The following is a 51589-nucleotide window of genomic DNA, read 5'->3' as shown; positions in this document are numbered from 1 at the left end:
TTCCTCAATATGGGCTGCAACTATTTTTTCTCGGAGATCCACTGAATATGCTTTCATGACAGTATTATCTTTATTATTACTAACTGTACCTCATAACTTCGGAAACTGCTGTATATAGAAACATTATCAGAGTTTGAGAAACAAGCACTTCAGCAAAAAGAAATATTAACTATGATTTCATGATGATTTCATGTTGATAATCCAAAGATATTAGGTTCTACTAGGTTTGTTATTTCATGGAGAAACAGCTTGAACTATGGTAACAATAAAATCTCAACGGAAAGTGCTGTTATCTCATGGTGAAGATGGGTATTTTGTTGTCGAAGTACCAAGTTTACCTGGTTGTATCAGTCAGGGTAAAACCCGTGAGGAAGCTTTAGCTAATATAGAAGAGGCAATATCTCTCTACATTGAAGTTTTGCAAGATAGGGGTGAACCTATTCCAGACGATACGGTTGAGGTAGTGCTGGTGTGAGTAAATTACCTATTATCTCAGGTTTAGAGTGTGTGAAAGCGCTAGAAAAAATCGGCTTTGTTGTGGATAGACAAAGAGGAAGTCACATTATACTGGTTCGTGAAGAACCAAGAACCACTATATCCGTACCAGATCACAAAGAACTAGATAGAGGTACTTTACGTGGAATTATTCGACAAGCGGGTTTAAGTGTAGATGAATTTATTGAATTATTGTGATGTACTAACAAAGATATTCTGGTGCAACTCCGTGTAAAATACAGATTCCAGTCTGTATTTCCTCAACATCATGGGTAACACTTTTGGTCATCTTTTCCGAATTACGACTTTTGGCGAATCTCACGGCGGCGGTGTGGGCGTTATAATTGATGGTTGTCCCCCACAACTGGAAATTTCCCCAGAGGAAATTCAATTTGAACTCGATAGAAGACGGCCAGGACAAAGTAAAATCACCACCCCCCGCAAAGAAGCAGACACCTGTGAGATATTATCTGGGGTGTTTGAGGGGAAAACGCTGGGAACACCCATAGCTATCTTAGTCAGAAATAAAGATACCCGTTCCCAAGACTACGATGAAATGGCGCAAAAATACCGCCCTTCTCATGCAGATGCTACCTATGATGCTAAATATGGCTTGAGAAATTGGCAAGGTGGCGGAAGGTCGTCAGCCCGTGAGACAATAGGTAGAGTGGCTGCTGGTGCGATCGCTAAAAAGATTTTACATCAAGTTGCAAATGTAGAAGTTATCGCCTATGTCAAGCGCATTAAAGATTTACAAGGCGTAGTAGATACGAATACGGTCACTTTAGCGGATGTAGAAAGCAATATTGTCCGTTGTCCAGATAGAGAAATTGCTAATACCATGATTTCATTAATAGAACAAACCGGTCGAGATGGTAATTCTATTGGTGGTGTGGTTGAATGTGTAGTGCGAAATGTTCCCAAAGGTTTAGGAGAACCAGTTTTTGATAAATTAGAAGCAGATTTAGCAAAAGCAGTCATGTCACTTCCTGCTAGTAAAGGTTTTGAAATCGGTTCAGGTTTTGACGGAACTTTGTTAACAGGTTTTGAACATAACGACGAATTTTATATTGATGAAAATGGGGAAATTAGAACAGTAACTAATCGTTCTGGAGGGATTCAAGGGGGAATTTCTAACGGCGAAAATATCATTATCAGAGTGGCTTTTAAACCAACAGCCACTATTAGAAAAGAACAAAAAACCGTCACAAAAGAAGGTGAAGAAACAGTTTTAGCAGGAAAAGGTAGACATGATCCTTGTGTTTTACCTCGCGCTGTACCTATGGTTGATGCTATGGTGGCCTTAGTTTTATGTGATCATCTCTTACGTCATTATGGACAATGTAAAGTATTGTAATAGATCATAAGAATTTCTTTTGAAAAAGATTCATACCGTTATGCTTGGACTAAAAATTATCTGAAAAAACAGAACAATAAAAAATAACATTCTTGTGGGGTGGGCATCCCTGCCCGCCCCAATATGTAAATTAGGTGGATTTTAGTTTATGATAATATCACAGTGTGGCTTTATCTATATTCTGTGGCTTTATCTATATTCCTATATTGTATCTATGAGATCGAGAATTGAAAATAACATTTTATTTATTCACAAGGAAGATGTACCAGAATTTAAAAAAGGCGGTTCGGTAGTTAGAAATTCCTACTTTTGGGCGTTACGTTCCATTGCTGGTCGTGCTAAACGTTATCATGATTGGGAATACGAATCAGAAGTTTGGCTGGCACTAGAAAGAATGCTTTTATCTTTTACTGAATCAGGATATTTGGGTTATCGAGAAACAATTTTAGAGTTTCCTTTATCACAGGGTGAAATTCCTAATTTGCTGCGAAATGTAGCTACCTGGGAATAATCCATTTTCATCCTTTCAAGGATGTTTTAAAAGGGAGAAACTTTAAATCATATTTTGATTGGATTTTATTCTCACAGGAAAATTCAGATAATACACGGAAATCCAGTAAGTTAAGCTCAAACATGACAATGTTTAAGCTAAAACCCCCTACAATTCAACCAATTTAAAACCCCAAATTTTCAAAACAGTAGTTGCTAATTCTGGATCTATACCATCATAAGCCTCCCATTCCGAATGCGGGTCTTTAGGATGTCCCTCACCCACATGACCTGCAATTTTTATGACCGGGATATTCACTACGTAATCACGTTCCATTCCCTTGGGAATAGCTAATTGGATTCTCCGGCCTACAAATTTCGCCCCGCTGGATTTAGCTACGGTTTCACGAACTAAACAAATATCACCAGCAGTTCCCCAAGTAGTTTGGTAGGTGTACAGAAATGATATATAGCTTTCTGGCTTGATTGATCTTTTGAGAACTTGCATTATTTAATCCTTACTGATTTCGGTTCAAGAATTTCATCTAAATACTACCTGCTATATTATAATTTCCTGCTTTTGATAGAATCACACAAGGGGTTTTATCTATGGAATTACCCCTTGCGAAAATTCCTAACCTACGCAGGTGTAAACTGTAATGATACACCATTCATACAGTAGCGCAAGCCGGTTGGTTTAGGACCATCATTGAATACATGGCCTAAATGTCCACCACAATTACTGCAATGCACCTCAGTTCTGGTCATAAAAAATGACCTGTCTGTAGTCGTAGCAATTGCTCCCTCAATTGGCTTAAAAAAGCTCGGCCAACCAGTACCACTATTAAATTTAGTCTCTGAAGTAAACAAAGCTTGTCCACAACCAGCACAGACATAAGTACCAGGTTCATATTGCTTATCCAAGGGACTGGTATGGGGAGGTTCTGTACCATGTTTCCGCAACACCCGAAACTGTTCTGGTGTCAGGATACTCTTCCACTCTTCCTCAGTCTTAGTAACTGCAAACTCTGTATTAGAAAGTGCCATTGTTTCTGAACTCCAATTGATATAACGGGAAAAAAAGGCTGTACCGACTAATACGGCACCCATTTGCAAAAAATAACGTTTGTCCATAAACCTATTATTTGCTATTATTTGCTATTTTTCTTTTCCTACCCTAACCAACTCTAGCAAGTTTCTTAATTCTCCCCGATAAATTGCCAAATATTCCCTAAAAATGTCTTGCCTAATTCAGAAAAATATGTAATGCTCGTAAAATAAATTTTCAAACTACTCTATCTCTATCGGATTATCGGGCTTTACAACCCAAAGTCCGTAAAATGTCAAGTTTGTATCTCTACCTAATCACGACTACTGATAATCGAATATTGATTACAAATCAAGAAATTACCATGAGACAAGAATCTGATTTACTATCTGAGATATGTGATTTTCTTTACCCTCGCAGTTCCTATTACGGTCAGTTTAAACCGGAATATTTAGTTTTTAATGCTAATCTCCAAGAATTTGCTCAACGGGTAAATTATATTTGTAATTTACAAACAGGTGGTAAAATATCTCCACAGGAGGCTTACAAACAAATTCATAGTTTGTGGAAACAATTAAAACAGGCTAAAAAACAGTTAGAAATTGAATAAAGATTTTTCATAAGTAGGTTTTGAGATTAATGGGAAATGATTTTGAATTAGAAGTCAAAGATTACATTGTTTTAGCTCAGTCTTTAGCAGCGGAATTTGCCCAAACTGCCATAGAAAGAGATGCTCAAGGAGGTACACCAAAACAAGAACGGGATAGTTTGCGACAAAGTAACCTACTCAAGCTGATTATCCCTAAAGAATATGGAGGAATTGGCGCAAACTGGATAACTACATTCAAAATAATTCGGGAATTTGCTAAAGTTGATAGCTCCTTAGCTCATGTTTTCTCATATCACCAAATTGGGGTAGTTATTCCCCATATCTTTGGTACAATTGAGCAGAAACAATATTACTATAGCGAAACCGTTAATCATAATTGGTTTTGGTGTAATGCTCTTAACCCTAGAGACAAAAGAGCAGTTATTACAGCACAGGAAAATCATTTTTTACTTAATGGTAGTAAAAGCTTTTGTTCCGGTTCCGTAGATTCTGATATTTTACCACTTTCAGCTATTGATCAAACAACGGGAGAATTAATTATTTTAGTCATTCCCAGTCGGAGACAAGGAGTAAAAATTCATACTGATTGGGATAGCATGGGACAACGCCAAACTGATAGCGGTAATATCAACTTTGACAATGTGATTGTTTATCCCCAGGAAATAATTGGTGCTAGATACAACCAAAATTCTATTTTTACTACTATTCGTTCTTGTATAACTCAACTCAACCTGGCTAATATTTACTTAGGTATTGCTGAGGGTGCTTTTGCATCAGCTAAAAATTATACTCAAAATCGTAAAAAACCTTGGTTGACATCAGAGGTGGAATGTGTTACTAAAGATCCTTTTATTCTTCACCACTATGGTACTATGTGGGTAGACTTACAAGGAGTAAAGGCCTTAGTTAACCAAGCCATAGAATTACTACAAGCAGCTTGGGAAAAAGAACACAACCTCACCCCAACACAAAGGGGAGAATGTATGATAGCTGTGAATACTGCTAAAGTTGCAGCAACCAAAGTAGGTTTAGACATTACCAACCGCATTTTTGAAGTTATGGGCGCATCCTCTACGGGTCAAAAATATGGCTTTGATCGTTATTGGCGAAATATGCGTACTTTTACACTTCATGATCCGGTTGATTATAGACTGCGGGAAATTGGTAAATGGGCTTTGAATGATGAATTTCCCCAAACTGGTGCTTATTAATTTTAATTTTTTTTAATGTTATTCTTGAGTTTACAATCAGAAGTACAACGCTAATGTGCCAACTTCTAGGAATGAACTGCAACGTACCCACAGACATTTGCTTTTCCTTTGAAGGATTCTCCGCACGGGGGGGAAAAACAGATGAACATAGCGACGGTTGGGGAATTGCTTTTTTTGAAGGGAAAGGATGTCGGATTTTTCTAGATGCTGAAGCTTCTATAGCCTCACCAATTGCTGAGTTTATCCGTCAGTATCCCATTCATTCTACTCATGTTATCGCCCATATTCGTAAAGCTACTCAAGGGGAAATAGCCCTAGAAAACTGTCACCCTTTCCGTCGAGAACTTTGGGGAAGATATTGGGTATTTGCTCATAATGGTAATTTACCAGATTTTTACCCAGAAAACAACGGTATTTTTCAACCTGTGGGTACTACTGACAGTGAAAGAGCGTTTTGCTTAATCCTTAATACTTTGCGATCGCATTACCCCCAAGGAAAACCACCCTTAGGAGAACTTTACCACACATTACAGACAATTACCAAGGAAATAGCAGCTTGTGGATCTTTTAACTATATACTCTCAGATGGGGATCACTTTTTTACCCATTGTTCAACTAAACTTTGTTACATTATTAGACAAGCACCCTTTGCGGCCGCTCACTTAATTGACGAAGAAATGACTGTAGATTTTAGTGAATTGACTACACCAAGCGATCGCGTTGCTGTGATTGTAACTACACCACTTACGGATAATGAAGTTTGGACACCCATTCAACCGGGAGAATTACTAGTATTTGAGGATGGTTTACCACTACGAAATATCTAGATTTAACTCGATATTTCTCAATAATGCTGATTTATCCCCTATATATGTGATTTTCATTTTGAGAACATGGACAAGAAGAGGGATAAACGAAAACAGCAACCCCTCTTTTTGATTCCGGCATTAAATTACAATCTGGTATATTTAGCGTCGTCCACTTTGAATTTTGTCAAAGATAGCACTATCTGCAAAGAACTTCTTCTGGACACCATTCCAACCCCCTAGACTATCTATAGTATATAGTTTGACAATCTTAGGGAATTTATTCTGTACTTCTTTGGAAACAGTTGGGTCAACTGGACGAAAACCAACCTTAGTAAATTCCCTCTGTGCTTGAGGAGTAAATAAGAACTTAACAAAAGCTTCAGCAACTTCACGATTTCCATGTTTATCCACATTTTTGTCCACAACTGCCACAGGTGCATCTATAGAAATATTTACTGGAGGAATTGTGTAAGTTGTATCTGTTTTTCCCTGTTGTGCGGCTAAAATGACTTCGTTTTCATAGTTTAATAATACATCACCCTGCCCTTTTTTGTAAAAAGCATCACTAGATTCTCGTGCGTCTTTGGGTAATACAATCACATTCTTAAACACATTTGTCACGAATTTTAAAGCCTGGCTTTCATTTCCGCCATTTTTCACCACAGCACCCCATAAAGCTAGAAAGTTCCATTTAGCACCACCAGATGTTTTTGGATTTGCAGTGACAATTTTAACATCAGGTTTGATTAAATCAGCCCAAGTCTTGATATTTTTCGGATTACCGTTACGAGTTTCCAAAGCTACCACCGAACGAGTAACAATGGCATTATTTGGAGCTTCCTTCTCCCAACCTGGTTGAATTAAACCGGCTTGTTCAATTTTTTTAATGTCCCCAGCCAATGCTAATGCTACCACATCTGCACCTAAACCATCAATGACAGCGCGGGTTTGAGAACCCGAACCACCGTAACTTTCACGAATGATCACATCTTGGCCTTTTTCTCTTTTCCATTTTGCTACAAAGTCGGGAATAATTTTCGAGTAAGCAGCCTTGGTAACAGCGTAGGTGACTAAGGTAATTTCTACTTTTTTACCACTTTGACTGATTATTTGCGTTTTCTGGGTTGTATTTGCGAATATAGGTAAAATTGTACTGATACTTAAACCAGTTGCTAAGAATAAAGCAGGAAATAATGGCTTTGTTGTTACAGAATTATTTGTCATGGTGTCCTTAACTAAGTGTTAACTGGGTATTAATATAATCTGCGATATCCCTCTCGGAATATCGTATTTGTTTCTCAGAAAAGAGCATATCAGATACAATAAATAAAATCAATAGTTTTTACACTTAAAAATAATCATTTTCCTATCGGGTATTGTATGTATTATATATTGCAAATAATTTTAATAAGTTATAATAATAATTAAATTGCTTAAATATTTCTAAGCAATTTAAACTCTAAATATATTTTCGAGTATTTATTAGTCATAAGTGTTTAAAATAAAAACTTATTAAGCAATTCTGATTGATAAATCAGAATCAAGATGATCAGAAATTGATACCTGACAATTAAAGATGTTGTCATTTGTCCCACATACTGCTAAAATCTCCCTATTCCCTATCGTCAATATGCAGTTTTACCTGGTATTGATTACTAAATACCTGCAAAGGGCTTGTAATTAAAATCTTGCGCTTTAGCAAAATTCAAAGAGATTAATTAAAGGAGAAAAGATGAATTTGTGGTATAAATTACTAAAAATACAGCAACAGACCTGGAGAGCAAATTCCCTCAAAAGCTTTGTATCACTTTTTTTAGTAGGAACTCTATTGAGTATATCTCTCGCTGCTTGCTCTGGGACAAAAAGCAGTAATTCACCAGATAAAAAAGGCAATGTAGAACTAACTATTGTATCATTTGCAGTCACAAAAACTGCTCACGCAGCGATTATTCCCAAATTTGTGAAAAAATGGCAACAGGAACATAACCAAACTGTGGTTTTTAAGCAAAGCTACGGTGGTTCAGGTTCGCAAACTAGGGCTGTAGTTGATGGGTTAGAAGCCGATATTGTTCATCTAGCACTAGCTTTAGATACGCAAAAAATTGAAAAAGCGGGATTAATTCAGCCTGGGTGGGAAAAAGAATTTCCTAATGACAGTATTGTGACTAAATCTGTTGCAGCTTTAGTAACTCGTGAAGGTAATCCCAAAGCTATCAATAACTGGGCTGATTTAGCGAGAAATGATGTTAAATTAATTACCGCCGATCCGAAAACTTCTGGAGTAGCGCGGTGGAATTTTTTAGCACTTTGGAATTCAGTAATTAAAACAGGTGGAGACGAAGCAAAAGCAACGGAGTTTGTGACTAAAGTTTATAAAAATGTCCCTGTCTTAACTAAAGATGCTCGTGAAGCTACAGACGCATTTTTTAAACAAGGCCAAGGTGATGCTTTAATCAATTATGAGAATGAAATTGTTTTAGCCCAAGACAAGGGTGAAAAAACTAATTATATTCTTCCTGATGTGAATATTTCCATTGATAATCCCGTTGCTATTGTTGATAAAAATGTTGATAAACACGATAATCGTGAAGTAGCGGAAGCTTTTGTTAAATACTTGTTTACTCCCGAAGCACAAGAGGAATTTGCAAAAGTGGGATTTCGTCCTGTAAATGAAACAGTGGCTAAAAATAAGGCGTTTGCGGACAAATATCCGCCCATAAAAACTTTGAGTACAGTTCAAGAATTAGGTGGTTGGGAAGCCATTCAGAAAAAATTCTTTGCTGAAGGAGCTATTTTTGATAAAATTCAAGCTAAGAATAAACGGTAATTTTTGAGTTATGAACCTATCTTCTGGTGTAACAACTAATATTCAACCTGGGAAGGTGTTTTTAAATAATTTAATTCATCTTCCCTGGACTTGGCGAATTACTTTGGGATATTTAACTATCATGTTATTTATTCCCATTGTCGCCATGTTTCTCAAAGCCAGTACAGAGTCACCAGCAAAGTTTTGGGAAATTGCCACTAGTGACTTAGCATTGGCTACCTATAATGTAACTTTTGTTACGTCTTTATTAGCTGCTTTACTTAATGGCGTGTTTGGAACTTTGATTGCTTGGGTATTAGTGCGGTACGATTTTCCTTTTAAACGGATTATTGATGCTACAGTAGATTTACCTTTTGCATTACCAACATCCGTAGCAGGTTTAACACTGGCAACAGTTTATAGTGATAATGGCTGGTTGGGTTCACTGTTAGCACCAATGGGCATTAAAGTATCCTTTACCCGTTTGGGTGTAGCAGTGGCCATGGTATTTATATCCTTACCCTTTGTGGTGCGGACTGTACAACCTGTACTTCAGGAAATGGAGGCAGAAATTGAAGAAGCGGCTTGGAGCTTAGGTGCTTCTCAATGGCAAACTTTCTGGAAAGTGATTTTACCTCCTTTATTACCGACAATTTTAACTGGTGTCGCTTTGGGTTTTTCCCGTGCAGTTGGGGAATACGGTTCAACAGTAATTATTTCTTCTAATACACCCTATAAAGATTTGATTGCACCTGTGTTAATTTTTCAACGTTTGGAACAGTATGACTATGCTGGTGCAACTGTAATTGGTGTGGTTTTATTAGGAATTTCTTTGGTTTTGTTATTAGCAATTAATTTCTTACAAGCTTGGGCAAGAAGATATGACAATAGATAAAGTTAAAAGGGGAAAAAAACAAAGTTGGGTACCAACAATTTTAATTGGTGTAGCGATTTCCTACTTATTTCTGGTTCAATATATTCCCGCTATTAATGTTTTTTTTGAAGCCTTAAAAAAGGGATCTGCACCATTTTTATCTAACCTGGCAAAACCGGAATTTCTCCACGCAGCTTGGTTAACTTTATTATTAGCTGTAATTGCTATTCCTCTAAATGCAGTTTTCGGTTTATGTGCGGCTTGGGCGATCGCTCGGCACAAATTCCCAGGACGTGCTATAGTTCTCAGTATCATTGACTTACCTTTTTCTATCTCCCCAGTTGTCGCCGGTTTAATGATAGTTTTATTGTACGGGAAACAGGGTTGGTTTGGACCTTGGTTAGAAGCATTAGATATTAAAATCATCTTTGCTTTTCCGGGAATGGCAATGGCTACGGCTTTTGTGAGTATGCCTTTTGTGGCCAGAGAAGTAATTCCTATTTTAGAGGAATTTGGTAAAGACCAAGAAGAAGCCGCCAGAACATTAGGTGCAAATGATTGGCAAATTTTTTGGCGAGTCACTTTACCCAGTATTCGTTGGGGTTTACTCTACGGTTTAATCTTAACAAATGCTAGAGCAATGGGCGAATTTGGTGCAGTTTCTGTAGTCTCTGGTAACATTGCTAATACAACCCAGAGTTTACCATTATTTGTGGAAGACGCTTACAAACAATATGAAACCGAAGCGGCTTTTTCTGCTGCTGTAATTTTGGCACTTTTGGCGGTTGTTACTTTGATACTCAAGGAAATTATAGAACGAAAAACCCGTATTAAAGAAGTTGAATAACCGGTAATGAGTAATGGGTAATGGGTAATGGGTAATAACTCAACTATTAAATTACATCTTAGGAGTTGTTATGAGTAGTGAAAATCCCTTGATAAATAAGAGAATTAGAGTCAGAATTTCTCAAGATCATCATCAAGAACCCGTAATTTCTCGCCTAGTTTCCGAATATAAATTAACTGTCAATATCAAAGCCGCAATTCTTGGACAAAATGCTGTAGGTGACGGTTGGTTTGATTTAGACCTACAAGGAACAGAAGCACAAATTGAAAACGGGTTAAATTATTTGCAAGAATTGAAATTACAAGTTTGGGATGAAAATAGTATTAGTGATTGGTGAAAAAATTGTAGGCTGGTAATAGTAATGAGAATTAATAGTAATGGCTCAACTTTGATATACTGTAGTTAATTTGCACAAACATTTCTCATTTCGGGTTGAAGGTTAATACAATGGTACTCGAAGCCCCGTCTATCAAAGCTAAAACAACCATCACCTGGGAACCTCTACCAGCTAATTTTATATTACCTGACGATCCTGTGGAAAATATTCAACAACCCGCCCTCGCAGCGGCTTTAACCGATGCTTTGGGAGCTTCAGGATATATCCAGCCAGAAATGCTCATTGGCTCGAATTTGGGGCTGGTAGCAACAGTTAATAAAAAAATTGTCGTCAAAGCTCCAGACTGGTTTTATGTTCCTCAAGTACATTCCGTACCAGAGGGGGTAATTCGTCGTAGTTATACCCCTAATACAGATGGTGCAGCAGTCACAATTGTGATGGAATTTCTCTCAGAAGCAGAGGGAGGAGAACTATCCATTAGATCAACACCTCCCTATGGTAAACTGCATTTTTACGAGCAGATTCTCCAAATACCCACTTATGTGACTTATGATCCCTATGATAGTAGTCTAGAAGTCCGTTATTTGCAAGATGGCAGATATATTTTACACCCAGTAGATAATCAAGGGCGGCTATGGATTCCACAATTGGAATTATACCTGGGAATCTGGTCTGGGGAAAGGTTGGGACAAACCATGAACTGGCTACGTTGGTGGGATAAATCAGGTAATTTACTACTGTGGAGTTCAGAACAAGCAGAACAAGAACGCCAAAGAGCAGAACAGGAAAGACAAAGAGCGGAGGAGGAAAGACAAAGAGCAGATAGAGAACATCAAAGAGCAGAAAGACTAGCTGCTAAATTGCGGGAATTGGGAATTGAGCCAGAACCGTAGAACCCTGTAAAATCGTAGGTTGGGTTAAGCAACAGCGCAACCCAACAAAATCAACAAAATCTTATAAATTGGAACTTAAACCCACACGGAAAGTAAAACCAGGACTATAAATTCGATTAACTCGTTCGTACTGTTCACCTAATATATTTTCTAGGTAAAAAGTTAGTCCCAAATTTTTATTTACAGGAATGCGGCCACTAAAATCTAAATTAAAGAAAGATGGCGCAAAATCTGTATTTTTTTGTCCTGCATCATTGTTATTAAAAATAGAACGACGAGAACCACTATTATAAGTAGCATATAAATTACCCTCCCATCCATCTTTTTGATAACCAATGCCAGTTTGTAGCCAAGAATAGGGAATTAACCCTAATTGTAATCCTGTTTCTGTACCAGTTTTGATTTGAGCATCTGTATAAGTGTAGTTGAGAAAAGTTGACCAATTACGACTAACTTTTAATTGCAATGCTGTTTCTAAACCATTGGTATCAACTAAACCAATATTTTGCCATGTTCTTGTTTGAGTATTTACTCCCAAACGATTATCTAAACTACTACCAAAATAAGTAAATTGTCCTAACAGTTTTTCCGAGAATTTGACATCTACTCCCGCAGTCCAAGTAGAACCAGTTTCTGGTTTTAAATCCGGGTTAGGATTCCAATTATGAACCGTATCAAAAACATATAATTGATCTAACCCAGGATTGCGCTGCGCCCCAGACCAACTACCACGAAATGCTACCGTTGGATTAACAGTATAACGTAAACCTCCACTGGGATTAAAATAACTACCAAATTGACTATCAAAGCTTTGTCTTACACCTAAATCTATTTGGAAAGTATCACTAATTTTCCAGGTATTAACAGCGAATAAAGCTGTATTTAAAACGCTTCTATCTTCTCTTTCATTGTTAGCAATTCTCGCAGGATCTGTACTCAAAACATTGCCAATTAAATCGGTATTTTTTAGGTCTAAACCCCAGCGCAATTGATTATTTTGAGTGAGTTTCCATTCATGATCTATCCTGGTTTTGAATTGTTGTGTATCTAAAACTCCAGTTCTGTAAAATGTCGCTCCCGTTGGTCCATAAGTGCTAAAATAATCTCGATTGTAACCCAATGTAGTTGTTAAATTGGAATCTTCCCCTTTACCCAATTTAGTTTTCCAAGATAAACCAACATTTAAACCATCATGATCTAATCTATCTTTTTGTAAGGGGAAACCGAAATAAATTAAACCCCGACGGCTACTGAGGGTAGTCACATCTAAATTTAAAGAATTTTTAGGATCTAAATCTATACCCACACTACCAAAATAAGTGCTGGTAGCTGTATCTGCATTAAATAACTTTCCTTCACTATCTCTATTTGCAGCCCCGACAGGAACAGGATAACGGTTATCTATAAAGAACCTTTCAAAACTAAAATTGTATTTTACCTTATTAGTTGAACCACCATAAGTTAACTGTTGATTATTTAGATTCAATGAGCCAAATTCTAAACTTCCAGTTAATTTAGGTTTACCATAACCTGCTTTTGTGATAATATTCACAACTCCACCAAAAGCTGAAGAACCATATAAAGAAGATGCTGTACCACTATATAATTCGACCCTTTCAATAGCCTCCACAGGAATGCTATTTAAATCTGTTGCACCATGATAGGTACTAATATTTGTATTAATGGGTCTACCATTAATTAGAAATACAGATTGTTCAATGGAAGCTCCTCGATAATATGTTCCTGTGTGAATATCTGCACCATGTCCCACATTATTAATTGCAAAACCGGGCATTTTTTTCAAAACATCAGCAACACTAGTTGCACCCTGTTTTTTAATTTCTTCTTTCTCAATTACATAAGTAGGAGTAGATTCAGGAAGAATGTCTTTTTCTCCAATCGTTTCTAGAGATATATCTGGATCATTTGTAGGTGTTAAATCTCTTGGTGAATTGGGTTCTGTCTTAACTTCATTCTCTCCTGGTTGTTGAGTTAATAATTCAGCATTTGTGCTGGGTAATTCAATTTCATTTAAATTAGGAATATCTGACTTGACTGCATTTTTATTATGCTCATGATCAGCAGCTATAGAAGGAAATGCTACTAATAATTTCAACAAAGATACTGGTAAAACAAAGAATTTTCTATTCATATTTCTCAACTCACACCCGGTAATAACAATCACTAATTGAAATTTTCCCTATTAATAGCAACAGTGTCAAAAGACAAGCTGTCATAGTTGAATTAACCTTAGAAAATAAGAGGGTGACTAGAAGTCACTGCTACACAAACCAAGTCCGCCTACGCGGACTAATAGAAAATTACAGCACACATTTGGTCACTGAAATTATTGAAGTGTCGGCTTGCTTTTGTAACCGCGACTTCTAGTTACCCACACTAGGTTTTTCTCTTTGACGTTCTTGACGTTTACGGTAAAGTTGCGATCCTTTCATGATAAAATTAACTTCGGTTGTGACTGCTTCTCTTCCTCCCTCTTTAGGCGTTAACTTCCAGTCTTGTGCATATTTTTCGGCTGCTTCGTCTAGTTCGCTATCACCACTGGAACGAATTAACCGCACCTGCGTAATAACACCATTATTATCTGTATCAATAGCGATCAATGCAGTACCTTCTGCACCACGCCTCCTGGCTCTATCTGGGTACTTAATTTGACACGAAATACATTCTGCTGCAGGATTTAACTTAGAACTATTTTCTGTTTCGGGTTTGGGTGCGGTAGCTATTGGTTTATTTTCTGCTTCAGCACCATTACCATTACCAGTACCATTACCAGTACCATTACCGTTACCATTACCATTACCATTACCATTACCATTACCAGTACCGTTACCGTTACCATTACCATTACCATTCCTGTTCTGCGGTAACTGTGTGAAAACGGTAGGGTTTGCTGAGGGGATATTGTAGGGACTAATATTGGTTGGAGTTTCTGAATTTAATGGTGGGATATCTATTGGTTTTGTATCTGCTTGGGGTTGAGTAGACGGGAAGTTATTTGAGTTTTCATCTAATTTCTGTATTGGGTTGATTTTTGGTAATTTCAATATGGTCTCAGGTTGAAAATTCGTGTTTTCAATTGGGTCTATTTTTACAGGGTTTTCTATAGTCTCAGGTTGAAAATTCGTGTTTTTAATTGGGTCTATTTTTACAGGGTTTTCTATAGTCTCAGGTTGAAAATTCCTGTTTTTAATTGGGTTACTTTTTGGTAGTTTTGCTATTATTCTGGGTTCAAAATTGGTAACTGTTTGGGATGGTTTAGTGATAAAGTGATTGGTGATTTTTGGTTGGTACTGTTTAGCTATAGGTGGTACAAATGAATTGATTAGACTACTACCTTTTTCTATTGGTATGGAAATTTCTTCGCTGTTATTTCCACCACCGCTACTACCAGAATTGATCTTGACTGGAGATTTTATTTCTGTTGCTGGTTGAACAACTTTTTGGGGTATGGTTTCCAAAATTGTCAGTTCAATTGGTTCTTCTCTAATTTCCCTGACTCTGTGAAAAAACTTATTAATACTTAAAGCTAGTACCCCAATATGCAATGCTACTGAAACAATGAGACTATAGAAAAGAAAAGTTTTCAATGCTTCAGCTTCTTTTTCGCGCTGTTCTATGATAAAACCTGATAACCCCATATTTTATTACTAATTTTGATAATTAATTATTTATTTGATTGAGATTGAGAATACAGTAAAAAATGAAATGAATATGATTAATAGTCCACGCAGGTAGACTTTGTTTGTGTAGTAGCGATTGATTGATAATTGCTATCTACTTTGAAAACAAAGAATATACTAAATTAAGTTCAGTTCACTGCAAATATTTAGCGGGACAAAAAGCCCCGCATATTGTTAAGCCATCAAATCCGATGTAAACTTACTCCTTCCAGTCTTGATCAGCTTGTTCTATTACATAAGCAGCTACATCTTCTATTTGATCTGCTTTTAACTTCTTACCAAAAGCTGGCATAGCTCCTTTGCCCTTAGTAACCTGGGAAATAATTGCTTCAGCAGAGTACATATCGTACTTCTCCAAATCAGCCTTTTTCAAGGTTTTAGCACGATTAACTATATTTCCGCCACCAAGGTGACAAGAAGCGCAATTAGCCTTAAATAATTCTGCTCCATTGGCTGCATCTGCCGCTAAAGCGGGACTACTAAAAGCAACGGTGAAGATAGTTACGCTTAATAGTAATACGGAGATAATCTTTTTCATCAGGTGTTCTCTCTACAACAATGTCTGAGTCAGTGCTAATATCCTCTATAATTCTCATTTGATTTGATTGCATTAGTCAAACGACAGACTGTCAAACTTGGCTCTAATAATTGAGAATTGGAGATTAATTGGTTGATATTTTCAGGGTTTTGGCAAAATGTAAAATTATGTGAATGGAAATTGAAGACTGGCTAAAAGAATCTGTTTATTTTTGATTTGCTAATTGGGTAAGACCTGTTTCTGTCACCCGACAAATCCGCCAATCTTCTAAAATATCTGCTCCCAGATTGCGGTAAAATTCTTGGGCTGATACATTCCAATCTAAAACACTCCATTCTAAACGCCCACAATCCCTTTCTACAGCTATTTGGGCTACTTTGGTTAAAAGTGCTTTACCAATGCCTTGGCGGCGATATTCTGGGGAAACAAAGATATCTTCTAAGTAAATGCCTGGCTTAGTCAGAAAGGTTGAATAATTATGAAAAAATATGGCAAAACCTACAGCCTGACCGTCAATTTCGGCTATAATCGCATCTACATATTTTGGTGAACCAAATAAGTGATCTTTAAGTGCTTCTGCATTACCAATTACAGCATGAGATAGTTTTTCATATTCTGCAAGTCCTTGAATTAATTTAAAAAGCGTTTTTACATCACTAACTTGAGCAAATCGAACAATTAAATTAGTATTAGCAGTCATTAGTCTGTAGTCTCTAGTCTCTAGTCCACAGTTCGTAGTTTATATCCAAATGGACAAATTTTTTTAACCACTGACCACTGACCACTGACCACTGACTAATGACTAATAACTTATACCAACCATCCTTTTAAACGCTTGGCTATGTGGGGACGGCGTAACTTTCGCATGGCCTTACTTTGGATTTGACGGACTCGTTCACGGGAAAGATTAAACATATTACCCACCTCTTCTAAGGTACAGGGTTCGCTGCTGGTGAGTCCATAGCGCAGGGAAATGACATCTTTTTCCCTGGGGGTGAGTACGTCCCCTAAAACTTCCCAAATCTCCTGACGCATCATGTTTTCGTTCATTTTTGCTTCGGGAGACTGGTTGTCTTCATCTTCCAGCAAATCCATTAACTCAGTGTCTTCTTCTTTACCAACACGGTGGTTAAGGGAAAGCGCCTGTCGTCGTAGTTGCTGAAGTTGACGCAGTTGGTGAACCGTAATTTCCAAAGCTTCGGCCATTTCCGACTCCGTTGGGTTACGAGAGAGCTTTTGTTTCAGTTCCCGTTGTGCTTTTTTAAGTTTGTTAAGTTTTTCAACAATATGGATTGGTAAGCGAATAGTTCTGGCATCATTTGCGATCGCTCTTGTAATCGCTTGTCTAATCCACCAATAAGCATACGTAGAAAACTTATATCCTTTATCCGGGTCAAATTTTTCCGCAGCGCGGTTTAAACCCATTGCTCCCTCCTGAATTAAATCTAGAAAAGGGACACCACGATTTAGATATCGTTTCGCAATAGATACTACTAACCTCAGATTAGAACGAATCATTTTCCGTTTAGCCACTCTCCCCTGATACAGGCGGCTTTCCAGTTGTTTTTCCGTCATTTCTAGCTGGGAAGCTAATTCACCTTTACTGGGCTGCGCTCCTGATTCTAATTCTAAAGCGGCTTGTAATTCTTTAACTTCTTCTAAAAATCTCACCCGTCGCGCCAATTCCACTTCCTCATCAGGTTTAAGTAGTGGATAACGCGCCATTTCCTTAAAAAATGCGCCTACAGCATCATCATTTTCGGTTTTATTATATCCCGAAGGACGGGCCGCGGCCATGTCATCACCATTGCGTTCTTCTAATTCCAAGTTTTCGACAATTGAGGTATCTTCATATACTACTTGCTCTAAACTCTCCAGTGATGGTTCTTCATGATCGGTAATATTCTCCAATATTTCCATTGTTCCCAATTCAGCAAGATTCATAGTTTCCTTTAGGGATTGTTGCTTAGTTTGGTACATAATTTTATGACAATGACCTCTTTCAGGCTTGATAGTTTTCCCCTTAGGACAAAATACACCTTATCACTAGCAAAATGATCTCTTTTTGATCATTCCAGATTAGGAATGCAAATCAGTATTTGTCCATGATTTTATCTGTGGCTCGATACAACGTATAATCATTAATGGCTTTAGCATTCATAAGAAATATCTATTTTGTGAATACCAATAGACATATACTCCTTTCTTGTCTCAATTATTAAATATGTTAGCCCCCCCTTGATTATAACTTTAACAAATATCGAGGATGTAAATTAATCAGATCCTATACCCATCCTAAATGATTTGTGAAAAATTTTGTTGGTTGTTGCCTGTAGATATCCTCTGCGTAAAGCTCATAAATCAAGAAGAAATCATATATATTAAATTTTCGTGGCTTTTTGGCAAAGTTTACATTTTTTTCCGGTTTCAGTGAAGAGGGTAATTGAATAAATCGCCATTTTGGTACTAGAGTTATTTCTCTCTACGAATATTTACTAAATGATCCAAAATACAAAAATGGCAACTTAAAATCCGGACAATATTTACTATCTAAAAGCATCTCATCTCGAAAAAAAATTTAATATCTATCAACAGATGGAAAAACCCTATACCTGATTTGGTAAATTCATCTCTGGTTAATTAATAAGAGAATTTATCAGTTACTAACTATTTTCTAGACTATCAAGAAATTAAACTGTTTAATTAGCTAATTACCTCTTATCTATTACCTATTTATTATCATCTAATCCTATATCTAGCGATAGGTTTTAAAAAGAATTATCAACTTACACTTAATTGTTACTAAGCTAATGTAGATAACTTTATTTGCATACTTGACATCAAATACCTGTTGCAGGTATGCTACCAAATAATTGGTCTAGTAAACTACATAAGTTAAAGATTATCAAGTATTATCAATAATTTAAGTATTGTAAAATACTATTTACTTGTAGTCAAACCAAGGGATATAATCAATCAAGCCCGAAAAGAGCCAAGTGCATGAACAAAATATTTGTTTATAAATTCAGAAATTATGTATACTATTAATGCAAAATCATTTGTTATCGCTGTAGCTGAACCTGGAGGATCATATCAGTCTCAAACAACATTATCTCAATGGGTTGAAGTCCTTGTAGACTGTCCAGGATGTTCAGATTTATTTACCTATAAAATACCAGAACATTTACAAATCAAACCAGGGGATATTTTAAGTGTTCCCTTCGGTGGGACACAGGTAGGTGGTGTCGCTATTCGCTTATTAACTCAAACACCCGCAGACTTACCACCAGAGAAAATTCGTGAAGTAGAAGATGTTGTTAGTGAAGGGTTTTTTCCTAGTGGTTATTGGACACTACTCAATCGTGTTGCATCTTATTACTACACACCCCTAATTCAAGTCATTCGCGTCGCTTTACCACCAGGCTTGTTAGGAAAATCACAACGTCGTCTGCGCTTAACTCCCTTGGGTAAAGAAAATATTCCTGTTTACATAAGCCCTACAGCCCAGCAAATAATCACCCTCTTAAACAAAACCCCGACAGCAGACTATAGCTATCACTACATTCAGCAAAAAATTAAAGCCGCGTATCGGGGAATTAGGGAATTAATTCGTTTAGGACTAGCAGAAAACTATTTAGAACCGCCACGACTCACCCAACCGAAATTACAAAAAGCTGTCATATTATTAGATAATAATGATCACGATTTAACACCCCGTCAAAAAGAAATTGTCGAAGTTTTAAGACGACAGGGGGGAGAAATGTGGCAAAATGAGCTATTACAACTTTGTAGTACCAGCACTTCCACACTCAAAGCCTTATTAGATAAAGGTTATATAATAATTGAAGAAAAAGAAATATTACGTAGAGAAACAGGACCCGCAATAGCCGGAGATTGGGCGAAATCCTTAACACCAGCGCAAAATCACGCCTTAGAAACTATTACTTCCTTAACTGGATTTAGTAAAGTATTGTTACACGGGATAACAGGTTCAGGCAAAACGGAAGTATACTTACAAGCCATATCACCCCTACTTGAACAAGGAAAATCCGCCCTCGTCTTAGTTCCCGAAATTGGACTCACACCCCAACTCACAGACAGATTCCGCGCTAGATTTGGGAACAAAGTCCACGTTTATCATAGCGCCCTTTCCGACGGTGAACGTTACGACACCTGGAGACAAATGCTCACAGGAGAACCACAAATCATCATTGGGACTCGCAGCGCCATTTTCGCACCTTTACCCAACTTAGGCTTAATTATCCTGGACGAAGAACACGACAGCAGCTTTAAACAAGATGCTCCCATTCCCACCTATCACGCTCGCACCGTCGCCCAATGGCGAGCCGAATTAGAACATTGTACACTGATTTTAGGTTCAGCAACTCCCTCTTTAGAAAGTTGGGTAAGCAGAAATCAACAATATCTATCATTACCAGAACGCATTCACTCCCGGCCATTACCCCCCGTGGAAATCGTAGATATGCGTCAGGAATTGAAAGAGGGAAACCGGTCTATTTTTAGTAGAAAGCTGCAAGATGCTTTACAACAATTAGAAGCAAAGCAACAACAGGGAATATTATTTATTCATCGGCGGGGACATAGTACATTTGTATCTTGTCGTAGTTGTGGATATGTGTTAGAGTGTCCCCACTGTGATGTATCCTTGGCTTATCATCATGTAGAAGAGGGAGCGCCAGAATTATTACGTTGTCATTATTGTAATTATGGGCGCTTACATCCTCCCCATTGTCCCGAATGCAGTTCCCCTTATTTAAAATTTTTCGGAAGTGGTACTCAAAGGGTAGCGCAGGAATTAACCAAACAATTTCCCCACCTGAAAATAATTCGTTTTGACAGTGATACTACTAGTACCAAAGGTTCACACCGTCAACTCCTCACGAAATTTGCTAATGGTGAAGCCCATTTATTAGTAGGAACACAAATGCTCACCAAAGGCTTAGACTTACCTCAAGTTACCTTAGTGGGTGTAGTTGCTGCGGACGGACTATTGCATTTATCAGATTATCGCGCCAATGAGCGCACATTTCAAACCCTCACCCAAGTTGCGGGAAGAGCAGGAAGAGGAGAAGATCCAGGTAGAGTAATTATCCAAGCCTACACCCCAGAACATCCTATCATTGCAGCAGTGCAAAAACATGATTATCAATCTTTTGCCGAAGAAGAATTAAAACAAAGACAAACCCTTAATTATCCTCCTTATGGGAGATTAATCTTATTGCGGTTAAGCAGTTTAGATCCCATTCAAGTGCAAAACACAGCGCAAATTATCGCCACATTTTTGCAAGACAAAGCAGAATTTGAGATATTAGGACCTGCACCAGCTAACATATTACGAGTAGCCAACCGTTATCGTTGGCAGATATTACTTAAATTTGCTGCTGACACATTACCAAACCTACCAGACTGGATAGAAGTGCGATCGCTTTGTCCAAATTCGGTTAGTCTAACAATTGATGTAGATCCGATTAATATAATGTAAACTTGAACCTCTTACCTCCGTGTCCTCAGTGCCTCTTTTGTAGGGTGTGTTAGCGACAGCGTATAGTTATATAAGATTTAATTTATTTTGTCTCAGGATGTGATTGGATGATTTTTGGTGGGAACTTGGGGATTTTTCAGGATGTTTTTGAATGATTGTTTTTGAATAATTTAAACCATCTATAAACTACCATCCTGTTAATCCTTTAATCCTGGATATTATCTCGACTTACTTCGACAAGCTCAGTACAAGTCGCTCGATAACCACCTGATTTGTGACAATTAACCCATTCCTAACAAATTCTACGCACTTAAACTTACAACATCTATAAAACGTGCAACTGCAAGATTTTTGCGATTGAGTTTAATTTTTTCAATTTTATGTAATGTTTCTGCTTTTATATAACTTTCACCGCAATGAGGACAACTAATAATAGGTAGATTTTTAATTATTAGTAATTCTTCTCCTTTCCCATAAGTTCTGGTAACGTTGCGGATATGTACACCTTCGCTATTACAAATGTCGCATTTCATATTTCTGTTACCTAATTTTAAACTTGATTATAGTTAATACCAGTCCACAATTGTCATTCCTGAAACTCTGGAAAATTCATTCACATTGTGAGTAACTAGAGTTGCTTGTAATGTGACAGCTATTCCAGCAATTAAAACATCCATTGGACCTATAGGAGTTCCTTTTTGTTCTAAGTCAGCGCGAATTTTAGCAGCAGCAAAAGCAGCATCTCTATCAAAATCAACTAAATTAATGCGGTTTAAAAGTTGTTGCAGTTGTTGGGTGCGTTTTGCGGGTGAATTTGATTTAGCAATTCCTACTTGTAATTCAAAGAGAACAATTGTAGGAATTAAAATTTCTTGGTTTGGTATTTTAGCGAAATTTGCAGCAACTTGTCCCTGACCTTTAAAATAGTAAATTAAAGTGTTGGTATCTAAAACATACATTTTAGAAACTCTCCCTTAAAACATCTTCTCCTGTACTGCTGCGAATTTCTTCTAAACTGGGAAAATCATCTTTCCAAGTTCCAGCTAGTGAATAAACTAATTCTTCCCAAGAGAGATTTTGAGAGTTATTGATATTTTGATTAGTGTTGAGGTGTTTATTACGGATAAATTCTGCAAAGTTGAGAATTTCTTCAGCTTGTGCTGGGGGTAGGGTTTTTACAATTGCGTAAATTTGGTCAGCTATTGTCATAATTTTTTGTCTGAGTTATTCGGGATATTGATTTTATCTGTGATGTACTAATATTTTAATTTGTCTGATAGCGAAGCGTGGCGTTAGCCATATCAGGATGTCCAGGATTTGAGGATTTACAGGATGTGATTGGATGATTTTTGGTGGGGAGTTGATGATTTTAATTTGTCTGATAGCGAAGCGTGGCGTTAGCCATATCAGGATGTCCAGGATTTGAGGATTTACAGGATGTTTTTGGATGATTGTTTTTTGGAACTTGGGGATTTTTCAGGATGTTTTTGAATGATTGTTTTTGAATAATTTAAACCATCTATAAATTACCATCCTGTTAATCCTTTGATCCTGGATATCCTGATTTGTGACAAATGCAAATTTCATCACCAAACAAACCATCTATAAATTACCATCCTGTTAATCTTTTAATCCTGGTTATCCTGATTTGTGACAAATACAACTTTCATCACCAAACAAACCATCTATAAATTACCATCCTGTTAATCCTTTAATCCTGGCTATCCTGATTCAGACTTAATAATTTTCTGTACCCCTTAAATGTTACAGTCTACAAGTCTCGACGCGAGAGAAGAACCACAAAACAAAACCCCACCATAACCCCAAATAACAATCCCAGCAAATCGGGGGAGGTGGCCTTCTGGTGCTTTCTTGTCAAAAGTAATATCTGTGTAGTACAACCAGTCCCCTCCTTTTCTCCATCCTACCTTGTCCCCGAACTTCTCCCATATTTCCCTATTATATTCTCTCGTTCCACCAAAACCTTGATAAATTCGTTTCTGCACAGAAAAACCAAATTTACCATCACTGTATTTTACCCACAACTGGTCAATGGTACGAAGGTCTGCACAGGGAAAATTATCAATACTTTTATCATCTAACCAACCTTCTTTTTCCCGCTTCGCAACCACTAACATTACCCGTGCTGTTTCCTCGTCTGCTTCTTTCCATTTCCCTTGTGCGAGGTAGTCACGCAGTTTGCTGTAGTCCATTCCACAGGATGATTTTAGTCCCCCCTCCTCGCTTGCGGGGAGGGGGTTAGGGGGTGGGGTTCTTACTTCCCTTGCGGGGAGGGGGTGAGGGGGTGGGGTTTTTACCAAACCCAAATTTTCCCGAAACTTCAACACAGTCTGAGTCCGGTTTTCCGGTTCTATTTCCATCCCGGCTAAAATAGCATCATTCACCCTTTGACTAATGCGAGAATTATAATGTCTTGGCGCTGGTAAAGGTTCATCATCATATTTCCGGTTTTGTGCGGGTACGGGACTAAATTCACCCTCTTGGTTGAGTCCGTCAGCCGTGAGCAGATAATATAAAGTAGCAGCTAAAGCATAAACATCGGTATGGGGTCCAAAACTCCCTTTGCGACGATATTGTTCAATAGGTGCATAACCTTCCGTTAAAGAAGCAGTCATACTTTTAGTAGCAATACTGCGAGTTAAACCAAAATCAATTAAAACCGCTTCTTGTTTATTTTGACGTAAAAGAATATTTGCAGGTTTAATGTCCCGGTGTAAACTTCCCTTAGCGTGAATATACTCTAAAGCCTGACCAATTTGATCTATATATAATAGTGCTTCGCTTTCGGCAAGTTGTCCCTTTTGTCGAAGATATTGAAATAAAGTTACTCCATCAATATATTCCATCACCACGCCAAAAAGCTCACCTGCTTGAATGACTTCATGGACTTTGAGAATATGCTGATGATCAAAACCTTTAATTGTCAAGGCTTCGTTAATAAACTTAACCTGTTGTTCTGCAAAGTCCTCTTGCAATTGCATTTGCTGGTTGAGGGTTTTAATGGCGTATAATTTACCCGTGCTAGGTTCTAAGGCTTTGTAGGTAGTTCCAAAACCACCACTACCCAAGGGTTTACCTTGAATGATAAATCTACCGTTATTAATTTGTTGCCCTGGTTGCCAAATAATCATACCCTTGTAGATATGGTAAAGATTAATTGAATTATATCATGGTAGTTATATCATGGCGTTGGTTAGATTCCCGACTTCTTGAGAAATAGAAATTAAGCTACCCCATAACCAGTATAAGGACGTTTGTATGGTGGTTGTAAACCAAAAACAATATCCTCTTTTGGTACTCCCATATTAACTAATTCTTGAGCTAAATCTGTTTCTGTGGTATTTTGTTGAATCCAGATTTTGTTATTCTTAATGTCAAAATGAATGATGCTGTAATAAATTCTTTGGAATCCATTCCATCCTACATACATTAATTGATAATGATCATTATTTGTATCAAAAATTAATTCATTATCTATTTCATCATATTTTGGTTTGTATTTGCCATGTTCTTTGAGAATGGTTTGAATACATTGACGATAATGTTCTAAATTTGCCATTTGACAATTACCTCCGCTATTGGATCATATACTATAATTTTAATGTTATATTTTTCTACTGCTATTTTAGCAAGTCGAGTTTGAAAGAAGGAGATATAAGTATCATTGGGAACTGCTAAATATAATTCTCGTTCTGATTGAGTTTCTTCTAAAATAATTTGATAATTGAGAAATTGTCCTAATGCTGTATGAAAATCACTTACGGGAGAATTGCTTGCAAAACTCTTGATTTCTATAGCAATTTTTTCCTCTCCTTTGTCTGCTGCTATTAGTCTTTCTGCACCTAAATCAATTTTAAGTTTTGTTTCCTCAAGCTGAATTTCTAAAGGATCATGAGTAATTAACCATTGTTCTTTTAATAATGCGTTGACAACTGCTTGATGAAATAAATCTCTTGCTGACATAGTTATTTAGGATTTAATTTATTTGTCTGATAGCGAAGTGTGGCGTTAGCCATATCAGGATGTCCAGGATTTGAGGATTTACAGGATGTTTTTGGATGATTTTTGGTGGGGAGTTGGTGATTTTTCAGGATGTTTTTGAATGATTGTTTTTGAATAATTTAAACCATCTATAAATTACCATCCTGTTAATCTTTTAATCCTGGTTATCCTGATTTGTGACAAATGCAATTTTCATCACCAAACAAACCATCTATAAATTACCATCCTGTCAATCCTTTAATCCTGGTTATCCTGATTTGTGACAAATACAACTTTCATCACCAAACAAACCATCTATAAATTACCATCCTGTTAATCTTTTAATCCTGGTTATCCTGATTCAGACTTAATAATTTTCTGTAACCCTTAAATGTTACAGTTTACAAGTCTCGACGCGAGAGAAGAACCCAATCCCACCACCATACAATCCCCACACCCACAAATACAAAATATTCATTTCCCACAATTCCCGCCTACATTTAAACAACATTGGGAGGTGGCCTTCTGGTGCTTTCTTGTCAAAAGTAATATCTTTGTAGTACAACCATCTCTCATTCTTATCTTTGTAGTACAACCAGTTCCCTCCTTTTCTCCATCCTACCTTATCCCCAAACTTTTCCCAGATGTCTGAGTTATATTCTCTCGTTCCACCAAAACCTTGATAAATTCGTTTCTGCACAGAAAAACCAAATTTACCATCACTGTATTTTACCCACAACTGGTCAATGGTACGAAGGTCTTCACAGGGAAAATTATCAATATTTCCTTCATTCAACCAACCTTCTTTTTCCCGTTTCGCAACTGCTAACATTACCCGCTTTGTTTCCTCGTTTGCTTCTTTCCATTTCCCTTGTGCGAGGTAGTCACGCAGTTTGCTGTAGTCCATTCCACAGGATGATTTTAGTCCCCCCTCCTCGCTTGCGGGGAGGGGGTTAGGGGGTGGGGTTCTTACTTCCCTTGCGGGGAGGGGGTTAGGGGGTGGGGTTCTTACCAAACCCAAATTTTCCCGAAACTTCAAAACCGTTGGAGTCCGGTTTTCCGGTTCTATTTCCATCCCTGCTAAAATAGCATCATTCACCCTCTGACTAATGCCAGAATTATAATGTCTTGGCGCTGGTAAAGGTTCATCATCATATTTCCGGTTTTGTGCGGGTACGGGACTAAATTCACCCTCTTGGTTGAGTCCGTCAGCCGTGAGCAGATAATATAAAGTAGCAGCTAAAGCATAAACATCGGTATGGGGTCCAAAACTCCCTTTGCGACGATATTGTTCAATAGGTGCATAACCTTCTGTTAAAGAAGCTGTCATACTTTTAGTAGCAATACTGCGAGTTAAACCAAAATCAATTAAAACCGCTTCTTGTTTATTTTGACGTAAGAGAATATTTGCAGGTTTAATGTCCCGGTGTAAACTACCTTTAGCGTGAACATATTCTAAAGCCTGACCAATTTGATCTATATATAATAGTGCTTCGCTTTCGGCAAGTTGTCCCTTTTGTCGAAGATATTGAAATAAAGTTACTCCATCAATATATTCCATCACCACGCCAAAAAGCTCACCTGCTTGAATGACTTCATGGACTTTGAGAATATGCTGATGATCAAAACCTTTAATTGTCAAGGCTTCGTTAATAAACTTAACCTGTTGTTCTGCAAAGTCCTCTTGCAATTGCATTTGCTGATTGAGGGTTTTAATGGCGTATAATTTACCCGTGCTGGGTTCTAAGGCTTTATAAGTAGTCCCAAAACCACCACTACCCAAGGGTTTACCTTGAATGATAAATCTACCGTTATTAATTTGTTGCCCTCGTTGCCAAATAATCATACCCTTGTAGATATGGTGAAGATTAATTCAATTATATCGTGGTAATAATATCATGGCGTTGGTTAGATCCCCGACATCTTCAAGAAGTTGGGGATATCGGATGTTATAATGTTAAAAAATTCAAATTATAAGGAGTGGCAATGATGTTGTTAGAATTAAAGCGCATTCATGTACCACCAGGACAAAGGGTTATATTAGAAAATGTGACTTGGAAAGAATTAGAAACAATTATTGAAGAATTGGGAGAACATCGGGCTGCGCGAATTGCTTATGATAGGGGAATATTAGAAATTATCAGTCCTTTACCAGAACATGAATTTGATAAAGAAATTATTAGTGATTTAGTTAAGGCTTTACTTGAAGAATTAAATATTGAGTTTAGATGTCTTGGTTCTACGACCTTTAAAAATCAATTTATGGCACAAGGTATAGAACCTGATCAATGTTTTTATATTCAAAATGAAGCTGTAATTCGGGGGAAAAAAAGATTGGATTTAACAATTGACCCTCCTCCAGATTTAGCTTTAGAAATTGATATTACTTCCCGTACCCATTTGAATATATATCAAGGTTTAAAAGTTCCTGAAGTATGGCGGTTTGAAAACGGAATTTTGCAAATTAATATTTTACAAGATGGTGTTTATGTGGAATCTAAATCTAGTTTAAATTTTCCTAATTTACCTTTAATTGCAGTTATTCCTCAATATTTAGAAAAAAGTCGAACTATAGGCAGAAATGCGACATTAAAGGCTTTTAGAAGTTGGGTAAATATTGGATAATGATTCTAACAATTGAGAGATTCAGATCTCCGACTTGTTTTATTAATCTTATCATTTACTAACATTAATTATCTGAGAAATCGGGTAACTTTAACCACAAAATAAAATCCTGTAAATCCTGAAATCCTGGGGTATCCTGATTTGTGACAATATTAATGGTGCGTTACGTCGCGTAGTTAATTTATTTGTATATTTTCTCATCTTTTCGCGCTCCTAATGCACCCCACAAACTGTACTACATCTTTTCTGATTTTTTGACTATTCTCAAGTACCAGGTATCGAAAACCCAGAACCGGCAAGACTTTGTGGAAAATTACCTGTTTATAATTCGTAATAGTAACCATCTCAACTTACAAGTCTCAACGCGAGAGAAGACAGCACCAGACCCGCAAAGAGAAGACAGCACGACCTCCCACCCCACCCCCCACAACCAACCCACGTTCCGCGCCTTACCAGGTCTCACCGGGAGGTGGCCTTCTGGTGCTTTCTTGTCATAAGTAATATCTTTGTAGTACAACCAGTAGCCTCCCTTTCTCCATCCTACCTTGTCCCCGAACTTCTCCCATATTTCCAAATTATATTTTCTCGTTCCACCGAAACTTTGATAAATTCGTTTCTGCACTGAAAACCCAAATTTACCACCACTGTATTTTACCCACAACTGGTCAATGGTACGGAGGTCTGCACAGGGAAAATTATCAATACTTTTATCATCTAACCAACCTTCCTTTTCCCGCTTCGCAACTGCTAACATTACCCGTGCTGTTTCCTTGTCTGCTTCTTTCCATTTTCCTTGTGCGAGGTAGTCACGCAGTTTCCTGTAGTCCATTCCACAGGATGATTTTAGTTCCCCCTCCTCGCTTGCGGGGTGGGGGTTAGGGGGTGGAGTTCTTACTTCCCTTGCGGGGTGGGGGTTAGGGGGTGGAGTTCTTACTTCCCTTGCGGGGAGGGGGTTTAGATCTTGTAAAACTTTTTCAGCAGACTGATAACGCTGTTGAGCTTCTTTTTGTAATAGCTGATCTAAAATTTGCCCTAATTCTGAACTCAGGGGTGATTGTAAATGATTACGCCATTCTTTTACCCATTTATAACCATCTTCCTGCCAAAGTTGCCAAGGGTGAACTCCTGTTAACAAATGAAAACAAGTTACACCAATACTATACAAATCACTAGCAGGATATACTTTACCACCCTGCATCTGCTCTAAAGGCGCGTATCCAAAAGTACCAATTGATGTGCCTGTTTTCACCGTTCCCTGTAATTGCTTGGATGCGCCAAAATCAATTAATATAAATTTGCCATCACTGCGACGACTCATGATATTTTCTGGTTTAATATCCCGGTGAATAATACCTTGGTTATGAAATACTGTGAGAACTGGCAATAAATCCTGTAATAAAGTGCGGATTTTTGACTCGTTGAATATTCCCTGATTTTCTAATTCTGTGAGTAAATTCTCACCATCAATAAATTGTTGTACCAAATACAGGCGACTATTTTCTGTAAAATAGGCTAGTAAGGCGGGAATTTGGGGATGTTCACCGAGTTGTTGTAATTGCTGTGCTTCTTGTAAAAATAATTCTGTAGCTTTTTTTAGTCCCGCTGTTCCCTGGGTTTGGGGTGCCAGTTGTTTAACTACGCACTTTTCGTTTAATTTGTCAATATCTACCGCTAAATAAGTTTTAGCAAATCCTCCACCACCCAAGGGTTTAACTGGTTGATAGCGGTTTCTCAACACTACTAAGGGAACTCCGCAGTTGGTACAAAATTTGGTCTGTTCAGGAAGGGGTGGGTTATGACACTCCGGGTTGAGACAGCATATCTGGTTCATAGCTGGGTGGTGGTAGATACAGCAGAGATTAATTTAAGTATATTCTCATCATTTATGCTGATGATTATATCATGACCCAGATCCCGGAGTTCTTGAAGAAGTTCGGGATCTGAAAGGTTAAGCTACAACTTCCGCTGGTTTTACTTCCGGTAATAAGCGTTTCACACCTTGCTTGACAAAGGCTTCCAAAATAGCCATTTTCTGGTTTTGTTGGAATACTGTTGGTAAAACTTGACGTAATTTCTCCAGATTTAAGGCATCTCCCGATTCTAAAGCAATTTCTTGCTCTTGGAAATATTCTATTAAACTTAATCCTGCTACTCTGGTTAGGTAAGCAGCGCTAACTCCCTCTACCATTCCCCCAGCGACAAAGGTAGCAACATTAGTTTTCAGAATACCCGTTACAGCTTTAGTTGAAAGTTCCACCAAACCTAATTTCCACATCAAACTTCCCATGGTTCTGGCTATTTGTTGTCCTTGTTCCCAGGAAATTTTCTGCTGATAAATATTACCCAGGTCTATCACCATTTGAGCATTAATGGCCGCAGTGGCGAGAAGATCCAACCCTGGGACAGGGTTAGCAAAGTTCGCTGCCGCTGCAATCCATTGGTATTGTTCTATAATCGGTACGGAGCGATCGCGTCTCAGAACATTTAAACAATTTTTAGCTTGACTCTTCAGCAATAATACTTGACGATGTGTGGTATTACAAACTAGTTGCTCCCCTTGTTGTCCAATCAGTTCTAACTGTTGTGTTAACTGCTGGATATCTGGGGTTGGTTGTTCTATCCATTCCTGGAAAGAACCATCTTCTTGATGTTTTCGCACTTTCACAGCTACCGGACAGGCCGCAGTCCCAACTACATTTACACCCAGGCGCTGTTTTAATGATTGTAAAACTGTAGCGCGTTCTGAAGGTTGATATTGATCTTGTTTGTTGAAAACCAGCAATGTGGGCTGTTTTGCGGTTTTTAATTGTTCCCAAACCTGAAATTCTGAATCGGTCAGATCACCATTAGTCAGAAATAAGACAACATCAGATTTCTGAATTTCTGATAAAGTAACGACATCAGAATTTTCACCAAGTGCCGAAAATAAAGCCACTGTTTCCGTAAAATGTAAAGACATTCCTGTGGAAATTGAGGTATTTTTCAGAACTTTGATAATCGTACTTTTACCTACGGATTTGCCGCCAGTAACCGCCACGGTAATTTCCTTTCTTGCCAATTCTAAAGGCAATTTAGCGAGATTTTCGCGGAGAATTGCTAAAGAAGGATGATCAGCTGATTCTTGAGCAATTTGATTAATTATTACATTTGTTTGGGCGATCGCTTGGACTACAGCCCTGGGATCTACAAGTATATCCCAAGGCTGTTCACCTAATGGGGGCTGATTTTTCCGCAATAACCATAAACCCCCACCAACAGCCAAAGCAGTCAAAATTCCCAACTCTCCTACTTGAACTATTGAATCATGCCAACTGTCTAACATCCACAGGGAGAACGATAGTCCTAGTCCTCCCACTAATATTGGTCGCTGTAACTTCACAATTTGTGATTCTCCACGCCAGGAAAAGGCTTCTACTTCACTTTAGTTCAAAATCTACCACTCGGATTGCCGTTGGTGAACAAACGTCTTTTTGTCCTAGAAACTAGCAACGGGTTAAAAACATTCTTTCTGATGCTTATAAACAGTATATCAATTTTTTTTGATGAATTTTTACATCTTCATGGTAGAGTAAACCTTGACATATCAATTTTTTTTGAAATGAGAAGCAAACAGGCTTAATAATCTACTCACTAATTATACAGGTTAAATCAGTGAAGAAAACAGCAAAAAAATTAGTCCTAGCTCTGGGAATGCTAATATTGACAACTAGTTGTACAACTACGTCTAATTCTACCGATAATATTCAGCCTAACTCCACCGAGAAGGCGGCTATCAAAGTAGATGGTTCTAGTACAGTATATCCTATTACCCAGGCTGTAGTCAAAGCATATCAGGCTAATTCCGAAAACAATAGTCAGGTTAAAGTAAGTATTTCCGGTACTAGCGGTGGTTTTGAAAAATTTTGTCAAGGCAAAATAGACATCAATAATGCTTCGCGGCCAATTAACCAGTCGGAGATGGCAGATTGTAAAAAAAAAGGCATAAGCTACATGGAATTACCCATAGCTTTTGATGCCTTAACTATCGCTGTTAACCCCCAGAACACCTGGGCAAAAGATATCACAATAGCCGAATTAAAAAAAATCTGGGAACCCAGCGCTGAAGGAAAAATTACAAAATGGAATCAAGTACGCGCTTCTTGGCCAGACCGTCCAATCAAATTATACGGCGCTGGTGATAAGTCTGGGACTTTTGACTATTTTACCGCAGCAATTGTTGGTAAAGCCAGATCCAGTCGCAAAGATTACATAGCTACTGAAGATGATGAAGTTTTAGTGGCAGGTATCAGTAAAGAACCTGAAGCTTTAGGATACTTTGGTTATGCTTACTACGCAGAAAACAAAGATAAGTTAAAAGTCGTAGCAGTTAATAGTGGCAAAGGTGCTATTTTACCATCACCAGAAACAGTAGAAAAAGCTAAATATCAACCACTTTCTCGACCTTTATTTATATATGTGAATCTTTGGTCTAGTAAAAACAAAACTGTGGTTTATAAATTTGCCGATTTCTACATTAAAAACGCTGCGAAAATAGCTAATTCTGTGGGCTATGTTCCTTTATCAGAGGAAGCTTACAAACTTGATTATGTTCACTTGTACAAAGGTAAAGTCGGAACAGTATTTGGTGGTAAATCAGAATTTAACCTCACCCTTGGGGAATTATTACGCAAACAAAAGCAATTTTAAGGATTAATAAAAATCATGACAATTAGAGTAGGAATTAATGGATTTGGGCGCATGGGAAGGTTATCCGTGCGTGCTGCTTGGAATTGGCCAGAAATAGAATTTGTCCACATTAATGAAACCAAAGGTGGAACAAAAGCAGCAGCACATTTACTCAAATTTGATTCTGTACATGGGCGTTGGACACCAGAAGTAGAATCTGGAGAAAACCAGGTTATTATTGATGGTAAATACCTACGTTTTACTGAACATTCCCAACCGGGTGAAGTTCCTTGGGAAGACCTTGGTGTTGATATAGTTTTGGAATGTTCAGGTAAGTTTAGAACACCTGCTACCCTTGACCCTTATTTTCAAAGAGGTGTGCAAAAAGTAATTGTCGCTGCACCTGTTAAAGAAGAGGCTTTAAATATTGTCATGGGAGTGAATGATCATCTTTATGAACCTGAAAAACATCATTTATTAACAGCAGCTTCTTGTACTACTAATTGTTTAGCCCCAGTAGTAAAAGTAATTCATGAAGGCTTGGGAATTAAACATGGAGTAATTACCACAATTCACGATAATACTAATACCCAAACTATTGTAGATGCACCTCATAAAGATTTGCGTCGGGCTAGGGCTACAAGTATGTCATTAATTCCCACTAGCACCGGTTCAGCTACAGCTATTGGTTTAATTTATCCAGAATTGAATGGTAAATTAAATGGTTTAGCTGTGCGTGTGCCTTTGTTAAATGCTTCCCTCACAGATTGTGTATTTGAAGTAGTTCGTCCTACCACAGTTGCGGAAGTTAATAGTTTATTAAAAACTGCATCAACCCAAGAACCATTAATAGGAATTTTGGGTTATGAAGAACGTCCTTTAGTGTCTATTGATTATAAAGATGATCCTCGTTCTGCGATTATTGATGCCCTGTCGACAATGGTTGTCAATGAAACTCAAGTCAAGATATTGGCTTGGTATGACAATGAATGGGGTTATGTTAACCGCATGATGGAATTAGCACGAAAGGTGGCTTTAAGTTTGTAGTAATAATGGTTTTTTGTCAAGATTTTGGGGTATTTAATTTACCCCATTTCTCTAACTTTTAACTCGTACTATATTGACAACTTTGAATTTTTAATCATGGCTTCTACTACAGCTTCTAATTCTAATTTCAAGAATTACATTCTGGTAACACTGGCATATTGGGGCTTCACTTTGACCGATGGGGCTTTGCGAATGTTGGTGTTACTCTATTTTAATCAAATCGGTTATACACCCATCCAAATTGCTTTTTTATTCCTGTTCTATGAGGTATTTGGAGTTGTTACAAACTTTCTCGGCGGTTGGATTGGTTCTCAGTTTGGTTTAAAGGTGACTCTTTACACTGGTATTGGGTTACAGGTGTTTTCTTTGATGATGCTGTCTTTTCTCAATCCAGCTTGGGTGCAGTGGTTCGCGGTTCTCTATGTGATGGTAGCACAGGCATTTTCGGGAATTGCTAAGGACTTAACGAAAATGAGTTCTAAAAGTGCTATTCGCTTGGTTGTGCCTCAAGAAGCCCAATCATCTTTGTTTAAATGGGTGGCTGTACTAACGGGTTCTAAAAATGCTTTAAAAGGAGTGGGATTCTTTCTTGGTAGCGCCCTGCTGAGTTCAGTTGGCTTTATTAGTTCTCTGTGGATTATGGCTGGGGGACTGGCTGTAATTATGTTTTCTGGGTTAATGTTGCCTAAAGCCATGGGCAAAATCAAGAAAAAGGTCAAATTTAGTCAACTTTTTTCTAAAAGCCCGGAAATCAATATTCTCTCGGCTGCACGATTCTTTTTGTTTGGGTCTAGAGATGTATGGTTTGTTGTGGCTTTACCAGTTTTTTTACGGGGGACTTTAGGCTGGTCGTTTTATCAGGTAGGAGGATTTTTGGCTTGTTGGGTGATTGGTTATGGCATGATTCAGTTTTTAGCACCAACACTCATGCAGCGTTTTGGTTCTGGCCGTCCACCCCAATCTCAAACTATTCGATTTTGGACATTTACATTAACCGCTGTTCCCGGTGCGATCGCTCTGGCATTACAATTAGGTTTACCTGCTAATCTGGTTATTATTGCTGGACTTCTGGTTTTTGGTGTGGTATTTGCTTTTAATTCTGCTGTTCACTCCTATCTAGTTTTGGCATTTACTGATGATGATAAAGTTGCTTTAAATGTCGGTTTTTACTATATGGCAAACTCCGGTGGTCGTCTTGTGGGTACTGTGTTATCAGGTTTGGTTTATCAAATATTTGGACTGGTTGGTTGTCTATGGACATCAATGTTTTTCGTATTAGCAGCAGGTTTAGTTTCTCTGAAGTTACCTAATCCTCAACCCAGTAAAGCTATAGCTTGGAAAGCTGGAGATGGAGACTGATATTTCTCAGCATAAAGATATGCTATGGAAACAGGTATATCTTACCCTAGTTGGATGACTCCAAAATTTATTTGACTTTAAATTTGGTAATGGGCAATTTGGTGACAGTTTTTGCCTCTTGCCTAAATATTAATTTACAATAAATACGCATTTTATCATCACAATAAGATCCCCAAATTCTCCAATAAGTCGGAGATATAAAACTAAAATTATACAGGTAAATTAAGTGGAATATATAATTAAAAAAGACACCATCAAACGCCTTTCTTTTCTTGATCGCTTTTTGACATTGTGGATATTTCTGGCAATGGTTATTGGAGTTGGTTTAGGATATTTTTTCCCCACTATAGAAGTTTTTATCAATCATTTCCAACTGGGAACAACTAACATCCCAATTGCCATTGGTTTAATTTTAATGATGTACCCCCCATTGGCAAAGGTAAAATATGAGGAGTTAGGTGATGTATTTCGTAATAGAAAAATTCTCGGACTATCATTATCCCTAACTTGGATAATTGCCCCAATGGTGATGTTTATACTTGCTATTCTTTTCCTACGCGATCAACCTGAATATATGACTGGTTTAATCCTAATTGGATTATCCCCTTGTATTGCTATGGTAATTGTCTGGAGTGATTTAGCTAAAGGAGATACTGAATATACGGCCGCACTTGTTGCTTTTAACAGTATTTTTCAAGTTTTATTTTACAGCCTTTATGCCTGGTTTTTTCTTTCTATTTTACCGCCTTTATTTGGCTTACAAGGAAGTATTATAAATATCAGTATTGGAGAAATTGCCAACAGCGTTTTTATCTATTTAGGCATTCCTTTCTTAGCTGGATTTACGACTCGCTGTATTTTAGTAAAAGCTAAAGGTAAGCAGTGGTATCATCATCAGTTTATTCCCAAAATTAGTCCCATTACTCTAATTGCTCTCTTATTTACCATTGTTTAAAGGGTAATTTAATTGTGCAGATTCCTCTAGATGTTGTCCGCATTGCCATTCCCTTGATTATCTATTTCCTATTCATGTTTTTGAGTAGTTTTTATCTGGCATGGAAAATTAAAGCCGACTATGCAAAAGCTGCTAGTGTGGCATTTACCGCTGCTGGTAATAATTTTGAATTAGCGATAGCTGTGGCTATTTCTGTATTTGGAATTAAATCTGGTGTGGCTTTTGCTGCTGTAATTGGACCTTTGGTAGAAGTTCCAGTCTTAATTAGTTTAGTCAGTGTATCTTTCTGGATCAAAAAGCAGTTTTTTAGGTTATCTTCCCCAATGGGATTATAATTAAATACGTTTAATCTACTATTGATTTATTTGAATTTAATGAAAGTTGCTGATTTAATTATCTGGTTTGAAACATGGGCAAATCCTTCTTGGTGCGAAAGTTGGGATAATTGCGGTTGGCAAGTTGAACCCGGTATTTTAGACCAAGAAGCACGGGTTTTAGTCTGTCTAACTCCAACTTTAGCAGTTATCCAAGAAGCGATCGCTCTCCATGCTAATCTTATTTTCGCCCATCATCCCCTGATTTTTCATCCCCCCAAATCTTTCCGCACTGGGGAAGCTTTAACGGAAATCATGCGGTTAGCTTTTACCCACAATATTGGTATTTACACCGCGCATACTAATTTTGACCAAGTAGCAGATGGAACTGCTGATGTTTTAGCGCAAATTCTCCAACTTCAACAAGTATCACCCATTATCCCTACTCAATCGGGTTTAGGTTATGGGCGTGTAGGAATGCTAGAATCTACGTTAACATTACAAGAGTTACTTCATCATATTCAAATCCAACTAAATTCACCCCATTTGATTTTTTCACCCACAGCGGATTTAAAACAGAAAATTTCTCGTGTAGCGGTTTTAGGGGGTTCTGGGGCGGGCTTTATTTCAGCAGTGGTCAAAACTAATGCCCAAGTTTACTTAACTTCTGATTGTAAATTTCATCAATTCCAAGAAAGCCGTGATCTGGGTATAATTTTAATTGATGCTGGCCATTATGCCACAGAACGTCCCGCCTGCCATCGCCTAGTCGAGAAATTTCAAGCCCTTAACTTAGATTGGGTGCAATTGAGCGAGCAAGATGAAGATTTCCGGCAGTTTTTAGCCTAAATTAGACCAATGTAAATTATACACACCAGATCGCAAATAATGTTAAAATTCTGCCAAGAAATAGGAAATAATGTTATCATGGGTAAAAATAATGTTTTTGTCGGGAATAGCTAACTTTCTCGCTGGAAACATCAAATCAAGGAAAAATATCTGTGTTGACAGTTTGTACAACCGTTTTACTAATGCGGTAAACTGAAAATTAAGACCCAAACTTTCATCTAGCACTAATGACTAAAAATAAGTGGTAAAATTGAGTCACTAAACTTACTGGTTTCCTGGTTTCTGACCGTGAACTTCACCTGTTAAAGGTTGATATTCCCGGCATCAAACCCAAATCTGACAGGTTTAACTACGTTGTATAAAAAGGCAGAAGCACTACATGCTACACCGCAAGATTTATCAACTGTGTTGCGACGGGCGGGAGGTATGTGTTTTTTTGCGGGATCAACAGCGCTGGATAGAGCGGGCCCGCATTATTGATATCGAGGGTGATTTAGTGACTTTACGCTATGAAACAGACGAGGAAGATGAAGTTTGTTCTTGGGAGGAAATGGTTCGTCTCGAAAGCATCGGATCTGTCACTCAAAAATTATCTTCAGTACAACGCGGTAATATAGAACCGCTGACAACTGATGACTGTCCAGAAGCCGAGCGCATTCATAACCCTTATACTGACCTAAATCCAGATTAAACGCTTCTAAATTAAATTCACGTCAAGCGTTCAAAAGCAGGACAGTATCCGTCAAGGGTAACTTTGAAATTATATAAGGGGGCGGCGGAATTCCAACACCGTTGTCCCCTTTGGTGTATGCAATTACCGCAGCAGTCAACATCACCAGCATGAGGACGAAGGCTATTTGAGTTTAATAATTCTCGTGGGGATAACCCCCGTAATACCAAATCTTCACCTTGCCAACGGGCTGCTATTAAACCCGTATCAGCAAATTGTCGCCAGCGAGGATCGGTTGTTAAGGTATCTGGAAGCGTAATAGTAATCACAGTTCCCAGTTCCGTCAATTCCCCCCCATAATTAGTTTCTGGAGCATCTGGTTGTAAAAACGTCTCTCCAATCGGTAATTCTACCAAAGTTCCGGCGGCGGGTGAATGAACATGATAGCGGTTTTGTAATTCTTCTAAACAAGTTAAGTCCGCTAGGTAACTAGGAGAACCATGCACAAAAATAACGTGCTGAGGTCGTAAATTATGAATTAGCTGGGTTGTTCCAGGTCCATCACTATGTTGCGCTAACAGGTAGGTTTCAACTTTTGTTGGTGCTAAATATTGCTGATTAAGCAGATTAGTCTTTTCCGGGACAAGAATCAGCCAATTACCGCTGTTTGGTTGGGCATACTTACGTAAATCTGCCGAATAATCTGTAATAACAATACAGGGAGATGTGCCTAAAGTTGCTAAATTTTCCGGCTTTAATCTTCTGACACGGGGTTTTACTCGTTCATCCCAAAATAAAGGTTGATGACGCGCAAAGTTTTGTACTGAAGCGGGAAGATGGGTTAAAATTTCTAAATAAGCATCGCAACCAGTCCCTACCTCACCATCTACCCAAATGTCTAAATCTCTACCTGTAAAGTGATGATGGGAACGTAACAACATGAGTAATTCTTGACCTAAACCTAATACTGGAGTTGGTAAAATTACTGAAGAGTTCTCCCCTAGTCCGCTGGAACTGATAGCGCGATGAATCCTTTCTGCTAGTTGATTTTCTTGGTGACGACGATGGGGATGACGAGATGTGCCATAACTACCTTCAATTAACAGCACGTCTAAATTTAAACCTCGTAATTCATCGAGTCGCAATCCTTCGACTAATCGGGAATTAGAGAGGAAAAAATCACCAGTATAAAGTAATTTATAATCTCTGTTGGGGGTGTGGTAGGTTAAGAGAATAGCCACAGCGCCGGGTAAATGTCCTGCGGGGAATAATTCTACTATTAAACCTGCTTTAATTTCTATAGGCGATCGCAATGGTAAGGCTTGACAAAATGAGGGAATGTTCCCTAGTTCTGCTTCTTTCCAATTTAGTGGTAATAACTTCGTTGTCACCTCACTAGCATATATAGGTAACGCTGGGAAAGCTTGATGTAGCGCAAATAAACCTCTAGCATGATCTGGATGAGCATGACTAACTATCACTAAATCCGCTGGTGTAGATGGAATAGCACATTGTGGTGATTTAGTCAAGTCCTTAGTTACAGGTAAAATATTTGCCAGGCCAAAATCCAGCAGAATTCGGTGGGGACCCATTCTGACTAGTAGACACACCCCTTCATTTTGATGCTGAACGCTGTAGGGTAAACATTCTAACTCATTGGCGGTTTCTTCAGCATCAATTGATATATTATTGATCATGATCCTCCCCTCAATCAAACTAATAGCTGAGAAAATTGGCTGTTAGCAATATTCTTCAGTAGAGTTGTGAAAGTTGGAAACGTAAATTATTACTCCTGTTAATGTGCAGAACCATTACCGTGATAGTTTTTGGAATCATAAAAGCCATTTTTCGTACCAAAGAATAAGCACGAAACAGTAAATATAACAGTTAAAACCACTAAAATCAGCTTGACATCCATAGATTTTTGACCGTTGACTCAAGACCTTTATATCTTAATAGAGTGTTTTTGCTTTTGGGTAAAATCAGCAGAAAATCTTTACCATGCTGAGTTTATTCTGAAGATACTTAAATACACAGGGTGCTATATTGTGATTGTGGTCATTTTTATGAGGGTTCAGCATTGCTAAACCCCTACCATAAACGAAAAATTGCCATCAGACATACTTTACTACTTTATCTCATCCAACCAAACCTGCAAATCATGGAGACTGGTAAAATCCAATAATGCCTCGCTGAGACTTACTAGTACAGGTAATGGTAAAACAGAAATGGAATGATGTGCATCTGCTGGTAATTCTCCAAACCGTTTAGTTAACAGTCGAATTACTAAATTTAAAGTTGCTTGTTGTAGTCCTTCTTGTAGTCCTTCTTGTCTTCCTTCTTCCCGTGCCTCTTGTTTAATTTCCTGGTAAGCGCGACTTTTTTCTAATGAAATTCCTAGCATTGCTTGAACCTCCCTTAAACTGAGTTTTTCAAATCTATACATCATTATTTTTTACATTTACACGATAACCAGATACACTAAAATCTGCAACCTTTAGCGAATTTATCAAAACAGTTTATAATGAAATAGATTTTGGTGAGAAACTTACGGTATATGAATAACAACGATAAAAAAGTTTACAATTACACCGTCATTCTCGAAAGGGAAGAAGACGGAGGTTATCACGCTTTTTGTCCTCTTCTTAAGGGTTGTCATTCCCAAGGAGATACTTTTGAAGAAGCGATCGCCAATATAACAGAAGCTGTAGAATTATATCTTGAAAGTCTAATGGCTGATCATCAACCTATCCCTAAAGAAGATTATATTGTTAAGCCATTAAGTGTTTTAGTATGAGTATTTTTCCCAGCGTCAAAGCTAAAGACTTTATTAAAGTTGTTGAAAAATTAGGTTTTTATTTTGATCGCCAAAAAGGGAGTCACGCCATTTACAAGCATAATGATGGGCGTAGAGTTGTTATTCCTATTCATTCAGGAAAAGATATTAAACAAGGTACTTTAACAGGAATGATTCAAGATGTTGGTATTGATAAAGAAACATTCTTTAACTTGTTAGGAAAATAAGATATATCTTCTTAGATTTTATTTCACAGCAAATCTCGATCAGCGATCATTCTTAATATTAATTAACTTCCTCGTCAAAAATTATAGGATATGCACTCTCAGCCACTTTCAAAAATCTCTCCCATTTGGTACGATGTTGGCGAAAAATATCTTGTGACTTAAATCTGTCCAGAGATTTAAATTCTCTTCTAATGAAAAACATTGTGAAAAAATCTTTAAATATCTGGTTAGGAAATTCGTATCTCCAGTCGCTTCTCTTAATGAAGAGCGTGTTTTCAGATTCCAATGAAGTAAGAATATCTTGCACATTATATAGCTTTTGGAGGTTCAAGCTGGGGTGAGTAGAGAGCATATTTTCAATATACTCTGATATATACTCTTCGAGTATTTGCTGATCCAAGCAGTCTCTTCCCAGTTGAGTTAAACGAAATGCAACAAATGATAGAAACTTAGCTTTATCTGTTTTACTAAAGTTTGTTTGCGTTTCATAAGTTATTCCTTGTTCTCTATCCCATCCTTCTAAAAGGACAAAAATGGCTTCATAAATAACTTTCTACTTCTGTTTCTTTACTCCTTCAATTCCACGTTCTGCACAAATCAGGCAAATTAAGACCAGCAAAAGTGGATTTTTAGCAATTAACAACAACCCTAGGTCATTCTGTATTTGTGATAGTAGTTCATTTTTCTGATCTTCAGATAGGTCGGGAGAATTTACTTTTATTCTATTCTCTACAAGAGTACGAATTTGCTGATAATCTAGAGGACTTAACTCAACTTTTTCCAACCTTTCAAAAATAAGGTCTTCAGTTCTGCAAGCAATGATATAATCATTATTTGGAAATCTATCAATAAATCTATTTATCTGATCATGAACAAATTTTTTATGATCTGACTCTATTGAGTCAAATCCATCAAGGAGTATGAGTAACTGACCTGTCTTCGATAATAAGTTAATGTCCGAAATATCAATATTATACTCACTAACAATGTACTGCTCAAGATCCTGAATTTTTTCTTTGTTCTCTGTGTATTCCCTGAAGCGGATATAAATTGGAAAATGTTTTTTCTCCTTTAAAAAGCTGTTTTCTTGAAAACAACTCAGAGCTAACCTCCGAAGTAGCATTGTTTTACCACTACCTGTGCTGCCAATAACTATGAGTCTTTGGCTGTGTGGTTGATTCTCATTATCAATCTTAACAAGCTCTTTGGTGAAAATATTATCTAGATGCAGTCTTTGTTTATTTTGTTGGCTACAAATATCAATGTAAATATCAATGTTTACATAGAGTTCTAAAGTTGATATTGGTTCTCGCATTTTCAGAATTCTTATTTTGCCGCATTTCTCCTTAATTCTCTGTTCTATGGTTTTTTGAATTTTTTGGGTTGTAGCACACAAAATTCTGAGCAATTAACCGCTATTTTGCTCAATAACCCATTTAATAATTAGTCATAGGGATAGAGTGTTCACTTTGTCACTCTATCTATCACCTACCCCTACTTATTGAGCCGATACGATTAGACTGTCGTTACCAAGAATTGTAAGTTAAAAATTCACGTTCCTCACAGCATAATCTCCTCTCCACGTTCCGTAAAGCGGACATCTTTAATTTTCCACTGGGAATTACTAATTAATGTTTTGCGGACACTACTAAACAACGCAAACTGTTCACAACTAGAAAGAGAAGATACTTGTCTTTTTGACTCTGGTGAAATGCGGATATCAACAATCGCAACACCATTTTTCACATTAACACGATAGCCGGATACACTAAAATCTGCTGTACTTTGTTCTTTAAATATTTTACCTATGGCTTCATTCATGGGTTCTGCTGCGGAAACGTCAGCTTTTTTAGCAATTAGCTCTTGACATTGATCATCACTTATGTATAAGGTAACGTTGGTAGTTTTCCCGGATATAGCTTTACTATGGGAATTGGTGGAAAATGGCTCAATTGCGGGAATGGGAGACTTTTGTGGTTCTTTTTCAGGAATGGGGTTAATTTTGTTATTGGGTGTGGTTTCTGGAGTTGGGTTATTAGCGGTATTGTTAGTATCACAACTGCTAATAATAGTGCAGGACACTACTAGAAATAATGATAAAATAGCTTGTTTGTAATTATACATATAATCATTCAGGTTGATTTTTACAAGAAAATTTATCAGGGGTAACAGGGAAAGAAAAAACCTTAATATCCAATTATAACTACCTTTCCATTCTATTTTACGTCACACTATTTAATTTCTTGACTAATTAAGATTGAAGTAATGTTAAACGCTAACGAAAAGGACAATTAGAAAGAGCAGATAAAGATGCTATAAATGACCGTTTAAAGCTTCATTTTAGCTTGACACAGAATCCTAGTGATGAATGGTTCATTAAAAATGCAAATATAGAAACTTTAAAAAAAGTGTTTTATTTTCTCCCTAATAAAGAACTAAAAAGCCAAGCTATAGAATCATTAATCAATGATTTAGAATCATAATAAATCTGTGTTTGTTTCTGAAAGCAAATCAATCACATCCTGAAAATCCTTTAATCCTGTAAATCCTGATAGCGAAGCGTGGCGTTAGCCATTTCTGACAATTAACAAATAGCCGCATTCACAAACTGAATCACATCTCCTAAACCAGTTTGAGTTTTCAGGTTTGTAAAAACAAAAGGTTTGTCACCGCGCATTTTTTTTGCATCTCGTTCCATAACATTTAAATCAGCACCCACATAGGGAGCAAGATCAGTTTTATTAATTACTAATAAATCAGATTTAGTGATACCTGGACCACCTTTACGGGGGATTTTATCACCAGCAGCCACATCAATGACATAAATGGTTAAATCCACTAATTCAGGACTAAAAGTAGCAGCTAAATTATCTCCACCACTCTCTAAAAAGACTAAATCTAAATTGGTAAATTTCTCTTCTAATTGTTCAATTGCGGCTAAATTCATAGAAGCATCTTCACGGATAGCAGTATGGGGACAACCTCCCGTTTCTACTCCTAAAATGCGATCGCTTTCTAAAGCTTGAGAACGAACTAAAAATTGAGCATCTTCTTGAGTATAGATATCATTTGTCACTACTGCTAACTGATATTTTTCCCGTAAATTCTTACATAAAGCATCTACTAAAGCTGTTTTTCCTGAACCGACTGGACCTGCAACCCCTATTCTCAAAGCAGTCATAGTTTTTAACTCCTAAATAATCTAGTATACTGGGTTTCGTGCTGCATACTTGCTAAAGATAAACCCCAATTACAACATCCTAAATCATCATCATCCATGAGCAAAATTTCCTCCACAGTAGTGGTTAATAAAGGTTGTAAACCCAGTAATAATTCTTGTCCCGCAGTTTGTCCCAGAGGAATAAGTTTGATCCCAGCCGTAATTAAATTATTAGCCCAACTGTGTAAATAAGCTAATAAACAGGCCTGAATATTTATATCCCAATAAGCGCAAGCTATAGCAAAAGCGATCGCATAATTACTAGGATAACCCACAGCATGGACTAAAGGTAAAATTTCCGGTTCTAGCTTACTTAATAATTGCATCAGAGAACGTCCCATTTGCCAACTAGCAGCCCGTAATTCCTCCGTATCTCTGGCGGCCGATAACCATAAATTCCAGCGTTTTAAAGCCTCTATATCATCGGTTTTTACAGCATGAAAAGCCCTAACAATTACCCCAGCATCTAGACAAATTGAACCATAAATTAATTCAGATTTTAGCCAAAATTTGAGGTTATCAGCATTAGTAATAGTCCCATTTTCTACTAACATTTCCAAACCTTCCGAATAACCATAAGCACCTACAGGTAAAGCAGGACTTGCTAATTGTAAAATCGCCAAAAAATTGTTATGCGTGAGAGTGATTTCCATAAGCACCTAATTCTGGTTGAAAAGGGACAATTTCCGCTTGAATTTCTAAACCCAATTGGGTCAACATAGCCTGTAAAACTGGATCTGGAGATAAGCGTAAATAAGTGGGAGTAATTTCCACGGGTACATGACGATTTCCTAAATGATACGCAGCCCTTAATAATAAAGGAATTTCCGCGTAAGCAGTTAAAACAGGTTCAGGTTTAGCAATAATTTTCATATAAATACTGTGGTTTTCATCAATAAGTATATCACCATCATTTAATATTGTCCCTCTAGGTAAACGCAAAAGAATCTCCTGACCATCTGCTAATATAAATTTATAACGGCTGCGAGTCCGTTCTTCCGCAGTCAGTGAAAGAGTAATATTAACTGTAGTGGGAATATTAAGTGGTTGACGTTGGGTAAAAGTCAGCATAATTTAAATCAACTTGATATTGAACTTTAGCCATTATAAACAAAATAAACAAAATAAACAAAAATATACCCAACTTCTCCAAGAAATCAGGTATATAATAGGCTAGGGTTAACTATAATCTTCGACGGAGAAATTTCTGCTAATTAATGCTAATTAAGCGGAGGCTTGATTTATTAATAAAATGCTAAATAATTCCTCATAGTCACGGGAAAAATAGTCATAAAACTTGCGAAATTTATCTGGCGAGATAGCGCTTTGTAAAACAGCAAAAACAGCGCGGACATGAATAATTGAGATAGTAGGTTTCACATTTTCTTTTTCACTAATACGTTCAATAAACTCCTGTAAATTAAAAGCTTCAATAGGTTCTGCTTCACCTCCACGTAAATATTCCCCTAATTCCTGGGGTATTTGTGTTGCTAATTCCTCTCTTTCAGCACTAGGAACAATTTGTTTAATAATTTCCAAAGTAGCACGAGTAGCGACCTCAGCTTCCTCAAGAGATTCTGATTGCGCTAGACTTTGGACATGGATTATAAACTCATTATATTTCATTTTTTATCTCCAGTATTTTCATCAATATTTTGAGTAATATTCCCGACTTCTTTATTTTATTTAATCCTGTGAATAAATTATGATTTCTTGCTAGAAGTTGGGGATATGAATACTATGCTGAATCTCTACTCAAAAACTTGTCTCAATTTATCTGCATTTATCTGCGTTTATCTGCGGTCAATTATTCTTGATATCTTATTCTCAGTAGCCTCATCTTAATTTGATATAACTCATAATTTGAATTGAATAGTAAACTCACTCTAGTCTAAATCTTAATTATTGACTTAACTTCATCCTAAAGAAGTAGATAGAGGTATATCTATAGCGATATTTCTAAATTTCATTAAAGTTCATTAAAGAGATTGGGTATATTTTTAGGTTAGGGTGAGGGACAATTGATGAATTATCCCTACTTTCTGTGATTAACTTATTGCTTGATATCGTCCCAAAGCCATTAAAGGAAAATACTGTTGATAGAAGTGATACTTCAAATAAAAATGACAAGGAAAACCAGTTCCAGTGAAGTATTTTTCTTCCCAAGTACCATCTAATTTCTGTGTTGTTAACAGGTAATTAATCCCCTTTTCCATACTATCAATAGCGAATTTACCAGTTGCTTCACCGGCGGAAATCAAGCCAATTAAAGCCCATGCTGTTTGGGAAGCAGTGCTTTCTCCTTGTCCTTTCAAACTAGGATCATTGTAACTAAAACAAGTTTCTCCCCAACCACCATCATTATTTTGAACTTTGACCAACCAAGCTGTACCTTTGGCAATATTTTCACCATATTTTAGAGGATTTATTAAAGCTAAAGCCGATAAAACGCCGCTAGTTCCATAAATGTAATTCACACCCCAACGACCAAACCAACAACCCTCTATTTCTTGTTCTTCCAAAAGATAATTTAAAGACTTTTCTAAATTATTTGCTGGAATTGATAAATTACAAGCCCCCAACATTTCTAAGACTCTAGCAGTGACATCAGCCGTATTTGGATCAATCATAGCTTTCAAATCACCATAGGGGATAGAATTAAGCCATTCTTGATCATTATCAAGATCAAAAGCCGCCCAACCCCCTGGTTTACATTGCATAGTTATAATCCAATTTAAAGCCCGATTAATAGCTTGTTTTTTCAATTCTTCATTTGGTAATTTAGCTTGATGTAAAGCCATAACAACTACAGCCGAATCATCCACATCTGGATAAAAACGATTGTCAAATTCAAACGCCCAAGCACCGGGTTTCCCTTGCTTATTTTTGACATTCCAATCACCATAATTGAGAATTTGTTTCTCTATTAACCATTCTCCTGCTTTAACAATAGCGGGATGATCTGCGGGAAAACCTGAATCAATTAAAGCCCGAATCGCCCAAGCTGTATCCCATACAGGAGAAACACAAGGTTGTACACAGTAACTATTTTCTGTTTCCATAGCAAAATTATCAACTGCTTTTAAACCTCGCTGGATAATTGGGTCATTCACATCATAATCTAAACATTTTAGAGCTAACAGAGAATTTAACATCGCGGGAATAATTCCCCCCCAATCTCCGGTAACTTCTTGACGTTCTAAAATCCACTTTTCTGCGGCTTGAATACCTTCATTCCTCAAAGGAACAAAATTCAGACTTTCGGCTAATTTGAAACCATCATCGAGGATGTTAAATATATCCGACCAATCACCATTTTTTGGTAATTCCCATCGGACATTATTTACACCTTCAGCATATAATTCATCTAAATTAATGGGTTGATCAATTTTAAAGATGGGTTTACGATCAAAGACAATTAATAATGGTACAGTGCTAGAACGCGCCCAACTAGAAAGTTCATAAATATTGACAGGAAAATTATCGGGTAGCAACATCACCCAAGGTGGTAAAGAAGGAAGGCCGCGCCAATTATAACAGCCAATTAAAGCTAGATGTAACTTGGTAAAAATGCGAGTTTTGCTAATACCACCTTTAGCCAAAATTAGGGATTTCGCTTTTATTAGTGCGTTGTCTGTAGCGGGTACACCCAACAACCTCAAAGCCATATAAGCCTCTACAGTTGTGTTTAAATCCCCACCATCTCCATAAAACAATTCCCAACCTCCATGTTCTCGCTGTTGAGAACGGAGATAATTTTCAACTTTATCTAAAGGTCTATTTTTATCCGTTCCCCAAATCTTATGCAGCAAAACAGCCTCAGAAGTAATGGTAACATTAGATTCTAACTCAGCCCACCAATAACCATCTCTATTTTGCATCGAAAGCAGATATTTTTGACTAGCTGTAATCGCATCTACTACTTGCTTGACTTTTATTCTATCTTGTGTTTGCATAAAATACTTCTTCAACAGCCAATAATAATTAATAACATAACCGAAATCAGAGAAAATTCTTCCCCAAAATCAGCAAACATTGTATTCTATCCAAATCAGTAATAATTAAATTTTGAATTGCAGTCAAGGGAAAATTATGATAACAATTGTATTAACCTTAACCTTTATATCCCTGATAACTTGGTTATTTTTACTCTTATTTTGGGGACAATTTTGGCGAGTTAATCACCAATTAGAAACAAATAAAAGCGTTATAGAAAAATCATTACCGACGGTGTGTGTAATAGTACCAGCACGTAACGAAGCGAATGTTATTCCTATTAGTTTGCGATCGCTCCTCTTGCAAGACTATACTGGTAATTTCACCATCTTCTTAGTAGACGATCAAAGTAGCGATGGTACAGCCAATTTTGCCCAGGGAGTAGCTTACGCCCTTGATAAAACTGATAAATTGCAGATTGTCTCCAGCGCATCATTACCTACAGGTTGGACGGGTAAACTGTGGGCAATGGCACAAGGAGTAGAAAAAGCGAGTGAATTGACACCAGACTATTTTTTACTAACAGATGCGGATATACAACATGATATTAGTAACTTACGGAGCTTAGTAGCCAAAGCCGAGTCCCAGAATTTAGACCTGGTATCTATCATGGTGCGCTTGCGGTGTCAAAGCTTTTGGGAAAAACTATTAATTCCCGCTTTCGTCTTTTTCTTCCAAAAACTCTACCCCTTTTCCTGGGTAAATAACCCCAAAAAAACCACAGCAGCCGCAGCGGGAGGCTGTATTTTAATTCACAGAGAGGCCCTAAATAGAATTGGTGGGTTGCAAATAATTCGTCAAGCCTTAATTGATGATTGTTCCTTAGCAAAGGCCGTCAAATCAAATCATGGCAAAATCTGGTTAGGACTAAGCACTTCAACAATCAGTTTACGCCCTTATGATTCCCTGAAAACAATTTGGGATATGGTAGCTAGAAGTGCTTATACACAACTTAATTATTCCCCTGTACTACTAGTGGGTAGTTTATTAGGAATGACTTTAGTTTATTTATTACCACCAATAGGAATTATTTTAGGAGTGTTATTAGGAAATTGGCAAATTACCCTAGTATCTTTCACAGCATATCTACTCATGACTTTTGCTTATTTGCCAATTATTCGCTTTTATAAATGTCCCGCAATTTTTGCTTTTAGTTTACCAATCATTGCTTTTTTATATACTCTGATGACAGTAGATTCAGCATTGCGTCATTGGCAAGGACGTGGGGGTGAATGGAAAGGTAGAGTTTACCCCTGGGACAAAAAGTAGTAGATCAGATATTTTTGCCAAAAATTCCCATTTTTAGTCTAAGGGTTGATAACCAAAAAAGGAATTACAGCAGTTTCCGATATTATGAGGTACGGATATTAATGATCAAAATCTTGTGGTGCGGGCAAAATGCCCGCTATGGTAATCCGCTATATTTTCACAAAATTAGGGATAAATCTGTACCTCAGTGGACTAGGAAATGCTATATTATTCATCTTTACCTAAAGTTTACAAAGACTTCATGAACTTCATAATTAATAGTGCCATAAGTGGGATATATTGTTTTTGGGCAATTCAAGTAAACTTTATTGTTAGTGAAAAATCGAAAGCCGTTCAATCAAATCAGCCGTCAATTTTAGCATCTTTGTTTTTTTAGGATGTCCTACGTAAAACCCCAAATCTTAAATAGTCCTGAATTTGATGATCAGAGGTGAAAATTATGGTCATAAGAAAGTGGGTAGAAAATCCTAGAATCAAAACCTAAAAAGTATCTATACCAAATCTGGATACTCAACTGTCCAAGAAAAGTTTCCATAAGACGGGGCATTAACTACTATTTCTCTACTGCCATTAAAAGTAACTCAAGCTACTTAACTCCAGCTTAGGCTATCTTGTCACGTTTATGTAACCCATTTATGTGAAATAAGACCCATGCAACTGGTATAATACCTGACATTACAGTCAGGATTTTAGTCTTCTCTTCAAGACGCTATGGGAACACTGATGCGTAAGTTTCAGAAAACTTCGGTAATATTAGCGTTAAAGCATTAATACTTACTCTAGCTACCGAAGCCTAGAGACTTATGTTAATGCAGATTTATCGCATGAATTTGTGTAACTAGGGTGGCTCACCCGATTGACCACCCGATTGACTACCTATTACACCTGCTTTGCTGTCACCGATAGGACCGAAACACGAGTCACTTTAGCCATCTGTAACCCATAGCAATGAAGACAGAAATAAAGGTTTAGGAAAGTTTTTGCTTAAGTCCTAACCGAAATTTATCAAACATTCAGAAAACCAACAATACCACTATGAGCGCGCAATTTTTTGACCTCTCCACACTCGACGGCAAGAACGGCTTTATTATCTCAGCTGAAAGAGACGATAACTTAGGTTATTCAGTCAGCGATGCTGGTGATATTAACGGTGATGGTATTGGGGATCTAGTTATTGGCTCACCTTTGAGTGATCCTGATGATAAAAGTAATGCAGGGGTAACTTATGTAATTTTTGGTAGCAAAGAGGGATTTGATCTAACCTTAAATCCTTCTACTCTCGGTACTAAAGGCTTTGTGATTAACGGGGCTCAAGCCGGTGATCAATCAGGCCGTTCCGTTAGTAACATTGGGGATATTAACGGTGATGGTGTTGATGACCTAGCCATTGGCGCACCTTTTTCTCGTATCAATGGGGATAATTCCGGGGCTGCTTATATTATCTTTGGTAGCAAACAGTCTGATTATTTTGGTAATCCCATCGAACTTTCCGACCTTGGTAGCAAAGGACTGACTATCAAAGGCAGTAATTCGGGTCATAATGCAGGTTGGGCTGTTAGTAGTGCCGGCGATTTTAATGGTGATGGTACCAAGGACTTATTAATTGGTGCAACCAATCCTAGTGATAATGAAAACGGCATTGACGGTGAAAGCTATGTCATCTTTGGCAAGGAAGGTGGTTTCAGTTCAACCATAGACTTGTCTAATATTGGGCTAAATGACGGTTTGAAAATCATTAGTGATGACCTCAATAATCTGGGCTATTCTGTCAGTGATGCTGGAGACATCAATAAGGATGGAATAGATGATCTAATTATTGGTGCGCCTTATGCAGATCCCAATGGTAATAATTCTGGCAGCAGTTATGTCATTTATGGACGGAGGATTGACACGGAAAATCCGATTACTGACAATACCATCAATGTCTCCCTCCTTGATAGTAATAATAATAGTAATAATGATTTTACTGGCTTTACCATCAATGGGCAAGATAAAGATCAATCAGGCTTCTTTGTTAGTAAAGCCGGAGATATTAACGGAGATGGGATTGCAGACCTAATTATCGGTGCAAGAGAT

General features: G+C 37.4%; 49 protein-coding genes and 1 pseudogene (1 of these 50 running past the window's edge). 24 read left to right on the top strand and 26 right to left on the bottom strand.

Features of this window, described 5'->3' with window-relative positions; genetic code table 11:
- The first annotated feature begins 256 nt into the window (after positions 1-256).
- The 4 genes from H6F39_RS04215 to H6F39_RS04200 all read left to right on the top strand — a co-directional run bounded on the left by H6F39_RS04215 (position 257) and on the right by H6F39_RS04200 (position 2363).
- The gene (locus H6F39_RS04215; RefSeq protein WP_137908592.1) at positions 257-475 is read left to right on the top strand and encodes a type II toxin-antitoxin system HicB family antitoxin; all 219 of its coding nucleotides are present in this window, start codon (positions 257-259) and stop codon (positions 473-475) included.
- A complete protein-coding gene (locus H6F39_RS04210) occupies positions 472-693 on the top strand; it encodes a type II toxin-antitoxin system HicA family toxin (RefSeq protein ID WP_137908591.1) in 222 nt (73 codons plus the stop codon). The genes H6F39_RS04215 and H6F39_RS04210 overlap by 4 nt, the downstream gene beginning before the upstream one ends.
- Positions 694-763: 70 nt before the next feature.
- On the top strand, positions 764-1852 hold the full coding sequence (gene aroC / locus H6F39_RS04205; protein ID WP_137908590.1) for a chorismate synthase: 1089 nt from the start codon (positions 764-766) through the stop codon (positions 1850-1852).
- A gap of 214 nt (positions 1853-2066) precedes the next feature.
- Positions 2067-2363, top strand: a complete 297-nt coding sequence (locus H6F39_RS04200) for a hypothetical protein (protein ID WP_137908589.1) — start codon at positions 2067-2069, stop codon at positions 2361-2363.
- Between the two features lie 147 nt (positions 2364-2510).
- Here H6F39_RS04200 and H6F39_RS04195 read toward each other — a convergent pair whose 3' ends face one another.
- Positions 2511-2849, bottom strand: coding sequence for a hypothetical protein (locus H6F39_RS04195; RefSeq protein WP_028084615.1), 339 nt, complete (start codon positions 2847-2849; stop codon positions 2511-2513).
- Between the two features lie 131 nt (positions 2850-2980).
- Positions 2981-3475: a peptide-methionine (R)-S-oxide reductase MsrB gene (msrB, locus tag H6F39_RS04190; protein ID WP_137908588.1), complete on the bottom strand. Its 495-nt coding sequence runs from the start codon at positions 3473-3475 to the stop codon at positions 2981-2983.
- Between the two features lie 278 nt (positions 3476-3753).
- Here msrB and H6F39_RS04185 point away from each other — a divergent pair, with 278 nt between their 5' ends.
- From H6F39_RS04185 to H6F39_RS04175, 3 genes are read left to right on the top strand one after another with little or no spacing between them, the layout of a single operon-like run.
- The gene (locus H6F39_RS04185; protein ID WP_028084617.1) at positions 3754-3999 is read left to right on the top strand and encodes a hypothetical protein; all 246 of its coding nucleotides are present in this window, start codon (positions 3754-3756) and stop codon (positions 3997-3999) included.
- A gap of 29 nt (positions 4000-4028) precedes the next feature.
- The gene (locus tag H6F39_RS04180) at positions 4029-5210 is read left to right on the top strand and encodes an acyl-CoA dehydrogenase family protein (RefSeq protein ID WP_190371309.1); all 1182 of its coding nucleotides are present in this window, start codon (positions 4029-4031) and stop codon (positions 5208-5210) included.
- Between the two features lie 53 nt (positions 5211-5263).
- Positions 5264-6037 carry a class II glutamine amidotransferase gene (locus H6F39_RS04175; protein WP_137908586.1) on the top strand — a complete coding sequence of 258 codons (774 nt, stop codon included), beginning with the start codon at positions 5264-5266 and terminating at the stop codon, positions 6035-6037.
- A gap of 141 nt (positions 6038-6178) precedes the next feature.
- Here H6F39_RS04175 and H6F39_RS04170 read toward each other — a convergent pair whose 3' ends face one another.
- Positions 6179-7243, bottom strand: a complete 1065-nt coding sequence (locus H6F39_RS04170; RefSeq protein ID WP_190396292.1) for a sulfate ABC transporter substrate-binding protein — start codon at positions 7241-7243, stop codon at positions 6179-6181.
- Between the two features lie 508 nt (positions 7244-7751).
- Here H6F39_RS04170 and H6F39_RS04165 point away from each other — a divergent pair.
- The 5 genes from H6F39_RS04165 (at position 7752) to H6F39_RS04145 (ending at position 11776) form a co-directional block, all read left to right on the top strand.
- Complete coding sequence (locus H6F39_RS04165) at positions 7752-8846, top strand: sulfate ABC transporter substrate-binding protein (protein WP_190371307.1); 1095 nt, start codon at positions 7752-7754, stop codon at positions 8844-8846.
- Positions 8847-8856: 10 nt separating this feature from the next.
- A complete protein-coding gene (gene cysT, locus H6F39_RS04160) occupies positions 8857-9720 on the top strand; it encodes a sulfate ABC transporter permease subunit CysT (RefSeq protein WP_137908583.1) in 864 nt (287 codons plus the stop codon).
- Complete coding sequence (gene cysW, locus H6F39_RS04155; protein ID WP_190396291.1) at positions 9707-10546, top strand: sulfate ABC transporter permease subunit CysW; 840 nt, start codon at positions 9707-9709, stop codon at positions 10544-10546. Before cysT ends, cysW begins: the two co-directional genes overlap by 14 nt.
- Before the next feature lie 70 nt (positions 10547-10616).
- Positions 10617-10883 (top strand): NIL domain-containing protein, encoded by a 267-nt coding sequence (locus H6F39_RS04150; protein ID WP_190371305.1) that lies wholly within the window; start codon positions 10617-10619, stop codon positions 10881-10883.
- Positions 10884-10993: 110 nt separating this feature from the next.
- Complete coding sequence (locus tag H6F39_RS04145) at positions 10994-11776, top strand: Uma2 family endonuclease (RefSeq protein ID WP_190371304.1); 783 nt, start codon at positions 10994-10996, stop codon at positions 11774-11776.
- Positions 11777-11837: 61 nt separating this feature from the next.
- On the opposite strand, the gene H6F39_RS04140 is transcribed toward H6F39_RS04145, so the two are convergent.
- The 5 genes from H6F39_RS04140 to H6F39_RS04120 all read right to left on the bottom strand — a co-directional run bounded on the left by H6F39_RS04140 (position 11838) and on the right by H6F39_RS04120 (position 17995).
- Positions 11838-13928, bottom strand: a complete 2091-nt coding sequence (locus tag H6F39_RS04140; RefSeq protein WP_190396290.1) for a TonB-dependent siderophore receptor — start codon at positions 13926-13928, stop codon at positions 11838-11840.
- A 232-nt stretch (positions 13929-14160) separates the two neighbouring features.
- A complete protein-coding gene (locus H6F39_RS04135) occupies positions 14161-15435 on the bottom strand; it encodes an energy transducer TonB (protein ID WP_190396289.1) in 1275 nt (424 codons plus the stop codon).
- 241 nt (positions 15436-15676) lie between these two features.
- Complete coding sequence (gene petJ, locus H6F39_RS04130; protein WP_190371301.1) at positions 15677-16015, bottom strand: cytochrome c6 PetJ; 339 nt, start codon at positions 16013-16015, stop codon at positions 15677-15679.
- A gap of 205 nt (positions 16016-16220) precedes the next feature.
- The gene (locus H6F39_RS04125) at positions 16221-16715 is read right to left on the bottom strand and encodes a GNAT family N-acetyltransferase (RefSeq protein ID WP_190371300.1); all 495 of its coding nucleotides are present in this window, start codon (positions 16713-16715) and stop codon (positions 16221-16223) included.
- 110 nt (positions 16716-16825) lie between these two features.
- Complete coding sequence (locus H6F39_RS04120) at positions 16826-17995, bottom strand: RpoD/SigA family RNA polymerase sigma factor (protein ID WP_137908575.1); 1170 nt, start codon at positions 17993-17995, stop codon at positions 16826-16828.
- A gap of 1054 nt (positions 17996-19049) precedes the next feature.
- Here H6F39_RS04120 and priA point away from each other — a divergent pair.
- Positions 19050-21518 (top strand): primosomal protein N', encoded by a 2469-nt coding sequence (gene priA, locus H6F39_RS04115; RefSeq protein WP_190371299.1) that lies wholly within the window; start codon positions 19050-19052, stop codon positions 21516-21518.
- A 302-nt stretch (positions 21519-21820) separates the two neighbouring features.
- Here the strand turns inward: priA and H6F39_RS04110 are convergent, their stop codons facing one another.
- The 7 genes from H6F39_RS04110 to H6F39_RS04080 all read right to left on the bottom strand — a co-directional run bounded on the left by H6F39_RS04110 (position 21821) and on the right by H6F39_RS04080 (position 27366).
- On the bottom strand, positions 21821-22051 hold the full coding sequence (locus tag H6F39_RS04110) for a type II toxin-antitoxin system MqsA family antitoxin (RefSeq protein WP_190396288.1): 231 nt from the start codon (positions 22049-22051) through the stop codon (positions 21821-21823).
- Positions 22052-22084: 33 nt separating this feature from the next.
- Positions 22085-22477, bottom strand: a complete 393-nt coding sequence (locus tag H6F39_RS04105; protein WP_190396287.1) for a type II toxin-antitoxin system VapC family toxin — start codon at positions 22475-22477, stop codon at positions 22085-22087.
- A 1-nt stretch (position 22478) separates the two neighbouring features.
- Positions 22479-22727 (bottom strand): DUF2281 domain-containing protein, encoded by a 249-nt coding sequence (locus H6F39_RS04100; RefSeq protein WP_137907041.1) that lies wholly within the window; start codon positions 22725-22727, stop codon positions 22479-22481.
- A 548-nt stretch (positions 22728-23275) separates the two neighbouring features.
- Positions 23276-24670, bottom strand: a complete 1395-nt coding sequence (locus tag H6F39_RS04095) for a serine/threonine-protein kinase (protein WP_190396286.1) — start codon at positions 24668-24670, stop codon at positions 23276-23278.
- A gap of 92 nt (positions 24671-24762) precedes the next feature.
- Positions 24763-25098, bottom strand: a complete 336-nt coding sequence (locus H6F39_RS04090; protein WP_137907043.1) for a XisI protein — start codon at positions 25096-25098, stop codon at positions 24763-24765.
- Positions 25086-25502, bottom strand: coding sequence for a XisH family protein (locus tag H6F39_RS04085; RefSeq protein WP_137907044.1), 417 nt, complete (start codon positions 25500-25502; stop codon positions 25086-25088). Before H6F39_RS04085 ends, H6F39_RS04090 begins: the two co-directional genes overlap by 13 nt.
- A gap of 412 nt (positions 25503-25914) precedes the next feature.
- Positions 25915-27366, bottom strand: a complete 1452-nt coding sequence (locus H6F39_RS04080) for a serine/threonine-protein kinase (protein ID WP_190396285.1) — start codon at positions 27364-27366, stop codon at positions 25915-25917.
- Between the two features lie 143 nt (positions 27367-27509).
- Between H6F39_RS04080 and H6F39_RS04075 the strand changes: the two genes are divergently transcribed.
- Positions 27510-28145: a Uma2 family endonuclease gene (locus H6F39_RS04075; protein WP_190396293.1), complete on the top strand. Its 636-nt coding sequence runs from the start codon at positions 27510-27512 to the stop codon at positions 28143-28145.
- Between the two features lie 313 nt (positions 28146-28458).
- On the opposite strand, the gene H6F39_RS04070 is transcribed toward H6F39_RS04075, so the two are convergent.
- Positions 28459-29976: a serine/threonine-protein kinase gene (locus H6F39_RS04070; RefSeq protein ID WP_190396284.1), complete on the bottom strand. Its 1518-nt coding sequence runs from the start codon at positions 29974-29976 to the stop codon at positions 28459-28461.
- A 117-nt stretch (positions 29977-30093) separates the two neighbouring features.
- Positions 30094-31524: a DUF697 domain-containing protein gene (locus tag H6F39_RS04065; RefSeq protein WP_347238692.1), complete on the bottom strand. Its 1431-nt coding sequence runs from the start codon at positions 31522-31524 to the stop codon at positions 30094-30096.
- 272 nt (positions 31525-31796) lie between these two features.
- On the opposite strand from H6F39_RS04065, the gene H6F39_RS04060 reads away from it, so the two are divergent.
- The 6 genes and pseudogenes from H6F39_RS04060 (at position 31797) to H6F39_RS04035 (ending at position 38025) form a co-directional block, all read left to right on the top strand.
- Positions 31797-32831 (top strand): phosphate ABC transporter substrate-binding protein PstS family protein, encoded by a 1035-nt coding sequence (locus H6F39_RS04060; protein ID WP_190396283.1) that lies wholly within the window; start codon positions 31797-31799, stop codon positions 32829-32831.
- Between the two features lie 15 nt (positions 32832-32846).
- Positions 32847-33857 carry an ArsJ-associated glyceraldehyde-3-phosphate dehydrogenase gene (locus tag H6F39_RS04055; RefSeq protein WP_190371294.1) on the top strand — a complete coding sequence of 337 codons (1011 nt, stop codon included), beginning with the start codon at positions 32847-32849 and terminating at the stop codon, positions 33855-33857.
- 96 nt (positions 33858-33953) lie between these two features.
- On the top strand, positions 33954-35216 hold the full coding sequence (arsJ, locus tag H6F39_RS04050; protein ID WP_137907049.1) for an organoarsenical effux MFS transporter ArsJ: 1263 nt from the start codon (positions 33954-33956) through the stop codon (positions 35214-35216).
- Between the two features lie 307 nt (positions 35217-35523).
- Positions 35524-36506: pseudogene (gene arsB, locus H6F39_RS04045) on the top strand (ACR3 family arsenite efflux transporter).
- Between the two features lie 39 nt (positions 36507-36545).
- Entirely contained in the window at positions 36546-37334 is a 789-nt protein-coding gene (locus tag H6F39_RS04040) for a Nif3-like dinuclear metal center hexameric protein (RefSeq protein WP_137907050.1), read from the top strand.
- Between the two features lie 379 nt (positions 37335-37713).
- Positions 37714-38025, top strand: a complete 312-nt coding sequence (locus H6F39_RS04035) for a DUF6679 family protein (RefSeq protein ID WP_028084636.1) — start codon at positions 37714-37716, stop codon at positions 38023-38025.
- A 17-nt stretch (positions 38026-38042) separates the two neighbouring features.
- Here H6F39_RS04035 and H6F39_RS04030 read toward each other — a convergent pair whose 3' ends face one another.
- Together H6F39_RS04030 and H6F39_RS04025 are read right to left on the bottom strand one after the other, a co-directional pair.
- Positions 38043-39701, bottom strand: a complete 1659-nt coding sequence (locus tag H6F39_RS04030) for an MBL fold metallo-hydrolase (protein WP_190396282.1) — start codon at positions 39699-39701, stop codon at positions 38043-38045.
- A gap of 431 nt (positions 39702-40132) precedes the next feature.
- Positions 40133-40408, bottom strand: coding sequence for a DUF4351 domain-containing protein (locus tag H6F39_RS04025; protein WP_370539362.1), 276 nt, complete (start codon positions 40406-40408; stop codon positions 40133-40135).
- Between the two features lie 153 nt (positions 40409-40561).
- Between H6F39_RS04025 and H6F39_RS04020 the strand changes: the two genes are divergently transcribed.
- Positions 40562-40801: a type II toxin-antitoxin system HicB family antitoxin gene (locus H6F39_RS04020; RefSeq protein ID WP_137907053.1), complete on the top strand. Its 240-nt coding sequence runs from the start codon at positions 40562-40564 to the stop codon at positions 40799-40801.
- Positions 40798-41028, top strand: a complete 231-nt coding sequence (locus tag H6F39_RS04015) for a type II toxin-antitoxin system HicA family toxin (RefSeq protein ID WP_027403881.1) — start codon at positions 40798-40800, stop codon at positions 41026-41028. Before H6F39_RS04020 ends, H6F39_RS04015 begins: the two co-directional genes overlap by 4 nt.
- Before the next feature lie 553 nt (positions 41029-41581).
- Here the strand turns inward: H6F39_RS04015 and H6F39_RS04010 are convergent.
- The 7 genes from H6F39_RS04010 to shc form a co-directional block, all read right to left on the bottom strand.
- Positions 41582-42343: an NACHT domain-containing NTPase gene (locus H6F39_RS04010; protein ID WP_190396280.1), complete on the bottom strand. Its 762-nt coding sequence runs from the start codon at positions 42341-42343 to the stop codon at positions 41582-41584.
- 245 nt (positions 42344-42588) lie between these two features.
- Positions 42589-43152: a sporulation/spore germination protein gene (locus H6F39_RS04005; RefSeq protein ID WP_190396279.1), complete on the bottom strand. Its 564-nt coding sequence runs from the start codon at positions 43150-43152 to the stop codon at positions 42589-42591.
- A gap of 460 nt (positions 43153-43612) precedes the next feature.
- On the bottom strand, positions 43613-44209 hold the full coding sequence (gene ureG / locus H6F39_RS04000; RefSeq protein ID WP_190371290.1) for an urease accessory protein UreG: 597 nt from the start codon (positions 44207-44209) through the stop codon (positions 43613-43615).
- Between the two features lie 5 nt (positions 44210-44214).
- The gene (locus H6F39_RS03995) at positions 44215-44901 is read right to left on the bottom strand and encodes an urease accessory protein UreF (protein ID WP_137907060.1); all 687 of its coding nucleotides are present in this window, start codon (positions 44899-44901) and stop codon (positions 44215-44217) included.
- Entirely contained in the window at positions 44879-45319 is a 441-nt protein-coding gene (gene ureE, locus H6F39_RS03990; protein WP_137907061.1) for an urease accessory protein UreE, read from the bottom strand. Before ureE ends, H6F39_RS03995 begins: the two co-directional genes overlap by 23 nt.
- 153 nt (positions 45320-45472) lie before the next feature.
- Positions 45473-45874, bottom strand: coding sequence for a DUF2267 domain-containing protein (locus tag H6F39_RS03985; protein WP_137907062.1), 402 nt, complete (start codon positions 45872-45874; stop codon positions 45473-45475).
- A 422-nt stretch (positions 45875-46296) separates the two neighbouring features.
- Positions 46297-48204 carry a squalene--hopene cyclase gene (shc, locus tag H6F39_RS03980; protein ID WP_190396278.1) on the bottom strand — a complete coding sequence of 636 codons (1908 nt, stop codon included), beginning with the start codon at positions 48202-48204 and terminating at the stop codon, positions 46297-46299.
- Positions 48205-48340: 136 nt separating this feature from the next.
- On the opposite strand from shc, the gene H6F39_RS03975 reads away from it, so the two are divergent.
- Positions 48341-49513, top strand: coding sequence for a glycosyltransferase (locus H6F39_RS03975; RefSeq protein WP_190396277.1), 1173 nt, complete (start codon positions 48341-48343; stop codon positions 49511-49513).
- Positions 49514-50548: 1035 nt separating this feature from the next.
- Positions 50549-51589, top strand: the 5' end (the start) of a protein-coding gene (locus tag H6F39_RS03970; protein WP_190396276.1) for a DUF4114 domain-containing protein. The gene runs 1824 nt beyond the window's last position; the window shows 1041 of its 2865 coding nt (coding positions 1-1041); it begins with the start codon at positions 50549-50551; its stop codon lies beyond the right edge, outside the window.

The organism is Dolichospermum sp. FACHB-1250 (assembly GCF_014696335.1).
Lineage (GTDB): Bacteria > Cyanobacteriota > Cyanobacteriia > Cyanobacteriales > Nostocaceae > Dolichospermum > Dolichospermum planctonicum.
Note: the sequence above shows the minus strand (reverse complement) of the source record. Positions and strands in the feature narration are given on the sequence as shown.

Excerpts from the sequence above, each read along its gene's own strand:
- H6F39_RS04215 (WP_137908592.1), top strand. The coding sequence starts at position 257 with ATGGTAACAATAAAATCTCAACGGAAAGTGCTGTTATCTCATGGTGAA.
- aroC (WP_137908590.1), top strand. The coding sequence starts at position 764 with ATGGGTAACACTTTTGGTCATCTTTTCCGAATTACGACTTTTGGCGAA.
- H6F39_RS04200 (WP_137908589.1), top strand. The coding sequence starts at position 2,067 with ATGAGATCGAGAATTGAAAATAACATTTTATTTATTCACAAGGAAGAT.
- H6F39_RS04195 (WP_028084615.1), bottom strand. The coding sequence starts at position 2,849 with ATGCAAGTTCTCAAAAGATCAATCAAGCCAGAAAGCTATATATCATTT.
- msrB (WP_137908588.1), bottom strand. The coding sequence starts at position 3,475 with ATGGACAAACGTTATTTTTTGCAAATGGGTGCCGTATTAGTCGGTACA.
- H6F39_RS04185 (WP_028084617.1), top strand. The coding sequence starts at position 3,754 with ATGAGACAAGAATCTGATTTACTATCTGAGATATGTGATTTTCTTTAC.
- H6F39_RS04180 (WP_190371309.1), top strand. The coding sequence starts at position 4,029 with ATGGGAAATGATTTTGAATTAGAAGTCAAAGATTACATTGTTTTAGCT.
- H6F39_RS04175 (WP_137908586.1), top strand. The coding sequence starts at position 5,264 with ATGTGCCAACTTCTAGGAATGAACTGCAACGTACCCACAGACATTTGC.
- H6F39_RS04170 (WP_190396292.1), bottom strand. The coding sequence starts at position 7,243 with ATGACAAATAATTCTGTAACAACAAAGCCATTATTTCCTGCTTTATTC.
- H6F39_RS04165 (WP_190371307.1), top strand. The coding sequence starts at position 7,752 with ATGAATTTGTGGTATAAATTACTAAAAATACAGCAACAGACCTGGAGA.
- cysT (WP_137908583.1), top strand. The coding sequence starts at position 8,857 with ATGAACCTATCTTCTGGTGTAACAACTAATATTCAACCTGGGAAGGTG.
- cysW (WP_190396291.1), top strand. The coding sequence starts at position 9,707 with ATGACAATAGATAAAGTTAAAAGGGGAAAAAAACAAAGTTGGGTACCA.
- H6F39_RS04150 (WP_190371305.1), top strand. The coding sequence starts at position 10,617 with ATGAGTAGTGAAAATCCCTTGATAAATAAGAGAATTAGAGTCAGAATT.
- H6F39_RS04145 (WP_190371304.1), top strand. The coding sequence starts at position 10,994 with ATGGTACTCGAAGCCCCGTCTATCAAAGCTAAAACAACCATCACCTGG.
- H6F39_RS04140 (WP_190396290.1), bottom strand. The coding sequence starts at position 13,928 with ATGAATAGAAAATTCTTTGTTTTACCAGTATCTTTGTTGAAATTATTA.
- H6F39_RS04135 (WP_190396289.1), bottom strand. The coding sequence starts at position 15,435 with ATGGGGTTATCAGGTTTTATCATAGAACAGCGCGAAAAAGAAGCTGAA.
- petJ (WP_190371301.1), bottom strand. The coding sequence starts at position 16,015 with ATGAAAAAGATTATCTCCGTATTACTATTAAGCGTAACTATCTTCACC.
- H6F39_RS04125 (WP_190371300.1), bottom strand. The coding sequence starts at position 16,715 with ATGACTGCTAATACTAATTTAATTGTTCGATTTGCTCAAGTTAGTGAT.
- H6F39_RS04120 (WP_137908575.1), bottom strand. The coding sequence starts at position 17,995 with ATGTACCAAACTAAGCAACAATCCCTAAAGGAAACTATGAATCTTGCT.
- priA (WP_190371299.1), top strand. The coding sequence starts at position 19,050 with ATGTATACTATTAATGCAAAATCATTTGTTATCGCTGTAGCTGAACCT.
- H6F39_RS04110 (WP_190396288.1), bottom strand. The coding sequence starts at position 22,051 with ATGAAATGCGACATTTGTAATAGCGAAGGTGTACATATCCGCAACGTT.
- H6F39_RS04105 (WP_190396287.1), bottom strand. The coding sequence starts at position 22,477 with ATGTATGTTTTAGATACCAACACTTTAATTTACTATTTTAAAGGTCAG.
- H6F39_RS04100 (WP_137907041.1), bottom strand. The coding sequence starts at position 22,727 with ATGACAATAGCTGACCAAATTTACGCAATTGTAAAAACCCTACCCCCA.
- H6F39_RS04095 (WP_190396286.1), bottom strand. The coding sequence starts at position 24,670 with ATGATTATTTGGCAACCAGGGCAACAAATTAATAACGGTAGATTTATC.
- H6F39_RS04090 (WP_137907043.1), bottom strand. The coding sequence starts at position 25,098 with ATGGCAAATTTAGAACATTATCGTCAATGTATTCAAACCATTCTCAAA.
- H6F39_RS04085 (WP_137907044.1), bottom strand. The coding sequence starts at position 25,502 with ATGTCAGCAAGAGATTTATTTCATCAAGCAGTTGTCAACGCATTATTA.
- H6F39_RS04080 (WP_190396285.1), bottom strand. The coding sequence starts at position 27,366 with ATGATTATTTGGCAACGAGGGCAACAAATTAATAACGGTAGATTTATC.
- H6F39_RS04075 (WP_190396293.1), top strand. The coding sequence starts at position 27,510 with ATGTTGTTAGAATTAAAGCGCATTCATGTACCACCAGGACAAAGGGTT.
- H6F39_RS04070 (WP_190396284.1), bottom strand. The coding sequence starts at position 29,976 with ATGAACCAGATATGCTGTCTCAACCCGGAGTGTCATAACCCACCCCTT.
- H6F39_RS04055 (WP_190371294.1), top strand. The coding sequence starts at position 32,847 with ATGACAATTAGAGTAGGAATTAATGGATTTGGGCGCATGGGAAGGTTA.
- arsJ (WP_137907049.1), top strand. The coding sequence starts at position 33,954 with ATGGCTTCTACTACAGCTTCTAATTCTAATTTCAAGAATTACATTCTG.
- H6F39_RS04040 (WP_137907050.1), top strand. The coding sequence starts at position 36,546 with ATGAAAGTTGCTGATTTAATTATCTGGTTTGAAACATGGGCAAATCCT.
- H6F39_RS04035 (WP_028084636.1), top strand. The coding sequence starts at position 37,714 with ATGCTACACCGCAAGATTTATCAACTGTGTTGCGACGGGCGGGAGGTA.
- H6F39_RS04030 (WP_190396282.1), bottom strand. The coding sequence starts at position 39,701 with ATGATCAATAATATATCAATTGATGCTGAAGAAACCGCCAATGAGTTA.
- H6F39_RS04025 (WP_370539362.1), bottom strand. The coding sequence starts at position 40,408 with ATGCTAGGAATTTCATTAGAAAAAAGTCGCGCTTACCAGGAAATTAAA.
- H6F39_RS04020 (WP_137907053.1), top strand. The coding sequence starts at position 40,562 with ATGAATAACAACGATAAAAAAGTTTACAATTACACCGTCATTCTCGAA.
- H6F39_RS04015 (WP_027403881.1), top strand. The coding sequence starts at position 40,798 with ATGAGTATTTTTCCCAGCGTCAAAGCTAAAGACTTTATTAAAGTTGTT.
- H6F39_RS04010 (WP_190396280.1), bottom strand. The coding sequence starts at position 42,343 with ATGCGAGAACCAATATCAACTTTAGAACTCTATGTAAACATTGATATT.
- H6F39_RS04005 (WP_190396279.1), bottom strand. The coding sequence starts at position 43,152 with ATGTATAATTACAAACAAGCTATTTTATCATTATTTCTAGTAGTGTCC.
- ureG (WP_190371290.1), bottom strand. The coding sequence starts at position 44,209 with ATGACTGCTTTGAGAATAGGGGTTGCAGGTCCAGTCGGTTCAGGAAAA.
- H6F39_RS03995 (WP_137907060.1), bottom strand. The coding sequence starts at position 44,901 with ATGGAAATCACTCTCACGCATAACAATTTTTTGGCGATTTTACAATTA.
- ureE (WP_137907061.1), bottom strand. The coding sequence starts at position 45,319 with ATGCTGACTTTTACCCAACGTCAACCACTTAATATTCCCACTACAGTT.
- H6F39_RS03985 (WP_137907062.1), bottom strand. The coding sequence starts at position 45,874 with ATGAAATATAATGAGTTTATAATCCATGTCCAAAGTCTAGCGCAATCA.
- shc (WP_190396278.1), bottom strand. The coding sequence starts at position 48,204 with ATGCAAACACAAGATAGAATAAAAGTCAAGCAAGTAGTAGATGCGATT.
- H6F39_RS03975 (WP_190396277.1), top strand. The coding sequence starts at position 48,341 with ATGATAACAATTGTATTAACCTTAACCTTTATATCCCTGATAACTTGG.